The following is a 57,671-nucleotide window of genomic DNA, read 5'->3' on the forward strand; positions in this document are numbered from 1 at the left end:
AGAAGGCCGATGGTACTGCTTGGGAGACTGAGTGGGAGAGTAGGAGGTTGCCAGGTTAATTGGCCCATTGGTCAAGCGGTTAAGACACCACCCTTTCACGGTGGTAACAGGGGTTCGATTCCCCTATGGGTCACCATAAAAGTAGAATGCTATTTAGCATTCTACTTTTTTTATTTTATATTAATTAATGAGATTTTATTTTTAAAAATGTTACATATATAATATGCTAATAGATAAAATAAATTTATATAATTTAGTTAAATTGAAGCTTACACACATGATATTAACATATATGTGGATTAATTCTGTGGATAATGTGTATAAAACTGTGCATATGTTTTATGAATTTTTAAATAATAATACTTTTCTGTGGATAACTTCAGTAAATTATTCAATATTTCGTAAGTATGATATAATTTTAATATATTTAGAAGGAGATTAAGTATGAAGATTGATAAAAAAACGATAAGAGCAGAATTTGTTAAAAGACCTAATAGATTTCAAGGGTTTGTTAATATAAATGATGAAGAAGTTATGGCTCATGTTCCTAATACAGGAAGATGTAAAGAAATATTAATACCTGGATGCACTGTAATACTTAGAAAAGAAGATAACCCCAATAGAAAAACTGCGTATAGTTTAATTGCGGGATATAAAGATGAAAGACTTATAAATATAGATTCTCAAGTTCCTAATAAAATTGTAGAAGAGGCTTTAGCTAATGGGGTCATAGATGAACTTAAGGAGTATAAGGATATATTAAGAGAAAAAACTTTTGGAAATAGTAGATTTGATTTTAAGCTTAATAAAGTTGAAGGTGATTATGATGCTTTTGATCAAGAATATTATTTAGAAGTAAAAGGTGTTACTTTGGAGGAAGATGGAGAAACAAGATTTCCAGATGCTCCAACTGATAGAGGAAGAAAACATCTCTTAGAACTTATAGAAGTTAAAAAGAGTGGAAGAGGTGCTGGAGTATTATTTGTTATACAGATGGATGATGTGAAGTACTTTAGGCCTAATGATGAGATGGATAAGGCCTTTGGAGAAGCATTAAGGCTAGCTAAGGATAATGGAGTAGATATAATGGCATATTGTTCAAAAGTCACTGAGGACTCCATAACATTATATAAAAAGATTCCTATAAAACTTTAAGATTAGGGGGAGAAAAAATGAAGTTTAAGTTTTGTCCAATATGTGGGGATAAGTTAGTTGAAAAATATAGTTGGGATGAGGGGGGAGTTCCTTACTGTGAATCTGATGATATTATGTTTTTTGATACTCCAAAACCATGTGTAATTGTAGCAGTCATAAAAGATAATAAAATTCTTTTGCTTAAACAGGATTATATATTTAAAAACTCCAAGGTTCTAGTTTCAGGATATGTTACAACAGGTGAATGTGTTGAAGAAACAGTTAAAAGGGAAGTATTAGAAGAAACAGGTATAACTGTGGGGGAAATAAAATATTTAGGGAGTGAGTACTTAGATAAAAGAGAAATATTGATGTTAACTTTTATGGCTAAGTATGAAAGTGGAGAAATAAAGAAATCAGATGAAGTTGATTGGGCAAACTGGGGTAACATAGAAGATGCTCTTTGTGAGATGAAGGAAGATGAAATTGGAAAAAGGATAGTTAGGAAGGTTTTAAAGGAAATAGGATATGAGGGAACTAAAGCATATAGATGTGATATAAAAGAGTAATGGTTAAAATATAAATATAAGACTTTATCACTATTAATTAAGATTAGTGATAAAGTCTTTTTATTTATATTCTAATTAAATAAAAGAATAATATTTAGGTATATCTATATAAGATTAAATAAGTTTCTTAAAACTTATTCATAAGTATGCTTTATTTTAGTTTTAAGGTATTTATTATTTTTATATAGAAGTATTATTAAATTCTTCTCTTAAGCTCTATGGTTAAAATTGAGTCTTCATAATTTATATATGCCTCATCAACCATTATACCAACAAGAGATAATTCAGAGTCTAGGTCACCATCGCCTGTAAGTTCCCAGTAGCATTCTTCCATCTCATGACATCTTGGATAATTCATTAAAGTCACTAGATCATCTAAGGTGTCACTAGGTAGGTCTTTAATCTCCGATTTTAATAAAAATATAGTTTCTTTACCTTGAGTTTTTATATCTAAATTTATATGACTTGCTCCATAGCTATAGCATAAATTCATTAGTTCATCAGAAATTTTTATATTCCTTTGATTAATGTGCTTCATGTTTAGGAGACTCCTTTCTGAATGTATTAACAAGGGGGATTAGAACTATTGCTACTATTCCACCAGCTAAACCATTATTATATAGGTTTAACCCTCCATGTAAATATCCTGTATTCATTACTACACATACATGTAAAAAGCCGGCTAGTATTCCAATTAGCACACCATATTGTCCAGCTATAGGTGATAAGGTAGTACTAAATAGTACAGACAACATAATTGAGGGGGAAGTTATTTCCCATATATTTAAGAATGTAGATAGGCAAGCCCCTATTACTATTGGAGTCACATTTCTTAAATGCTTACCAAAGGCGCCAAATCCAACTATAGTAAATACTCCTCCTAATGTAGGTCCATTTAAATCACCACCTACTAAAATTACAAATAATGTAGATGCTATTCCTAGTATACCCATATTTATGTATGCGGCACCACCATATATTATGAAGTAATCAGTTACTAGTCTACCACTATGTTTAGTTAATTTCAAAGTGTTTTTAAAGCTTTTATCATTTTTAATAAAACCTAATATTATTAGATAAATAAATAGGCATATAAAGAGTATTCCAAACTCTTTATTGCTACCAGTATGCCACAAAAGCCTTTTAGGAAAGTTTATGCCAAGAGATCTAAAGATGGACATCATAATAGTACCTATTAGCCCAGCAGCAAGTCCAATATTATATAGGTTATAACCTTGATGAAGCTTTATACAATGAGTAGCTAATGGCGGAAGAATAAAGCCTGTAAAAACTCCAAATAGGCAACCTATAATAATACCTAATAATGGAGGAAATATACCAATAAAGGCGAACTCACTTACAATAGGTGATAATGCTGTTCCAAGTAATGAAAGAAGTATGTAATTTAGAAAAGGTTCTTTTTGATATTTAGAATGTAACCATACACCTAGTATTATGGGCCATATATTAAAAATATTTTTCCCAAAAAAACTAAACCCAGCCATTAGAAAAAGTGACATGATTGTAGAACCGTTGGGTTTTATACCAACGAAAATTAATAGGGCAATACACATAAGTGTTGCAAGACCTGCGTTTACAAAGGTAGCACCTGTTCCAGCCAGGGCTATATAATCTGTTATAAGAATATCTGAATTAAATACAATCTTTTTTAACCCTAAAAATACATTATAAGGGCCATCTATTATAAAACCTAACACTACAAGAATAGAAAAGATAAAGATAAAGTCTTTGTATGCTTTATACAAGTTTTTCATAAAACCCTCCTTTTAAGTTATGGATTAAGAAATGTTTTTCATAAAAGTTCTCAACGAGTAATATTAAGGGACTATTATAATAATATTTCTTTTATTAATAAGTTATTATAAGTATCAAAAGTTTTACATTAATAATATTGATATTTATAAAACTATAAAGTAATGGATATAGGTTTATAATAAATATGTCTTAGTGAAGTAATTTTTTAGTAGCTTAAGATACATATTTTATTATTATAAATTTTATTACATCATAAACAAGTGTTTCAAGTCAATTATACCCTAAAATCGACGTTAAATCTATTTAGCTTTGAATTCTTTAATATTCTTACGTATTTTTAGGTTTTATTCACAAATTTGAGTTACTAGTATTAAAAAATTTAATTTATAAAATGTGAACTTTTTATAAAAATACTCTTTAAATACTTATGTTTTAGATATATAATTATTTCATTAAAGATTAGTGTCTTATATAAGGATTTTAAGGGGGAGTTTAAATGAAAGAAATACAGGAAGTAAAAGGCACTTCAAGGGAACATCTAAAGTTGGTCCCAGAAATAAAGGGAACTTTAAGAGATCATATGATTGAGGTTCCTAATATTATAAGGGAAGCTAGTGGAATAAAGGTCTTTGGGAAAAGACTTAAGTCTTTCTTATTTAGTACTGATGTAGCAATTATAAGAAATTCTAATGCAGATGCTATAATAGCAGTGTATCCATTTACGCCTCAACCAGTCATAACTCAGGCTTTAGTTATGGCAGCAGATGTGCCGGTATTTTGTGGGGTTGGAGGAGGAATAACTACAGGTAAAAGGGTAGTGAATCTTGCTCTAGATGCCGAGTTTAAAGGAGCATTAGGAGTAGTAGTTAATAATCCTACACCTAATGAGGTTATAGAAAAGGTTAGAAAAACCATAGATATCCCAATAATAGTTACTGTAGTTTCAGAGTATGAAGATATAAGAGCTAGGATTGAATCAGGAGCAACTATATTAAATGTTTCTGGAGGAAAGGATACTGCTAAGATAGTAAGAAAAATAAGAGAAATATATCCGAACTTTCCTATTATAGCTACTGGAGGTCCTACAAACCAAACTATTTTAGAAACTATTAATGCAGGGGCTAATGCCATAACCTATACGCCACCTTCAACAGCCGACATTCTAAATGATTTCATGATAACATATAGGGAGAGATATAAGCTAGATACAGATATAGATAAGGAGGATTAGAATGGCAGTAGGAGGAGACAATTGTACTTTATGTCCAGAATTTAAAAGTAACAAATGTGATGGTAAGGCTAATGATTGTATGTGTAGGAGATGCCCAAGAAGCCTTGGTAAATGTATAATTACTAAATATTGTAGTGAAACTGAATCTATATTAGATTTAGTTTAAGCTATTAAGTATTAATATAGTCTTTAACACATATATAATATGTACTATTTCTTTATAGCTATTATATATAAGTTATATTTTGGAAATTAAGTACGGAAAATTAAAAGCTAAATATGGGACTTAAAGTTTACTATTGAAACAATTTATAATTGTTAAGTTAATAGTATGAAACAATAATTTAATAGAATTAATATTACTTTTATTTAGACTCTATGATAGGCTTTGTTTAACCTATAATGGAGTCTATAATTTTAAAAGTTTAAATATTAAAAATAGAAGACTATATTTAAGGGGGCTATGTTTTATGAGAGAAGAAGTAAATATGAAACTGGGAGAACTTAAAAGCTATTTAAAGAACATTTATTATCTAAATCATGCTATGTCTTTGCTAGGATGGGACACAAGAGTTACTATGCCTAGAAAAGGTAATGATGAAAGAGGTGAGGTTCTAGGGTATTTATCTTTAGAGGGATATAAGTTAAGGACATCACCACAAATTAAAGGTTTTATTGATTTCTTTGAAAAAGAGAAGGACTTAGATGATGTAACTAAGGTTATAATAAAGAAAATAAAGAAGTCTTATGATAAAATGACTAAAATACCAGGAGAAAAAAACAAGGAGTGGGTTATATCAACATCTAAGTCAGAAGCAGCTTGGGAAGATGCAAAGGATAAAGGGGATTTTCATATATTTAAGCCTCATCTTCAGGAGATGATAAATATATCTAAAGAGTTTGCTGAGTATATAAAAGAAGATGATAAAAAGTCTAATTATGAGGTATTATTAGATGAATTTGAGCCAGGAAACACAATAGAATCATTAGATAATGTTTTTACAGATTTAAAAGAAGGTATATTAGATATTTTAAATAAGATAAAAAACTCTAACATTAATATAGATGATAGTATTCTAAAAGTATCTGTAAAGAAAGCAGATCAAGAAGCTTTTGTTACTCATGTATTAGAAAAGCTTGGATATGATTTTAAAGGAGGAAGGATGGATGAGAGTGTACATCCATTTACTCTTACAGTGGGATGTGGAGATGTTAGAATTACCACTAGATATATAGAGAATGCTTTTACTAATGCCTTTTTCTCATGTGTTCATGAAGGGGGACATGCTATATATGAGCAGGATATACCTAATACATTAAAGTATACTTATCTTGATACTGCTTCATCTATGGGAATTCATGAGTCACAATCAAGGTTTTATGAAAACATAATAGCAAGAAGTGAATCATTTTGGACATATTATTTTAAGGAAGTACAACAAAGATTTCCACATCTTAAGGATGTATCTTTAGATAATTTTTATAATGCTATAAACAAAGTAAAGCCATCACTTATAAGAGTAGATGCTGATGAATTAACTTATAGTCTTCATGTAATAATAAGATATGAGATTGAGAAAATGTTAATAGATGGGGATTTAAATGTAGAAGATTTGCCAAAGGTATGGAATGAAAAATATAAAGAATACCTAGGGATAGAACCTAAAGATGATAGAGAAGGCGTACTTCAAGATATGCACTGGTCAGGAAGAATATTTGGGTATTTCCCAAGTTATGCTCTTGGAAATCTTTATGGGGCTCAATTTTTAAATAAAATGCTTAAGGATATGCCAGATATGTATGAAAGAATAGAAGAGGGGGAGTTTAGTCATATTCATAAGTGGTTAAATGATAACATTCATGCTCATGGTAGTATTTATGAGCCTTCAGAACTTATAAAAGTTGTAACTGGAGAGGAATTAAATTCTAAATACTTCTTAAAATATCTAAGAGAAAAGTATTCTAAAGTATACAATATTAACCTATAGAATAAACTATTAATATAAAGAGTTCATTTAGCAAGTTTAGTATGTTTGGTATATTTAATTGAGAACATATAAAAAGCTTGTTATGTGAGCTCTTTTCTAGTTTAATGCGTAGAGTAGTCTTAGGGACGGTTAACATATATAAGGTTTTAAAGGCTTGAGTAAAATTTAAAATTTTATATATGATTAATGAGCATATTATTATAAATATTTCACAAAAAATAATAATTTAGAGACTGATTAATATTTTAGGGACGGTTAATAATTAATTAGTTTATATAAAATTATTATATTTAATATTGATTTGTATATAATCACCAGATTATTCATTTGGCATATTTTATAATATAACTAAGTGATAAAGGGTGGGTAACTTGGGATAACTTTAACATCAATACATTATATATATTTATTATTTATTATACTAATTATAGTGTTTATGATTAGAAAAAAGGATACAAGTTTATTATGCATTCTCGGAATTTTAATATTAGGGATTCTTGGAACTGGATCTTTCTACAAGTCTCTAATGGGGGTATTCAATTCACTAATATATGCAACAAAAGAGCTTATGCCAACAATATTTATAATCTCAATAATAACAGCTATGAGTGGAGTTCTTAAGGATACAAAAATAAATGAGGAATTAACAAGACCATTTAGTAAGATTATGAAGAATTATATTATTGCTTACTTTGGAATAGGCTTATTTATGATGATAATATCGTGGTTCTTTTGGCCATCACCATCCATAGCATTAATAGGAGCAATATTTTTACCAATAGCAGTAAAATCAGGGTTACCACCTATAGGAGTAGCAACAGCTATGACCATATTTGGATATGGTATAGCTTTATCTAGTGATTATATAATACAAGCAGCACCAAAACTTACATCAGATGCTGCAGGAATTGGAGTCTCAGAAGTTATGAGAGCTTCAGTACCTCTAGAAATAACTATGGGAGTGGTAACTGCAATATCAGCTTTCTATTTTTTAAGAAAAGATATTGAGAATGGGGTAATAAAAAATGTAGTAATTGATTTTAAGAATAGTGATGAAATAGAAGATAAAGTATATATTTCAAAAAAGTTAAGAAAAGTTCTGGCTATAATGATTATAATTTTATTTTCTATAGATATTGTTTTAATGACTTTATATAACCTACAAGGTGGAGATGCTACAGCTTTAATAGGTGGGACAGCTCTTATGATATTAGCGCTAATAGCTTCAATAGCTTATAGGGGTAAAGTTTGGGAAAAGGTTACATCTAATATAGTAGATGGATTAATGTTTGGATTCAAGATTTTTGGTATCATAATTCCTGTAGCGGCTTTCTTTTATATGGGAGACTCTGCTATTACTCAAATATTTGGTGAAGTTTTACCAAAGGGATCTAATGGTATAGTTAACGATCTAGGAGCATATTTAGCACATTTAGTTCCAATAAATAAGGCAGTATCCGCTATTACATTGACTGGAGTTGGAGCTATAACAGGATTAGATGGATCAGGATTTTCAGGCATACCTTTAGTTGGATCTATAGCAAGACTTTTTGCTGGAGATAATACTAGTTCTTTAGCAACATTAACGGCATTGGGGCAGATATCTGGAATATGGATAGGAGGGGGAACTATAATACCATGGGCTGTAATTCCAGCTGCAGCAATATGTGGACTAAGTCCATTTGAGGTTGCTAAGAGAAATCTAAAGCCTGTATTAATAGGATTAGGAGTAACAACATTAGTTGCAATATTAATACTTTAAATTTTAATTTGTGTATAAATGTTAACCGTCCCTAAGATTTAGAATCTTAGGGACGGTTAACATTTATACATATAAAGGAATAATAATTATAGATTAAGTCTAGAATCTATAATAAAAAAGATACGGAGGAGTATTATGCCTAGAATAGCAAGAATTAAGGATGAAAATGCTATATATCATATAATGATAAGGAGTATAAGTGAAGTCAATCTTTTTAGAGATGATGAGGATAAAATAGCATATATAAATATAGTTAATGAGTATAAAAAACTATATTTATTTAAAGTTTATGGATATTGTATAATGACAAATCATGCTCATTTTATAATAGACTGTTGTGGAGCTGATATATCTAAAATAATGCATTCTATAAATTTTAAATATGCTAGATATTTTAATAATAAACATAAGAGACATGGTCATTTATTCCAGGATAGGTTTAAGAGTAAAATAGTTAAAGATGAGAGATATCTATGTGCTCTTTCATTATATATACATAATAATCCTACAGACATAAAAAAGTATAAAAACTCTCCACAAAAATATAGATTTTCTAGTTTATATATATATTTAGGAAGTAAAAAAGATGAATTCAATTTAGTCGATGATAAGTTTATACTTAGTATATTCTCTAAGAACTTGAGGAAAGCTAGAAATAAATACAAGAATATTGTATGTACATGTATAGGGAAAGCTATAAATGATATAGATATTATTGATGAAATAACAGAATATAGAAGTCAACGATATATAATTAAAAGAGGTTACTCAGTAGATAATATAATAGAATTCATATGTAAGTCATTTAATGTAAGTAAAAATAGTATGTACTTAAAAAATGTAAAGGACATGGTATATATAAAATCCATGTTAGTCGTGTTTATGAGGAGCATCTGTGGAATGAAATGTTCAGATATATGTAAGGTTTTAGGCAATATAACTCAGAGTAGAGTATCTAAATTATCGAGTATAGGAATAAATTTAATAATGAGTGATGAAAAATATGACTTGATATTCCAAAAGTTTATAAAAGAAGATTTAAAAGTTAGTTAGGCTTTTTCAAAAAGTTTTAAATTATAAAAAATTATTTATATTAATTAAATAGGACAAGCTTATAAATATAGAATATAAGATTAAAAGAAGTTGAGAAATAAATTTATTTTAATCTTATATTTAATATAAATATGTTAACCGTCCCCAATTTTAAATCTATGAATAATTAAGATAGTTATAGGAACAATATAAATAAAGCTTAATTTTGGAGTGGATGTATATGAGTTATAATAATGATTATAAGAATATAGTAGGGCAACATTGCTATGGATACACACCTAAAACCTTAGTTAATTTATTGAGTAACGGACCTAACGGTGGAAGTTGTTATAATTGCACTCATTATATGAGAGGTAATGGAAACTGCTCTAAAAATTTATATGAACCTATGTTTAATATATTTAATAAGAATTAGTTATATAAAATTAGTTTTTAAAACCTTTATAATTTCTATATTTTTAAGAATTATAAGGGTTTTATTTCTATATGGGATGAGTAAATATATTTATTTCATTAGGCACATAATAAATTATAAATATATTTTAAGGAGTGTTTTTTATGAAATATAGAAATAAAAAAGAATTTAAAAAAGAAAACTATTTGGCTAATGGATCTAAAACACAAAATCAATGGGCTAAGAATAAGCTTAACACAAGTATGCAAGAGCCTGGCATTAATGAAAGTGGAATAGAAGCAAAGAAAAGAGGGTTCTAAGAATATATTAAATTTTTATATAACACTAGGTATGTAATAATCATACTTAGTGTTATTTTTCATATTTATTTTAAAAGTATTTTCAAATGTTAGATGCTTAGATAAGTTAGAATTTACTTAGAGGAGATTAGCTTTATGCTAAATATAGGATGATTGATACTACAAGAAAGTCTTATAGTTTAGTTCATTTTAATAAGGGATTAATATTAATAATAAAATTTAAGGTACAAGTATTTTATTACATTAAATTCAGGAATAAGATTATGTTAGTTATTTTTTTAAATTTATACATTAGTAATTATAATATAAAATAATGTTAACCGTCCCTAAGAAACTAAAGAGTGTATAATAAGTGATATACTTGATATTAAAGTAAAGAGAGGAGGAGTAAAATAGGTGCTTTTATAAAGAGTTTATTTATAGATGTAGTAAGTACTTATTTTATGAGTATTATGATAGAAGAATTAAGAAACTTAGAGGGAAAAACAGAAGAAGAATTTTTAAGAGACTATGACTCTAGCAAATATAGAAAACCATCGGTTACTGTGGATATGGTTATATTTAAGAAAGAAAATGCATATGATGATCAGGTGTGTAATAATTTTAAAGTACTTCTTATAAAGAGAGGTAATTTTCCTGATATAGGTAAGTGGGCATTTCCAGGTGGATTTATAGAGATGGAAGAGGACCTTGAAGAATCAGCAGCTAGAGAGCTAGAAGAAGAGACTGGATTAAGTGGTATATATTTACAACAATTAAGGACATTTGGAACTGTAGATAGAGATAAAAGAGATAGGGTCATAACTGTAGCTTATATGGCGATTATAGATGAGGATATGAAGGCAATAGCAGGAGATGATGCAGCAGAGGCTAAGTGGTTTGACTTAAATTTTGAAATAGATAAAGATATTCTTAATATAGAACTTTCAAATGAAGATGGATTAAAACTTACTCCACAACTAAAAATTATAAGTAAGTACTTTGGCAGAAGACAAGTATTAAGATTTTCAATAATAGATAGAGGTGGTATTGCAAGTGATCATAGTGAGATATTAGCATATGCATTAAATAAGCTAACAAATTCCTTGATTTGACAAATAAGTTGATGTATTATTATGGAAAAATTAAATAATATACAAATAATTTATATAATTATTAAATATAGTAGGCGCAAGAATAATATATAAATTATTAAAAATATTGAGAATATTCGAAATTGATGATAAAATTAAAGAGCATTAAAAAATATAAATATAATATGGATTGACCATAAGGTATGGAGGGTTGCTAATGCATAAGAAATTATTTATTCCAGGACCAGTAGAGGTAAGACCAGATGTTCTTGAAAAAATGTCAACACCTATGATAGGGCACAGAAGTAAGGATGCTTCAGCTCTTCAAAGAAGAATAAGCGACAATATGAGAAAGCTATTCTATACTAATAGCGAAATATTATTATCGACAACTTCAGGAAGTGGACTAATGGAAGGTGCTGTTCGTTCATGTACAGCTAAGAGAGCTGCTATATTTTCAGTAGGAGCTTTTGGTGATAGATGGTATGATATGGCTGTAAGTAATAATGTTCCAGCAGATTTATTTGAAGTTGAATGGGGAACTCCAACAACTCCAGAAATGGTGGACAAGGCTTTAGCTACAGGAAAGTATGATTTAATAACAGTAACCCATAATGAAACCTCAACAGGAATAATGAACCCAGTGGAAGAAATTGCTGAAGTTATGAAAAAGTATCCGGAAGTAGTTTGGTGCCTAGATACAGTAAGTTCGGCAGGTGGAAGTAAAATTGAAGTAGATAAGCTAGGAGTAGATATTTGTATAACTTCTACTCAAAAATCCCTTGGATTGCCTCCAGGAATGGCTATTTGTACATTCTCAGAAAAGGCATTGGAAAGAGCTAAAACAGTTGAACATAGAGGAATATATCTAGATTTATTAACTCTATACAAGTACATTCAAAAGAAGGATTATCAATATCCATCAACACCATCACTTTCACACATGTATGCATTAGATTATCAGCTAGATAGAATAGTTAATGTGGAAGGTATAGAAAATAGATTCCAAAGACATAAAGATATGGCTGAAGTTGTTAGAGCTTGGGCTAGAGAGCATTTTGAAGTATTCCCACAAGAACAATATTTATCTAATACCTTAACAAATATTAAAAATACAAAAGAAATAAGTATTTCTGATTTAAATAAGAAACTGGGAGAAAGAGGGTTCCAAATATCCAATGGATATGGAAAACTTAAGGATAAGACCTTTAGAATAGCACATATGGCTGATTGCCAAATGGAAGATATAAAAGAGCTTTTAGGGGTTTTAGATGAAATATTAGGATTTTAGTTATCTTATTTAAAATAGAGGAGACAAAATATAATAAATTTTTGTCTCCTTATTTTATCAAATAAATTGTTTTACAGTACTTAAGTATTATTTACGCTTAGAGATTGGAGGATAATAAATGATTAGAATATTAGTTACTGACGGAATGGAAAGTAGTGGAATAGATGAACTTAGAAAAAGTGGTTTTGAGGTTGTAGAGAAATTTTATAGCCCAGAAGAGCTTGGAGATGCATTAAAGGATTTCAACTGTGTTGTAGTAAGATCTGCAACAAAGGTTAGAGAACCTATAATAGATAAGGCTTTAGAGGGAGGAAATTTAAAGCTTATAATAAGAGGGGGAGTTGGAGTAGATAACATAGATGTTAAATATGCTGAGTCTAAAGGAATATCTGTGAGAAATACCCCAAATGCTTCTAGTGCTTCAGTTGCAGAACTTGCAATAGGTCATATGTTTGCCGCAGCTAGATTTATAGGAGTTGCAAATGCAACTATGAGAGAAGGAAAATGGGACAAAAAGAAATATGAAGGATTTGAGTTAGGCGGAAAAACTTTAGGACTTATAGGATTTGGAAGAATTGCTAAGGAAACTGCTAAAAGAGCGGAAGCATTAGGGATGAAGGTTATCTATACTAAAAGATCGGGAAAAGAAGCAGAATATGATAACTATGAGTATTGTGATAAGGAAGAATTATTAAAGAAATCAGATTTTATATCTCTTCATATTCCTTACGATAAAGTTAATGGACCTACTATAGGTGAAAAAGAGTTTGAACTTATGAAGGATGGTGTGTATTTAATAAACCTTGCAAGAGGAGGAATTGTATGCGAAAAAGCACTTCTTGATGCATTAAATAGCGGCAAAGTAAGAGGAGCAGGTATAGATGTATTTAAGGAAGAACCAACTAAGAATATGGATATTGTAAATCATCCAAGAGTATCTGTAACACCTCACATAGGAGGATCTACTATAGAAGCTCAAACAAGAATAGGTGAAGAAATAGTATTCATAATAAAAGAGACTTTTAAATAGGGACGGTTAACAACTTATAGGTAATTAAAAGGGACGGTTAACATTTTATAGGTTGATAATATTATTATATAGAAAGATATTATATAAAAAGTTGTTAACCGTCCCTAAATTAAGGAGGGAAATTCATGGCTATAGTTAGGCCTTTTAAAGCGGTTAGACCAAATGAGGAACTAGCAAGTAAGGTTGCAGCTCTTCCATATGATGTTATGAATAGTGAAGAAGCTAGAGATATGGTAAAAGATGACCCATATTCTTTTCTGCATGTGGATAAAGCAGAGGTAGATTTAGATCCTTCAATAGATTTATATGATAAAAAAGTTTATGAAAAGGCTAGAGATAATTTATATGGAATGATAGAAAGTGGGACATTAATAGAGGATAATAAGCCATGTCTATACATATATAGACAGATAATGGATGGCAGAATTCAAACTGGATTAGTTGTTTGTACATCTATAGATGATTATATAAATGATGTAATTAAAAAGCATGAATTTACAAGAGCTGATAAGGAGAAAGACAGAATAAATCATGTGGATTATTGTGATGCAAATACTGGTCCAATATTTTTAACTTATAGGAATAAGGACGACATAAATAGTACGGTGAAAAATTGGACACAAACTAATAAGCCAGTTTATGATTTTACTTCTGAAGATGGAATAAGCCATATAGTTTGGGTTATAGATGATGAGGAAACTGTAAAAAGACTTTGCTTTTTATTTGGAGAAGTAGATTATTTGTATATAGCAGATGGGCATCATAGAGCAGCTTCTGCTGTAAAAGTAGGGCTAAAAAGAAGAGAAGAAAATAAAAATTATGATGAAAAGGACGAATTTAACTATTTTCTATCAGTTATATTCCCAGATGATGATTTATATGTAATGGATTATAATAGAGTAGTTAAGGATTTAAATGGATATAGTGAAGACGAATTTATGGGAAAGGTAAAGGAAGCTTTCGATATTGAGGAATATAAGGGTGAAGGACAGTATAAGCCACAAGAAAAGCATAGCTTTGGAATGTTAATGGATGGAAAATGGTACAAGTTAGTAGTAAAACAAGGAATCTTTGATGAGAATGATCCTGTAGATAGACTAGATGTATCAATACTTCAAAAGAACTTACTTCATCCTATATTAGGAATAGAGGATCCAAGAACAGATAAGAGAATTGATTTTATAGGTGGAATAAGAGGACTTAAAGAGCTTGAAAGAAGATGCTCAAATGATATGAAGGTTGCATTCTCAATGTATGCAACAACAATAGATGATTTGATGGCTATAGCTGATGCTGGAAAGGTTATGCCTCCAAAATCTACTTGGTTTGAACCAAAACTTAGAAGTGGATTATTTATCCATAAGCTTAAATAATACAAATATATTAAAATCCCTTTTAGCTAAAATACTAAAAGGGATTTTTAGTTTAAGTAATATATTTTGATTCTATATAAATTAAATGTTAACCGTCCCTAATTAAGATCCTAGAGGGGATTAAATTTTATGAAATAAAAGGCTAATCCATTCATTGCTTTGTTTTTTAGAATCTAGAGCAAAGCTGTAGCTTTCTACTATAGTTTTAACCTCTTCATAACTCCACTCTACAAGACCGGAGACTAAAAGCATACCATTATTTTTTATATGATCCTTTATAAATGGCATAAATAGCTCAGTTTCTTCCCCACCTATATTTATTATAACTAAGTCATAAATTTTACCTGATAATAAAGACTTGTCTTCTATAGCATTTCCTACAACTATATCTATATTGTTAATAGAATTTAGACTAGAATTAAATTCTATCTCTTCTGTTACATCCCTTATATCAAGAGCAGTAACTTTATTAGCATTTACTATAGATGAAGCAATAGATAAGATACCAGAACCAGTTCCTATATCTAATACAGATTTTTCACTTAAGTCCATGTCTAGGATAAATCTTAAAAGATCTTGTGTGGTTTCATGTATACCTGTTCCAAAGGCACCTTGAGGAATAAAGTTTATTTTATTTTTATCATTACAATCATAGCTAGGATCAGCAAGTATGTATCCATTGTTCAAATCAATAGGTTCAAAGTCTACTTGAAAGTTTGAATCATCCATTTCTACTATTGAAAGAGATGATTCTTTAATGATATCTTGTAAAATTTTATAATTTTTATCTGCTTCCTCTTTACTATCACATATTACATTTATAGAAACCAATTCGTTAGAATTTTCTTCATAACCATATCCGTATTTTTCTTCAGTTACAGTAAAAGGAGTTTCATAATAAACATTATATATATCATGAATTTGAAGAGTTTCTATTATTTCATCTGCATTTGAATATTGACTATTAAAAGTTATTTTGAACATATTAAAACCTCCTTAACTAAAACATTGTACTCCTTAGAAATATTTTAATCAATAAAAAAATTTACTATATGTATAATAATGAATTCTTCCCTAATCATAAAAATTAATACCATAATATAGGGGATATAAGGTGAATAAATATAATATCATATATAAGTTTTTTTAAATATTATATAGTGTACAAAAATACTTTTACATATTGAGATATATTTATATAAAACTAAGGTGGATAATATGCTTCTAAGTGAGTTATACATATATTAAAAAATGTTAACCGTCCCTATTTTTAAAGAAATTTAAAGAAATATATTGATAATAATAGTTATGCAAAATGAGATTTAATTCACTTAGAACATTCATTTAAGTTAACTTTTAACTAGATAGGGAGATGGACTTTATAGTGATTATTTTCTTTATTAAGACGGTGAGATAATTACTTTAAAACCACCAATAAAATTCTATAAAAGACTTTAGTACCTAGAATAATATTTCTAGGTACTTTTTATGAACTTATACAACAATATATAGGCTGCTTCCTTTTTCTAATAATAAAAAAAGTATTAGGTATAGAAGATAGAGTATAAAAATAAGTTAACCGTCCCTACCTTACCAACAAGAAGATAATAATTATATCTAAGTTAATGAATTACATAATGTAAAGATGTTAACCGTCCCCAATTAGAATTTAATATTAGATTTGTTAAGGGAAGGTTTAGAGATTAATTAGAAATTAACATAATAACTTGAGATTTCATTAAGAAATGTAAGACATATGCCCTAAACTAAGGCAGTTACAGAGTTTTGGATAAAGGGTGAAACTAATATCTCTAATATCTATAACTTAACTCCTATATAATCCAGGGTTAACATGGCTACATTACAATTAGAACTAAAGTAGTGAAATATAAATTTTATAGTTATTTTACTTACCTTAATATTTTATTTAATAGTAAGTAAGAGCTATAGAACTTCTTATAAGTTTTTCTGAGCTTTAAATAAGGAAATGATATTTTATCTTTAAATAAAGTATTGTTACCTAATTGCTTACTTATAGTGATTAAATTTAAAGTTAAAAATAACTTTACTTAACTAGGATTATAAAAAGAAAATCTATATTATTTGGGAGGGTTTATTAATGAAAAAGAAATTTATTATGGGAATAGGGATAGCTTTAGCTACTATGTTTATTTTTAGTGGGTGTGGAAATAAAACTTCGGCTTCAACAAACAAAGCTAAAAAAGATTTAGTAGTGTATACACCTTTAGAAGAAGATCAGGTTAATGAATATTTACAAGGTTATAAGAAGATGCATCCAGAAATTGATGTAAAAATAGTAAGAGACTCTACAGGAGTTATAACGTCAAAGCTTATAGCAGAGAAGGATAATCCAAAGGCAGATTTAGTATGGGGGCTAGCAGCTACAAGTCTTTTAACTTTAGATAATAAAAATATGTTAGAGCCTTATGCTCCAAAAGGAGTAGAGAATATACAAGATAAATTTAAAGATAAGGGAGATACCCCTAAATGGGTAGGAATAGATGTTTTTGAGGCTGGAATAACTGTAAACAAAGAGGAGTTAAAAAGAAAAAACATACCTGTACCTAATAGTTTTGAAGAACTTACAAGACCTGAATATAAAGGATTAATAACTATGCCAAATCCTGCATCATCAGGAACTGGGTATTTAACAGTAGCTGGAATGTTGCAAGTTTTTGGAGAGGAAAAAGGATGGAGCTATTTAGATAAACTTCACGAAAATATAGCAAACTATACTCATTCAGGATCAAAACCAGCAGTGCTATCTGCTAAGGGAGAGTATCCAATAGGAATATCTCTAGCTTATAGGGGGATAAAAGAGAAAACTAAGGGATCACCAGTAGAAGTTATATTCCCTAAAGAGGGATTACCCTGGGATCTTGAGGCAAATGCTTTAATAAAGAAATCAGATATAAAAAGTGAGGCAAAAGAATTTTTAGATTGGGCAATATCAGATGACATAATGAAGGTATACCAAAAGAATTATCCTATAGTTTCTATAAAAGGAGACTTTAGTTTACCTAATGAATACCCAAAGGATGCCTTAGATAAACTAGTTAAGAATGATTTTGTAAAATCAGCTAAGGATAGGGAAGGGACCTTAGATAAATGGACTAAAAAATATGATTCAAAGAGCGAACCTAAGAAATGATAACTTTAGTCAAGAAGAACTTTATATGGTTACTATGTCAGCTCTTAATTTTAATTTGTATATAAAGAGATAATTTATATAGAAGGAGATATATGGATGATAGACAGTGAGTATCTAAAAATTCAGGAATTAAGCAAAACCTTTGGAAGATTCAATGCCTTAAATAATATAAGTTTTACTGTAAAAGAAGGGGAGTTTCTTTGTCTTCTAGGACCATCTGGATGTGGGAAGACAACCCTTCTTAGGGTACTAGCAGGACTTGAAAGCTGTGAAAAAGGAAGGATCTATTTAAAGGGAAGGGATATAACCAGTGAGCCTACAAGAAAGAGAGGTTTAGGTATAGTGTTTCAATCTTATGCATTATTTCCTAATATGACTGCTTTTGAAAATATATCTATTGGGCTTAAAGAAAAGAAAATAGACAAGCTATCAATTAATAATAGAGTTAAAGAAGTTTTAGATCTTGTGGAGTTAGAAAATTGTAAGGAGAAATATCCAAAAGAAATGTCAGGAGGGCAACAACAAAGAGTAGCTCTTGCTAGGGCTTTAGCCTTATCACCAGATTTCTTGCTACTAGATGAGCCATTATCAGCTTTAGACGCAAAGGTAAGGGCTAAACTTAGGTATGAGATAAAAGAGTTACAACAAAAGCTAGGTATAACAACTATAATGGTAACTCATGATCAAGAGGAAGCTTTATCTATGGCGGATAGGATAGTAGTTATGAATAACTCTAAAATAGAGCAGATAGGCACTCCTTTGGATATATACAAAAATCCTTGCAATAACTTTGTAGCAGACTTCATAGGAGTTACTAATTTTATAGAAAATGAAAATATATTTGGGTCTTATGGCTCCATAAGACCAGAGGATTTTTTAATAACTAGAGAAAACATAAAGAACTCAAGACCCTCTATAATAAAGTCCATGGAGTTTAGAGGAGGATTCTATAGGATATTTGTAAATCTTTTAAGCACTAATGATATAAGTAAAGAAATTATAGCAGATATACCTTGGTATGATTGTGATTCATTGAATCTAAGAGATGGGGATAAAATTTATTTATCTATAAGGCAAAATAAAAAGGAAGTATATGTTGATGATAAAATACTGGGATGTGTGTAGTGATATGAGAAGTAATTTTATGAGGTTTTTTTCTAAAGATAAGTTACTAAAATACATGATGATTTACTCTATGGTTATATTTCTAATGGTAGTAATGGTTCTACCCCTTGTAACATTATTTACAACAGCCTTTAAAAATCAGGCTGACGAATATGTAGGAATTCAAAATATACTCTCATATTTAAGCTCTGAAGCAACAAAGTATTCTTTAAAGAACACCATTAGTGTTTCTCTATGGACAACTGTAATAACAGTAATATTAGCCTTTTTATATGCTTACGGATTGACTAGAACTAATATAAAGGCAAAAGGAATATTTAAGTATATAGCCCTATTACCTTTATTTGCTCCAACTATGTTATATGGAATAGCCCTGATATATTTATTTGGAAACAAAGGCCTGGTAACTATGTACTTAGGGATAGACATAGGATTATATGGGTTTAAGGGAATAGTGATCTCAGAGATTTTATATGCATTTCCCCAAGTATTTTTAATATTATATATATCTTTAAAGACTGTTGACTTTAGACTCTATGAGGCAGCAGAAACTTTAGGTGTATCAAATATTAAGAAGTTTTTCTATATAACTCTTCCAAATATAAAATATTCAATAATAAGTTCTGCTTTTGTTAGTTTCACCCTAAGCTTTACAGACTTTGGTGCTCCAAAAGTTGTAGGAGGTAGCTACAATGTTTTAGCCACTGATATATTTAAACAGGTAGTAGGACAACAAAATATAAATATGGGAGCAGTGGTTGGAATTATACTTTTAATCCCAGCATTATTATACTTTGTTGTAGATAGATTCAGTGAAAATAAGAGAAAAGATGGAGCTGTTAATGCTAAATCTGTAGATTATAAAATAAGGAACAATAGGTTAAGAGACAGGTCTATGACTTTATATTGTAGTCTTATAAGTTTATTCTTTCTAGCACTTATATTTATGATAGTATATGTATCTTTGGTTAAAATTTGGCCCTATGACTTAAGTATAACCTTTAGTAATTACACCTTTAATAACTCTACAGGAGATGGCTTAACTGCCTATACAAATAGTCTTAAAATGTCACTGATAACAGCGTTTATAGGAACAATAATAAGTTTTTCTAATGCTTATATTATAGAAAAGTTTAAAGAGCTTAAGCTACTTAGAACCGTAGGGTATTTAATATCTATAGTACCTTTAGCAGTACCTGGTCTAGTTATAGGACTTTCTTATATATTTTTCTTTAACTCACCTAATAATCCTTTTAACTCTATATACGGAACAATGGCTATATTAGTATTAGCCAATGTATTTCATTTTTACTCAGTACCATTTATAACATCTATGACAGCTATGAAAAAGCTAGATAAAGAATTTGAAGATGTTTCAGAATCTTTAAGCCTACAATTTTATAAAACATTATTTAAAGTAACTATACCAATGTCTATAACAGCTCTTTTAGAAATATTTATGTATTATTTCACAAATTCAATGGTGACTATATCAGCTCTAGTTTTCCTGTATTCTCCAGAACTTAAGTTAGCTACTATATCAATGATAAATTTAGATGATGCAGGAAATACATCCTCATCAGCAGCTTTAGGAGTTCTTATTATAATAACCAATATAATAGTTCGTTGCTTATATGAGATTTTAAGTAAGAAATTAGTTAATGAGAGAACTAATAAGAAGGAAACACAGGTTTTAATAAAAACTGTGGAAGCATAGGGAGGTATAAATATGAAACTTAATAATATAAAAGGGGTATTTTTAGATTGGGCAGGTACCACAGTAGACTATGGATGCTTTGCTCCCATTCAATGTTTTATGAAGGTATTTAAGGATGAGGGAATAGATGTTTTTGTAGAAGAAGCTAGACAACCTATGGGTCTTAAGAAGAGAGACCACATAATAGAAATGCTAAAAATAGATAGGATAAATAACCTATGGAATAAACATTTTGGTAGGCAGTGGAATGAGGATGATATAAATAGGATGTATAAGAGATTTGAGGAAGATATTTTATTAATACTTCATAACTATGCTGAACCTATAAAAGGAGCAATAGAACTTACTAATATATTAAGAGAAAATAATATAGCCATAGGTTCTACATCAGGGTATACAAAGTCTATGATGGATATAGTAGCTAGTAATGCTAAAGATAAAGGGTACTACCCTGATTATATAGTAGCTGCCGATGAAGTTAAGGCGGGAAGGCCTTACCCCTACATGATATATAAAAATGCAGAAAACTTATCAATATATCCATTAAATAAATGTGTAAAGATAGGAGATACCATAAGTGATATAAAGGAAGGGGTAAATGGAGGGTTAATTACTATAGGAATAATAAAGGGAGGATCTGAGCTGGGTCTTAGAGAAGAGGAGGTAAAGTCCCTAAGTAAAGAGGATCTTACAAGAAGAATGGATATAGTAAGAGATAAATTTTTAAAAGCTGGAGCTAGTTATGTGGCAGATTCCTTAGAAGATGTAAAAGATATTTTATATAATATAGATAAGATACTGGGTATTAGCACTACAGAGGAAAGGAAATTACTATTTACTCCAGGTCCATTAAGCACATCAGAAGGGGTTAAAAAGGTAATGGATTATGACTATTGTACCTGGGATGATGAGTATAAAAATTTAACTGAAAAAATAAGAGCTTCAATTGTTAACATAGCAACTAAAAATACAAAAGAATATACAACTGTTCTTCTTCAGGGAAGTGGTACCTATTCAGTAGAAGGGACTTTATCTACAGTTGTTCCTAAGGGTAAAACTTTATTAATATGTAGCAATGGAGCTTATGGGGAAAGAATGATAGAAATTTGTGAAGCTGAAAGTATTGCTTATATAGCATATAAGGAAGAATATAAAAATCCATTAAGTATAGAGACGATAAGTGAAATAATAGATAAAAATAAAGATATATATGCCTTAGCAATGATTCACTGTGAAACAACTACAGGAATGTTGAACCCTGTAAAAGAGGTAGGAGAAATCACAAAGAAGCATAATATTTTATTTATAGTGGATGCAATGAGTAGTTTTGGTGGAATACCTATGGATATAAGTGATTTTAATATTGATTTTTTAATAAGCTCTTCTAATAAGTGTATTGAGGGAGTACCAGGATTCGGATTTATAGTATGTAAAAGGAGTGAAATTGAAAGGTGTAAAAATAATAAGAGAACACTATCCTTAGATATATATGATCAATGGAGAGTCATGGAAGATACCAAGGGAAAGTGGAGGTTTACATCACCTACACACGTTGTTACAGCTTTTTATAAGGCATTAAAGGAACTTGAGGATGAAGGTGGTGTAGAGGAGAGATATAAAAGATATAGTAAAAATCAAAAGCTTTTAGCTGAAAGCCTTAAGGAGATAGGCATAAATTCAATAATAGATAAAACTGTACAATCCCCTATAATAACAACCTTCATATATCCTAATAATATAAACTTATCCTTTAATGAGTTTTACAAAAAGCTTAAAGAAAGAGGATTCATAATATACCCTGGAAAGCTTACAAAAGAAAACACCTTTAGAGTGGGAAATATAGGAAAAATATATGAATGGGACATAAGAAATCTTAGCCTATGTATAAAAGAAATCCTGAGCTAATATTGGGGACGGTTAACAACTTTTATGAATAAATAAAGTAACTATAAAGAAATAATTAGGGACGGTTAACATTTTTTATATGAGTAAAATAAGATACAGGTATTTTAATGGGGACGGTTAACAACTTATTTCTAAAGAAAACCAAACTTTAGAGAAGTATTTTATTTAAAATAAATTTTGAGTGGTTTATTATATGAAAGTAATAATTACTATATCTAACATTTAAGATGAGGACTACCAATGATATAAAGAGTATAAATCGGGTAGGGATAAGTCATAGATTAAAATACATAAGAGAAATAATATAAGTTTAAAAATTAGTTAGGGACGGTTAATATTTTTAATTTATAGAAAAAAATTAAGTAGTATGATAAAGATAAAAAAATTTAAACTTTATCATACTACTTTTTTATTAAATACTAGCTTTTAATGAATTATTTTTCATATAAAAACTTATAGAGTCATATAAAACTTTTAATAAAGCAGGAATTAGAACTCCTGCAATAGTATATAAAACCCACCAATTATCATAACCAGATATTATAGGATATTCTGAAAGCATATTAATAGGATGTGAGTAAATTAATATATTAATATAGCTTACAAATTTAAAAGATAAAAAGTGAAGAGCCATTATAATAACAGAGTTTTTACCTATATATTCTAGTGAAGACATTGCTTTATAGTTTTTTCTGCATAAAAACTTTGCTATATATAAATTACAGTAAACTCCAGTACAAGGTAGTAGAATAAGATAAATAGGGTTAGTAAAGGTGTAACTAGAAATATCTATAAATATATCCTTAGTTAAATACATTATTATTAAGCAAACTATAAAACCATATATATTCATTGGAATTTTATCCTCATATTTTTTATATAAGTATCCTATATAGTAACACATAAGCATAAGTAAAGTTCTGGTATCAACTATGGCTAGGATAGGATTTACTAAACGAATATTATAACCTCTTAATATAACTTCTAGATTAAAACCCTTCTTGAACAATAGGAACGAACTTAAATAAATACCTAAGATTACTAAATGCTTTAAATTATCATTTTTAACATTTAGTTTTTTTAAGATTAAACTTATCAATAAAAATAATATATTTACGAAGAAAAGAGATTTTAAAAACCAGAATGCACCAAGCATCATATCATCAGTATAACTAAAAGAAAGTAATGTTTTTAACAATACTAAAAATTGTTTTAATTCAGTTATAGGAACTACTTGATCAGATGTGTATACATTAATGTTAATTAATAAGTTTCTGATAAGTACGAAAAAAAGTTCATATAATACAAAGGTTAAATATAAGGACTTAAATCTTCTTTTTACAAAGTCTAAAGGCCTGTCTAAGTATTTATCTTTAAAAAAGTATCCTGATATGAAAAAGAATAATGGCATATGATAGGAATAAATTATGGATGTAAAAGGAGAACTAGCATGTCCCATAACCACTGCTATGATCCCAAGAGCTTTTAATAAATTCATATACTTACTTTGATTATTACATTGACTACTATCCTTCAAGAAAACCACTCCTTAAATTAAGAAAATAATATTAGAAAAATTATCCTATAAAATTTTACTTTATACTATAAGATAATTCAATATAGTTAACATACTTTTAAAGAGAAGCAGAAAGGGTATATAAATAACTTAGAAATGTTAACCGTCCCTAAAAAATTAATAGGATTAGGGGATTAGGGGATTAGGGGATTAAAATAGGTTAAATGTCTCTGAGAATGAAAATTGATAAAGGCTTAAAATATGTTAACTGTCCCTAAGGTAATAAGATCAATAAAAGATTAAGGTCTAAAATATGTTAACCGTCCCCAAAGTGTATTGATACATTTTAAAGTGTAGGGGTACATTTTGAGATTAAAACATCTCAAGGTAATATATGGATAAAATGAAACTTAGGGGGTTATATAAAAATGGTGGATTTTAATAAAAAATTAGGAGAAAAGCTTCAGGGTGGAGTAATAATGGATGTAGTAAATAAGGAACAAGCAATTATTGCTGAAAAGGCAGGAGCCTCTGCAGTTATGGCACTTGAAAGAGTTCCATCTGATATTAGAAAAGAGGGGGGAGTGGCTAGAATGTCTGACCCAAAACTTATAAGAGAAATAAAAGAATCAGTTTCTATACCTGTAATGGCAAAGGTTAGGATTGGGCATTTTGTAGAAGCTCAAATATTAGAGTCCTTAGGAATAGATTATGTGGATGAGAGCGAAGTATTAACGCCAGCAGATAAATCTTTTCATATAAATAAAAAAACTTTCAATATACCTTTTGTATGTGGAGCTAAGAATTTAGGAGAGGCATTAAGGAGAATAGGAGAGGGAGCTTCTATGATAAGAACAAAAGGAGAGGCTGGGACAGGTAACATTGTAGAGGCTGTAACCCATATGAGACAAATGTCAGAAGATATTAGTAAAGTTGTCCATGCAAAAGAAGAGGAGCTTATGACCATAACTAGGGATATGAGGGCACCCTATGACTTAATTTGCTATGTCCATATTAATAAAAAGCTTCCAGTAGTTAATTTTGCTGCAGGGGGAGTAGCCACACCAGCAGATGCAGCTCTTATGATGCAGTTAGGTTGCAATGGTGTCTTTGTAGGATCAGGAATATTTAAATCTGAAAATCCTGAAAAGAGAGCAATAGCAATAGTAGAGGCAGTTAAGAATTATAATAATCCAAAGATAATAGCAGAACTCTCAGAGGATTTAGGAACAGCTATTTTAGGCGACACAATAGAAAGCTTGGAAAGTAGGTATTCAGAAAGAGGATGGTAATACTTATTAAGTATATAGATTAACCTAAAAGCTTATATTTATTATTTTATAAGTCATAATTTAAACTGTTATGCTACTTAAGCTTTAAAGCAGTGAAAATTTGTGTTTTTAAATCATAAAATTTTAAAATCAAAAAGATAGAAGCTACTGTCTTAAAGAGTTTTAATTAATTAGCACAAGAAATTAATTAAATTTAAATTAAATCAAGCATAACCTTAAGATAAGCGAGAAGTAGTTAATGGATTAAGGGAATGTTAGATTAATAAAACTATTACTAAAATAGTAAAACTATATAAATATAATAAGCTTATGTTAAAGAAATGAAATTACATTAGAATACCTCCTAATTTTTAATTAATTATGAAAGTAGTAAAAGATTATATTGAGTTAGCAAGCAAATAGAATAAAACATATAATAATATTATATGTAAAAATTAAGCATTAAAGTATTAGCTTTACAATACGATATTAATTGATATAGGAAAATTTAGAGATTGGGGGGTTTTTAATGAATCAATCTGTACCAGTAATATTGCTAGGAATAGCAATTTATTCTTTTATTCTTTTTGTAGCTCATGAGTTTTTTAGAAGAAATTTAAAGGCTGCAACAGTATTTTTCTTTTTAACTCTATTATCATTTCCTCTATGGTTTGGAAATATAGATGGACTGTTTATGTGGGGAAAAACTATATTAGTACTAGTTCCCTTATGTTTTGTAAACATTGTTCGCTTAAATAATAGAGTAGGTTATGAGGGTATACCAAGTCTTCAAAAGATATGGCCAGTAGCCATTGTATATGTAGCATTAAATGCTAATATAATAGAAGCTTCTATAACAGATTTAAGTGTAGGGAGTTGGTTTAACTTCCTTGCAGGTATCATTCTATGCTTAACTATTCCACTTCCAAAGAATGCTTGGAAAATTGATAAAAAAGATAAATATGCTGATATGGTAGCGGAGTTACCACTTATGTGGAGTTTACTTTATACAACATGGAATGCATGTTTTTTATATGCAGAAAGACCACATATGTTTGCTACTACCTTATGTATACTAATAGCACCTTTAGCTTGTGTTTTCTTTAATAAGAGACCAGATTTATGGTTTAGTGCTAGATCTTATACTTTAGGTTTTCATTTATTTATAAGAGCTATAGCAGGGGATATATTTACTCCTCTTATGGATAGTTCAAAATGGTATAATAGTAAAGTTGTTCTTTACTGGGGCATATTAAATCTTATATTACATGTAGCATACACTGCATGGTATTTTACTAAAGGGAAAAAAGCAACTAAAATTTCCCAAGGGATATAGGTAATAAGGTTTATTTTAAGTTAATTGCAATAATAAGCTTTAATATAAATACTTAATGAAGTTTTCTATTATATTATTATAAAGAAAAGGCTACCTTAAGCTGTATTATGCTTTTAAGGTAGCCTTATATTTTAAAGTATTTAGAAGAACATAATTATTACTTAAAATAGGATTAAACTTCATAAAGCCTATACTAATATAATTAATTCTTCTTAATTAGATATTTAAGTTTTCCTTTAAAAGTTATAGGGTTTTAATATAAGTCCTTAATCTATCCATTAAAAATATCATTGACTTGCCTTGCTTTAGCCATATGGATAAAGTAACCTTAAAACTTAAAACCCCATAAATAGGCCTTTCAAATAATTACTTAACTTATTATTCAACAATAGCCTTAATTTATTATTTTTTAAGAAATGTATGAAGTAAATTTTAAAGTTAATTTATACACCTTGATGAATCAAGATAAATCAATAAAACTTTAATGAATAAGTTAAAAATTATTATTAAATCCCTATACAATAGAGATTAAGATTACATTTCCTTAAGCATAGCTTTTAATATGTTAGTAGAGTTTTCAACAGCTATATACTTAAATTTCTCGAAGTCCATGTGAGCTCCAGTATTTGCATTATCAGATATAGAACGTATCACAACAAATGGTATATTATTTAAGTAACATACGTGAGCTATACTTCCACCTTCCATTTCACAAGCAAGAGCATTGAACATTTCCTTTAGCCATCTTATTTTTTCTACATCTGCTACGAATTGATCACCAGTAGCAATTCTTCCTATAAAGCTTTTGTGATTAGTATTTTTCTCACAGGCATTTTTTGCTAAGGAGATTAAGTCTTCAGAACATTTAAAATCAAATGTATCAAGTCTTGGTATTTGACCATGCTTATCACCAAAAGCTGTAGCATCCATGTCATGTTGTATTAAATCACTTGCTATAACTAAATCCCCAGGAACGATATCTTCTCCAATACCTCCTGCAATACCTACATTAATTACATTAGTTACATTATATTCAGATACAAGTATTTGAGCACATACCGCAGCATTAACTTTACCTATACCACAAACAACACAAACTACCTTTTTACCATATATCTCTCCAACATTAAATTCCATATTAGCTTTCTTATAAGTTTCTTTATTATCCATCTCTTTAAGAAGAAGTTCAAGCTCCTCGCTCATAGCAGATATTATTCCTAAAATCATTAATTATTCCTCCATTTATATAATTTAATGCAATAAGCATTATATTTAGCATATTGTGATACAGATAGAGTTCATAAATATAAAATTAACTTATACATGGTATTTATTCATTGATAAATCAGCTTTTTAAGGAATGTATAAGTTGAAAATTGACATAGTAACCCTATATAGATATCCACAGTGAAATCTATATTTATTCAAAAGTTTTCTTCATAACCATTTTAAAAGTTGATAAAGAAAACTTAAGGAATAATCCAATGTATCATTGTGGATAGCTATATCAATGTTACACTTAACTTAAAATTATTATAATCTATATCTTAGAACAAATATAATCCATAAATATAAATTATAATACTAAAGTATGAATTTTTTTACAATGATATATTAGAAAAACTTCATAGAAGTTTTTTCTTAAAATAACTTATAGTATATTATATCAAAGATATATAACTTCTAAAACAAAATAACTTTAAACTAAATCAGTGTGTTAGCTTATTTATATAATTGAAATTATTAGATTTTTTTATATAGAGTTTATAAATTAAAATATTTTTAATTTATAGTCCTTAGAAAGATGTATGAAATCCACAATTTCAAGAAATTAAGGTATGGATAAATCAAATCAAAAGATTAAAATCATACAGTTATAAAATATGGATTAACTACCTATTAAAAGTTAATAATAGATTTAGACAAATTTCTTGAGTAGTATTTAGTAAATGTATTATAATAGCACTAAAACATAAAAACTCAAAAGGGGAGAACTTTAATGGAGCAAAATCAGTTTACTAGAACGGCACTTTTAATAGGAGAAGAAGCAGTAGAATATCTAAAGACAAAAAAAGTAGTGGTTTTTGGTGTTGGAGGAGTAGGAAGTTTTACTGTGGAAGCATTAACAAGAAGTGGTGTAGGAACTATAGTTTTAGTTGATAGCGACACAGTATGTGTTACAAATATAAATAGGCAGATTCATGCTATTCATAATAGTGTTGATAAGGTTAAGGTTCAGCTTATGAAGGAGAGAGTATTAAGTATTAATCCAAATTGTAATGTTATAACTCATGAAACCTTCGTAAATGCTGGTAATATAGAAGACATAATAACAGAAGATGTAGACTATGTAGTTGATGCCATAGATACTATATCATCTAAAATAGATTTAGCTATATGGTGTGAGAAGCATAATGTTCCCCTTATAAGTTCAATGGGAACAGGAAATAAGTTAGATCCAACTCAATTTAAGGTTACTGATGTATATAAAACAAAGGTATGTCCTTTAGCTAAGGTTATGAGATATGAACTTAAAAGAAGAGGAGTAAAGAAATTAAAGGTGGTTTATTCAGAAGAAATGCCAAGAAAACCATATTCTCCTCAGAATACTTCTAAAAAGGAAGATGCAGATTTAGCAGAACTTAAGCGTACTTCTAAAAGACAAACTCCAGGAAGCATATCCTTTGTTCCTCCAGTAGCGGGAATGATATTAGCTGCTGAAGTAGTTAGGGATTTAATAAAGGATTATTTATAAGATTTAATAGGTAAAGTATATTATAAGTAAAATTTATGCTTTTAAATAAAATGGTGAAAAGTTAAATTATATAAAATGCACCCTATATAGTAGACATGATAAAAAAGTCTATTCTATAGGGTTTTTATATTGAACTTTAATTCAGTTATATAGTTAAAAATTAATGTGATTTTTAATATTAAAACCATAGGATTTTAAGTTTTAATATTAATTTATACATCTGACTAAATCAATACAAGTTAATGATATTTTTAATGGATAAGTTAAGGGCTTATATTAAAACCTTATAGATGAGATAAGTATAGATATAGTTAAAGTGTCAAAGGTTACATAACAAAATTTAAGTGACACAGCAAAGAGTACAGGAGCTAATTGAAAAATTAATAAAGAATCAAATGAACTTATATTTATTAGTTATATATAAGTTCTAATATTAAAACTGCATTAGCTTCAGTTGAAACTTATTGAGTTATCAATAAGTGAAATGTAAAGTTCTTAATTCAATATATATAGATTACGAAACAAAAGAACTCAGGGAACTTGTCCCTTTGAGTTCTTTTGTTTTAAATTACTTATAACTATTATTGAAATAAGTAAATAGTAGTGGGTTCATAAAATTACATGAGTTAATTTTTAAAATGAACATTTAGAGTAATCATTAATAAAGCAAAGATTTATGAACTTATATGAGCTAATTCTTCTATTACTATATGAATATCTTCATGAACTTTAGTTATTTTATCAATACATTTATTTTTAGGTAAATTATAAGAACTGTGAAGTAATGTCTTAAGTTCTTCAGCACCTAATAAATATCTAAAATCTTGTTTATCATTATAAGCATGTCTTATGTTTCTTATAGCATTGGTTTCAATTATAGTACAGTTTGCACTATCTTCCTTATTATTTATAGCGTTTAAAAAGTTTTTAATATCATTATAACCTTCACAAAGCTTTGGGTTTATATATGCTGTAACTGTAAAAGGATCATCTTTAGCATTTGTATCTGTTTTATATATAAAATTAAATTTTACCAGTTCTTTTTCTAGTCTTTCTTTTAAGTCTTTACTACTTATTATTCTTCTATTTTCCATGTTACTTCAGCTCCTCTCTAACTTTCTAATACTATTATTTGAATTTATGAAGTTATAAATACTAGAGGAATTTTTGAAAAAGCCTATGTATATAGAAAGAATTGAAATTTTAAATATTTAAAAAGATTTTTATTATATAAGGAAATATTAAAGATTAACTCATAGTTTTACTAGGAATATTTATATCTTTAAAGTCAAATAATTTTTATAAGAGAAATAAGCTTATATAAAAGATTTTGTGGTAAAATATAGAATAATAGTTATTTGATAAAAATGAAGTTTCATAATAAAATTTTGTTGGATAATTTTAATAATCATATATAATAAATAGAAAAGTTTAAAATATATATTCAATAAAAATTGTGTATTTAAATCGTAATGACAATCATTAGAATTTATTTTTATTTTAAGCTTATAATTGTAGTTTTTAATTAGAACTTTATATATGATAAACTTCTATATAGATTTTTATTAAATAGTATAACTAGATTATAAGTAGAGTATAAGAGGAGGAATATAATATGAAATACTTATTTTTGCAATATCCTAAATGTAGTACTTGTGTAAAGGCTAGAAAGTGGCTTGAAGAGAATAATGTGGAATTTGATAATAGACATATGGTTGAAGAGAATCCATCCTACGAGGAGTTAAAACTTTGGATAGAGAGAAGCAATCTTCCAGTTAAAAAGTTTTTTAATACAAGTGGAAAACTATATAAGGAAATGAATTTAAAAGATAAGGTTAAAACAGAAAGTGATGAAGACCTAATAAAAATATTAGCTACTAATGGAATGTTAGTTAAGAGACCTTTAATTATAGGAGAAGATAAAGTATTAGTAGGATTTAAAGAGGACACTTATAAAGAGGAACTTTTATAATCATGGATAAAGAAATCTTAGGTAAGGATTTTTTTAGAAGAGATGCTAGAATAGTAGCTAAGGATTTATTAGGTAAAGTTTTAGTAAGAAATTATAATGGAAATATTTTAAAAGGAAAAATAGTTGAAACAGAAGCCTATATAGGAAGAATAGACAAGGCTTCCCACGCTTATGGGGGAAGAAAAACAAATAGAACTATTACCTTGTATTCAGAGGCTGGAACTTCATATGTATATTCTATTTATGGAATGTATTATTGTTTTAATACCATAACTGGAGAGGAAGGCGAAGCAGAAGGAGTTCTTATAAGAGCTCTAGAGCCTTTAGAAGGCTTAGACACTATAAGTATAAATAGGTTTAAACGTCCTTTTAAAGAACTTAGTAAAAAGCAAGTTCTTAATCTTACATCAGGACCAGGTAAATTATGCATAGCCTTTAACATAGATAAAGACATAAATAAGGCATCATTATTTACTGAAGATATACATATATGTAATGGTGATAATAAGGAGTTTGAAGTAGTAGAAAGTAAGAGAATAGGGATAGATTATGCAGAAGAAGCAAAGGATTTCTTATGGAGATATTATATAAAAGGAAATGATTTTGTTTCTAAAAAATAACTTAACCTATTATGCTAGTTAAGTCTTAAGGTAGTGAAGAGTTATGATTATAAAGCGCTATAGGGTTTTAAGTTTTAAACTTAATTTATAAAGAGAGTAATTACTTTAAATAAAAAGGATTTAATACTAATTTAATTTTAGATTAGTATTAAATCCTTTTATTTTATCAATAACACTGTTAAAATCCATAGTAAAAATAAATTATAATTACTACAATAAATAAAAATTTAATAATGAGAAAATCATTAGATTACCTTAAGAATAAGGCGAATTAATTTAAAGAATTGAGAATTAATTATATTTCTAATATATCTTTTTCTTCTTTTAATGATGTGGTATTCAAAAATATAAGTTTTCGTTTTTCATTGGTGAATAAAATATCTATAGTATTATCATGTATATCAATTGAATCGATAGATTCAAAATTCCAGAACCTATAACCATAGGTGATTCCAGATTTAGTAAAAACAATTTTATTTGGTATATATAAAAGAAAGGCAATAATCATAGTTATAAAAAGTAGTCTATCTAAGATATCAGTCAATAAAAAGTCTAAGGTAAGTAAAATATTATATAGATCAATAAAGGAAGTAATTAGAAGTAAAAAGCTTATAAATTTTATAATTACGTGAAATTTAACTTTTACTTTAAAGGATTGAATAATATTATAATTATTATTTTCATAGTACTCTTTAATAAAAAATATAAGTAAACTGATAGATAAAAAGTCTAAGGTTAAGTGTAGATTCATTAAACCCCTCCTTTTAAATTCACATATTATTACAATTATATCACTTATACATTATATGTAAATGATTTTGGGTTAGAAGTAGTAAGAAATTAAGAAAGAGTTTAATGGATAAATATTTTATTATGGTAGAAAATAAAATGTATTATTTATCTTAAAATTGCTATAGGGTTGCATACTCAAAAGGTAGTTTATACGTGTAAATTATTCGTTGATAAGTCTCAAGGTTTATGAATGTATAAGTTAAGAAATTACCGCAGAACTCTATATAGGGTTTTAACATAAGTTCTTAATTTACTCATTAAAAATATCTTTGATGTATCTTCTTTTAAACATATTCATAAATTAAATTTAAAACTTAGAATCCTATAAATTTAAGTAAGATAAAATCATTTTATAAAAGGGTGGTGATGAGGATATGTTTCTAATAACTATACCGAATTATTTAGTTACACCTCTTATATCTGCATCGGCTATACTTTTAGGGTCTTTAGTTGGAGCATATTTTAGCTGGGTTATTTCCAATAAGACAACAGTAAAAAGTATAAAAGAACAATATAGAATTATGGAGATAAATAGGAAGTATGAGGAGGAGCATAAATGTAAAAAGATTTGTGTTTATGCAAATATAATAAGGCTTGATGTATGTACTTCTATATTTCAAAGTATTAGGGGAATAAAGGGTATTAATAACAATGAAGAGGGAAGTTTTTATCCAATCCCTATAAATAAGAGTTATTCTAATTTAGTTGCAGCTTTATCAGATAAGTATACATTAAAAGAACTTAGCTACTTATATCAGTTGTATGGAATAATTGAAAAACTTAATTATGATATATTAAATCAAGGGTTAATCGAGAAAAGTTATAGAGAAGTTATACTTAAGGATTATGAGGGGCTATTAAAAAAGATATACGGTATTAACTATAAAGAAATTTTAAGAGTTGATCATGATAAAATAAGTTATAAAGAACTTTATGAGAATAATATAATAAAAGAAGGATATAGAGAAGTATTAAGAAAGCTAGATTATATATGTATTTTAGAACAAGAAAAAATAGGCCATAAATAGAGGGGATTACACAATAGATAGAAACTTTAAAGAGCTTAAAAACATAAATGAAAAACATAATAAGTTTATTTATAAAACTTTTCTTTATTGTAGATTGTAAATATAGGGTTAATAATATCTCCCTAAAAAATAAAATTAAAATAGCGAAAAATACCATATATACCTTATAATTATTTATATATCTTAACAAAGTCATTTAAACAACAGGGGGTTCTATATGAAAGAGAAGTTTGTACTTAAAGGGGATAATATTATTCTTAGAAGTCTAGAAATTACGGATATAGATAATTATATACATTGGTATACTGTTGATAGAGAGTGGGAGGAATGGGATGCTCCCTGGGAAAGATTTAATTTTGATGAAGAGAGTATTAAATTATTTATCCTAAGTAAAATAATAGAAGATAGAAAAAGTAAGGTTAAAAAGTTTTTGCAAGTTTGCACTAAAGATGGAACACATATAGGATGGGTTAATGCTTACTTTTTAAAGGAAAGTTCTAATAAGTTAGCAGTTGGAATAACTCTGCCACCCACTGATTTTAGGGGTAAAGGTTATGGAAGAGAAGGATTAATTTTATTTATGAATTATCTAAAGGAAAACTTTAATCCTATATACATGGAGACATGGACAGGAAATATTCCTATGATGAGGGTAGGAGAAAATATAGGATTTAAGGAAGTACATAGAGAAGAAAACTTTTGGAGTAAAGATAGTATAAGCTATGACAGAGTAACATATAAGATATGCGTAGGAAGTAACTAAATGCTTTATTCAGTATAACCTTAAAGATAAACATAGAAATTATAAAGTTAAATAATTAATTCAACTACAATTTAGATAAGATAAAGATTTTATCAAAGTTGTAGTTTTATTTTATATAGAATATTAGATACAACTTATACAAAAAGAATTTACCAATACAATCTATAGATAAAACCAATAGATAACTTGGGTGCTATTAGTTTTAATTAAGTAATATTATTTAAAACTTTATATTAAGTCTTATATAAAGTAAAAAAAATCTAGTATAATAATTATAAGAAAATTACGAAGATTTAGAAATAAGGAGATGTATTATGAATAGTTTGGAGAACGTAAATGAACTTGTAGAACAAAATGGTTATAGTTTATATATTCCAAAGGATTTAAATCATCACAAAGAAGCAGACTTAATGGTTGTATTAAATGATATAGGAAATGAAAAATATAAAAATAACATAAAGATGTTCTATAGGGATATATGTGACAATGAGGGGATAATAATATTGTTCCCAAATAAGGTAGTAGAAGATGATTCTTGTTTAGATGAGAAGATTTTAAAAGAGATTAAAGACTTAATTATTTATATTAAGGAAAATTTTAAAATTAATAAGGTCATAGTAAATGGAGCTTTTATAGAAGGATATAGAGCTCTTAAACTTTATGACTATTGCGGTGAGATGGTAGATGGATTATGTATAATATCTACCCATTATTATATTCCTAAGTTATTGGGAAGAGAAAATGGGATAAATTATAGGGAACCTATGAATATATGTAAGTTTAAGGATACTCCAATGATAGTTTTCCATGGAACTAAGGATGAGATATATTCTTATAGTGATATGAGAGGTTTTTTTAAAGATCTAACTAATATAAATTCATCAGTTCAGGTAGTGGTAGAGGATATAGGACATGAAGGTATATCTAGTTTTAGAATGGATATATTATGTATGTGGCTTAAAAAGTTAAGAAGAAGTTGATAAAAGTAAAAGATTAAGAACTTATAATCTTTAGAGAGGTAATTATAAGTTAGTATAAGGTTTAAACAAGGTTATAAGTATTAAAGATGCTGCCATTTCAAATGACTTTAATGATTTGAGATGGCAGCACCTTTTTAAAATTTAAAATACATATAACAAAATAATTTTATATAGTATAAGAGATTTTATCCTAAAATAATATAAGATAATATAATATTTAAGAAAAAGAAAATAATAGACAAACCTAGAGCTGTAGAGTCCTTTTTTCTAATATACTTGAAGAATGGTAAAAGAAATAAAAGCCATATATACGATAAGGATAATATTGGGAAATTCATGTGTGAAGAAGAACTTTTCTTAGAAAAAATCAATAAAAATATAAATAGACCATAGCATATATAGTTCATAAAACTCTTATTAGAAATAAAGTAAAAGTTGAATTTAAAATCATCATTTTTAGCTGCTACAAGGGATGAAATTACCATGAAAACTGAAAAAATACAATATAGAACTAATATAATAGTATTCATAAAATCACTCCTTATATTATCAGTATATTATGTATAATATTAACAGTGAACTGTTTTATTTAAAATTAACTATATTTTTAATGAGTATTGAGGTATATTCATAATAAATATATTTCAAATAGAAAGATAATAATGATAAACAATATTTAATAAAATTGAGTATGGTGGTGAACCCTTTGAATTTAATTAAACTTTCGGTAAGGGAACTTGTAGAATTTGTATTAAGAAGTGGAAGCATAGATTCTTCATTTAAGGGGACTTCTTCTATGCAAGAAGGGGTAAAGGCACATCAAATAATACAAGGAAAACAAGATGATAACTATGAAAAAGAAGTTACCCTTAAAGGGGAAATAGAATATAAGGATTTTAAGTTTATTATAGAGGGAAGATGTGATGGAGTAATAAAGGAAGAGAGAATTACCATAGATGAAATAAAGTCTACATCTAAGGAATTAATGTTCATAGAAGAAGACTTTAATAAGGTCCACTGGGCCCAAGGAAAAGTTTATGGATATATTTATGCAATAAAAAACAATCTCCCAGACATAAATGTTCAACTTACCTATGTGAATACTGAAAACTATGATGAAAAGAAGTTTTTAAAAAGTTTTAAGGTGGAAGAACTAGAAGAATTTATAAATGAGCTTCTTGATAAATATCTAGAGTTAGCTTCAGTAAAAGTTAAGCTTAATGAAAGAAGAAATGAATCTATAAGTACCTTAGAATTTCCTTTTAAGACATATAGAAAAGGCCAAAGGGAAATGGCAGTAAAGGTATATAAGGCTATAGATGAAGGGAAAAGATTATACATAAAAGCACCTACAGGAATAGGAAAGACTATATCAACTATATTTCCTTCCTTAAAGGCATTGGCTGAAGGCGGCATAGATAAAATTATGTACTTAACTGCTAAGACTATAACAAGAACTGTAGCAGAGGAAACTTTTAAAATACTTAGAAACAGTGGTTTAAAGTCAAAGGTACTTACAATAACAGCAAAGGAAAAAATATGTTTTAACGAAGAAGTAAGTTGTAATAAAGAGAATTGTATATATGCAGATGGTTATTATGACAGGGTAAATGAAGGTATTTTAGATATTATAAGTAATGAAGATGAGATAAATAGAACTACAATTGAAACTTATGCTAAAAAGTATAGACTATGCCCTTTTGAATTTTCTTTAGATATATCTAATCTAGTAGATTGTGTAATTTGTGATTATAATTATGTTTTTGATCCTAGGGTATCCTTAAAAAGATATGGGGAGGATGAGTATGGTTCTTATGCTGTACTTATAGATGAGGCACATAACCTTATAGATAGGGCAAGAGGTATGTTCTCTGCAACTATAGATAAATCTAAGATTATGGAAATAAGAAAGATATTAAAATATAAAGATAAAACATTGTACAAACAATTAGGAGAAATAAATAAAGAGTTTTTAAGTATTAGAAACTCAGATGAGGAGGACTTTTCAACCTTTAAAGGGAAGCCAAAAGAATTAATTACTAAGGTAAATACATTTATCACTAAGGCTGAAAATTGGTTATCTAAGAATCAAAAGGAAGAAGGATATAAGGATATACTGGATTTATATTTTAGTTTTACTTCATTTATAAGGATATCTAAGCTTTATGATGAAAGGTATATAACCTATGTAACTAGGGAAAGAAGTCAATGTATAGTTACACTCTTTTGTTTAGATCCATCTAAGCTCTTAAGGGAAATAAGTAAAAGTCATAAGACCACAGTATTTTTCTCAGGTACATTAAGCCCATTAGAGTATTATAAGGAAGTATTAGGCGGAGAAGAAAAAGATGAGATATTAAGCTTAAAATCTCCTTATGTAAGAGAGAACCTAGAGATATTTATATATCCTATTTCAACAAGATATAGACATAGAGAGTTTACCTATAGCAGGATTTGTAACAAGATTAATATGCTAATAGAAGCAAGACCAGGAAATTACTTAATATTCTTCCCATCATATTCATATATGAATTTAACCTATGAGGAATTTATAAAGTCTTATAGTAATATAAATACCATAATACAAAAAGGTGATATGAATGAGGAAGAAAGAGAGAATTTTCTTAGCAATTTTAATGAAGACAGTGAGAAAACTTTAGTAGGATTTGGAGTCCTAGGAGGAATATTTTCTGAGGGAATTGATCTTAAGGGGAATAGACTAAATGGGGTAGTAGTTGTGGGTGTGGGTCTTCCACAGGTTTGTACAGAAAGGAATATAATAAAAGAGTATTATGACTTAAAAGATAGGGACGGTTATGATTATTCCTATGTATATCCAGGAATGAATAAAGTAATGCAGGCTGCAGGTAGAGTTATAAGGACAGAGCAAGATAGAGGGACCTTACTACTTATAGATGATAGGTTTGTAAGTGGTAAATATATTGACCTAATGCCTTATGAATGGTTGCATTATAAGGTTATTAAATAACTCATACAAGGTATAATATAACTTATATAATATTCTGATTAATGAGGATTTAACATAAACATAACATCAAAATCTATTCACAAAATGCTAAAAGGGACATATAATAATTCTTGTTATAATTAGTATATGTGATAAGAGGGGATAATCATGGATAAATCACTAAAAGTATTGGACATAGTCATTGCTTTAGCTATTTTAATTGTTGCTTATGGAGTAGCTTATTTCTATGAGTTAACACAAGGTGGAGGGATATGGTTTAAGATATTTCCTTTAATATATCTACCAGGTGTATTATTTAAGGAATTTATAATGAGAAAAATATATAAGGAAAAGTATAAGGAATTATATTTAACACATACAAAGTTTTAGATGAATTAGAAGAGTAAAAGGTGTTAAGGGTATTTTAGATATCCTTAACACCTTTTTTGTTATGGTAATATAGATTTAATTAAGTTAATATTAAATTGATTTAATATTATAGAGATTATAAATTACTTTATACAATAGTTAAACCAACTGATTTAAAGGGTGATTTAAAGTTATGTATCAATATTTTCTACTAATAACTAAATGAGTAAGTCTTATTATATAATTTAAGTTAATCTTTAAGAATTCCTTAAGAATTGTATATAAAGTTTTGTAATAAATAGGTAGTAATATTAACATAGAGGAGTATCATAAGAAGGAGGCTTTTTCAATGAATCAATATAATGTTTTAGTTGTAGATGATGAGAAGGAAATAAGGGATGCCATAGATATATATTTAAGAGGAAGTGAGGATATAAAAGTAATAAAGGCAGGAGATGGACTGGAAGCTCTAGATATATTAGAAACTATGAATATACATCTTATAATCTTAGATATTATGATGCCAAAGCTTGATGGTATAAGAACTTGTATGAAAATAAGAGAAAATAGGAATATACCTATAATAATGCTTTCAGCGAAAAGCGAGGATACAGATAAGATATTGGGGCTTAATATAGGGGCAGATGATTATATCACAAAACCTTTTAATCCTTTAGAACTTATAGCAAGGGTTAAGTCTCAACTAAGAAGATATATGGATTTTGGAAACCATGTAGATAAGGACAATAAGGATGAAATAATAATAGATGGACTTTATATAGATAAGAGTTGCCATAGGGTAACTGTAGATGGGGAAGAGATAAAGTTAACTCCTTTAGAGTACAAAATACTAGCTTTACTTTCAGAAAATCCAGGTAGAGTTTTTTCTTCAGAAGAAATTTATGAGAGGGTTTGGAATGAGCCTGCTTATAAACCAGAAAATACAGTGACTGTTCATATAAGAAGAATTAGAGAGAAGATAGAAATAAATCCAAGGGAACCAAGGTATATAAAGGTGGTGTGGGGTGTTGGCTACAAAATGGAAAGCAAGTGATTTTTGGAATATAGTAAGAAAAATATATCCCTTTATGGTTATAGTTGGGGTTTTATTAGCTCTTAGTATATATGGGGATATGACTTCAGGATTAAAATATAATTATAATAGGGTTAAAAATCAGGAAAGATATATTTACGATTTGAAAAATGATATGAATGGAGAAGGTACAAGTATAAAATCCTTTGATATAGATAAATGGATTCATAGGGATGTAACTGATGTTAATGTGAAAATTTATAAAAGTACCGATTATCTAAATAATATACCATCTAATCCCCAAGAAAAATTGGATAGCATAGGTAAGGGAATAGATACTATAAAAACAGTGAAATTTTTAGTTATTCATAAACCTAGTGGGAAATTTATAACTAATGATAGTTCTATGTATAGAGATAGAACTATAGTCAAGGAAATGCTTAGTGATTACAGTTATATAGAACGATATATTAGTGGCGTTAGCTATGAATATGAGATTTTTTATCCAGAGAATTCACCTGCTGTACAAAACTTTAATGAGCACCTAAATTATATAAAAAGCCCTGAGGATTACGTTGAAGTATATTGGGTACCAAATAGTTTAGAGAGAAGTGATTCTTCTTTAAGGGATTTAATTATATATGATGAAAACAGTCGTAATAAGTTTATAGAAGATAAGGTGCGAGATCTTGAATTTATCAGGGAGGATTTTACTCAGGCTATTATAAAGTTTATAGCTAAACTAATTTGGCTTATAGTAATATTAGTTTTAATGTTAAATATAGGGGTAGAGGAAGGTAAGAAACTTATTAGAAATAGTTTTTTATATACCCTAGCAATAAAGTTAAAGGATTTATCAATAGTTTTATTAGAAAGTATACTATCCTTAAAAGATATATTTGCTTGTAGAAGCCTAGGATTCAAATTTTTATTATTCCTTTTTGCATCTTTTTTATTTTTAATAAGCTTGTTTATTATAGTAATTTCTAACATGATAGATAAGGAAATTCTTTTGATTATACCTTTTATATATGTAGCTTATATTCTTCCTAAATTCTTATTTTTTATAAGAAATTTAAGTAGAATAATATCTGGAACGGAAAAGATGGTACAGGGAGATTTAGATTATAATTTAAAAGAAAAGGGAGAAAAGAACCTTTCAAATCTTGCTAAGAATATTAATACAATAAGAAATGGATTTAAGGTTTCTATAGATGATCAAATAAAAAATGAAAAACTTAAAAGCGAGCTTGTGGCTAATGTATCCCATGATTTAAAGACACCATTAACTTCTATAATAAATTATACAGATATACTTATGAGAGAAGGACTCACTGAAGAGGAGAAAGAAGATTATATTAAAATATTAAATAATAAAAGTCTGAAACTTAAAAGTCTTATAGAAGATTTATTCGAGGTATCAAAGATAAATAGTGGTAAATTAGAGATAACTAAGGAAAAGGTAGATGTAATAGAACTTATAAATCAATCTATAGGGGAATATTCTGCATCTACCTTATGTAGTAGTAAAAACTTAGACTTTATATTTAAAACTTTTAAAAATAAAATTGAATTAGAATTAGATGGTAAGAAAATTTCTAGAGTATTTGAGAATCTTATAAATAATGCCTTGAAATATTCATTAGAAAACACCAGGGTTTATGTGGAAGTATATGAGGTGCAAAATGGAATTAAGATAGGTATAAAAAATATATCTAAGTTTCAACTAGATTTTGATGAAGAAGGAATATTTGAAAGATTTACAAGAGGAGATAAGTCTAGGAATTCTAATGTAGAAGGAAATGGACTTGGTCTTGCCATAGCTAAAAGCTTGGTAGAGGCTCATAATGGGAAAATGTATATAGAGCTTGATGGAGATTTATTTAAGGTTTTTATAGAATTTTATGATTATAATTAAAAATATTAACTTAAAATAATTTTCAATGAAGCAATATTATAAGGTGTGCATAATATATAGGTTAAGGGAAAGAAAATTTTAAAAGTTTTCTTTTTCTTAACCTATATTTTTTTATAAAACAAATATGAAATTTATATGAAAATATAGCGGTGAATTCCAAAGCTATGCAAGGATTTAAGATTATAGACACGGTTTATCAATGAATTTAATAATATATATTAGACTTTTAGAAATCAGGAGGTGTTTTTTGTGAGTCAGAACAAAATATATACCAATAATGACACTTTTGTATCTCAATACCTTAGTAATAAAAATTTTAGCTCATTACCGTATTTACTAGCAGGGGAAACAGAAGAAGGTAAATATAAGTCAGATGAATTGAATACGTTGATAAAATTTGATTTATCTAAGGTTAGAGATTGTAGAAATTTACTGAAAGCAGAGCTAGTTTTGTATGTGGACTCTCTACTTTTATGTAACTGCGATTCGGTATTTACATTAAAACTTTATAGAAATATTGAAGATTTTAATACTAATACTGTAACTTGGAATACAGCGCCAGATAATGAAGATACGGGTATAGAGAAGGACATAGTGGAGGGGGATATAAATAAGTATATAAAAATAGATGTGACAAATTTAGTTAGAGCATGGATAGACGGAAGTATAAATAATTATGGTTTAACTCTAACTGGTAAACAACGCAGAGAGGCAGTTTCTTTTGCTTCAAGTAGGGGAGAAAAAAAGCCTTATATAATCATTCACTGTGAAAATAAGCCGCCTTGTCCAACGTGTCCAACATGTCCAACCGGACCGACGGGACCAACAGGCCCTACAGGAATAGGTGTAACGGGAGCAACAGGACCAACAGGCCCTACAGGACCAACAGGCCCTACAGGAATAGGAATAACTGGAGCTACAGGAGTAACCGGACCAACGGGACCTACAGGAATAGGGATAACTGGAGCTACAGGAGTAACTGGACCGACAGGCCCTACAGGAATAGGTGTAACAGGACCAACCGGTCCCACTGGATCAACAGGTGCAACTGCAACTCTTATAGGATTACAAGCACAAGCAATAGGAGCTTCAGGAAATGTTGTCAATAATGGACAGCCTATACCATTAAATATCATAATAAGTAATAATGCAGCACCAGATATATCATTTAATATTGTTAGTAGTGTATTAACTATAAATACTCTAGGATCATACTATATAGATTGGTGGGTAGTAATAGATGACCTAGGAGTGGCTGCTACGGAAATTTCATTCTCAATACAAGCTACTGGAGGATTAGTAGTTCCAAGTACTGTATCATCAGTTGCTCCAGCTCAATCACAACCTACTCAAGTATCAGGTAATGCAATTATCAATGTAATTGGAACACCAGCCACATTACAACTCCTAAACACAAGTGGAGATAGTATACAATTTCCTAATACAACAGTGCAAGGAAATTTATCAATAATTAAAGTTAAATAAAAATAATTGAAACAATACAAAAGAATCATTGTTAATAGGAGGTAAGAAATGGCGAATAACGGTATACAACTTCAAAGAATTGCTGGAGGAAGTGTTGGTGCCAATCAAAATCTTATATTTGATAATACTTTATTAAATATAGGTACTGATATATTTTATAATTCAGTGACAGGAGTCATTACTATAACAAAACTAGGAATATATTATGTAGATTGGTGGGTTACTACACAGTCCTCTTTTGGAGCTGATTATATATCTTTTTCAATAAAGACATCGGATAATAGGACAATACCAGGTCAGTCACCTATAAAAGTAGGCGAGGTAGTTGGTAATTCACTATTAAATGTTACATCGGTTCCCTATAGTTTTTCATTAATAAATAGTAATTTAGAAGCATTTTTTTCTACAAGTACAACAGTAAAGGCAAGTTTAACAGTAGTAGAAAGCGATGGAATAGGAGCAACAGGACCCACAGGGGCTACCGGAGTAACGGGCCCAACAGGAGTTACTGGACCGACTGGAGCAACAGGTGCGACAGGGCCAGCTACAGGAGCAACAGGGGCAACAGGAATAACTGGAGCTACTGGAGTTACAGGTGCAACCGGAGTTACGGGACCAACAGGAGTGACTGGTGCAACAGGGGTAACAGGACCAACAGGGGCGACAGGAGTAACTGGTGCAACAGGAGTAACGGGCCCAACAGGGTCTACAGGAATAACAGGAGCTACTGGAGTGACAGGTGTAACAGGAGCTACTGGAGTGACAGGTGTAACAGGAGTTACGGGACCAACAGGTGACACGGGAATAACGGGAGCAACTGGAGTTACAGGAGCAACAGGAGTGACGGGACCAACAGGAACTACCGGAGTAACAGGACCAACAGGGGCTACAGGAGTAACGGGAGCTACCGGAGTAACTGGTGCAACAGGAGCAACGGGAGTAACTGGGTCAACAGGAGTTACCGGGGGAACAGGTGCAACAGGGGTTACTGGGGTAACGGGACCAACAGGTGACACAGGAATAACAGGAGCTACAGGAGTAACTGGTGCAACAGGGGTAACAGGAGTTACAGGAGTTACAGGAGTAACTGGTGCAACGGGGGTAACAGGAATAACAGGAGTTACAGGAGTGACGGGACCAACAGGAGTCACTGGAATAACAGGAGCTACCGGAGTAACTGGAGCTACAGGAGTAACAGGAATAACAGGAGCTACAGGGGTAACTGGTATAACAGGGGTTACTGGGGTGACGGGACCAACAGGTGACACAGGAATAACAGGAGCTACTGGAGTAACTGGTGTAACAGGGGCAACTGGAATAACGGGAGCTACTGGAGTAACAGGAGCTACAGGAGTCACCGGAATAACGGGGGCTACAGGAATAACAGGAGCAACCGGAGTGACGGGACCAACAGGTGTGACAGGAATAACTGGAGCTACCGGAATTACAGGTGCAACAGGAGTAACGGGTGTAACTGGATCAACGGGGATAACGGGAGCCACAGGAATAACTGGAGCTACAGGAGTAACTGGAGCAACAGGAATCACTGGAATAACAGGAGCTACAGGAATAACGGGTACAACAGGAGTCACTGGAATAACGGGATCGACAGGATTAACGGGTGTAACAGGAGCTACTGGAGTAACCGGAGCAACAGGAGTCACTGGTATAACAGGGGTTACTGGGGTAACGGGACCAACAGGTGACACAGGAATAACCGGAGCTACAGGAGTTACTGGAGTAACTGGAGCTACAGGAGTAACAGGAATAACAGGAGCTACCGGAGTGACTGGTGCAACGGGAATAACAGGAGCCACAGGAATAACTGGAGCTACAGGAGTAACTGGAGCAACAGGAATCACTGGAATAACAGGAGCTACAGGAATAACGGGTACAACAGGAGTCACTGGAATAACGGGATCGACAGGATTAACGGGTGTAACAGGAGCTACTGGAGTAACCGGAGCAACAGGAGTCACTGGTATAACAGGGGTTACTGGGGTAACGGGACCAACAGGTGACACAGGAATAACCGGAGCTACAGGAGTTACTGGAGTAACTGGAGCTACAGGAGTAACAGGAATAACAGGAGCTACCGGAGTGACTGGTGCAACGGGAATAACAGGAGCTACTGGAGTAACTGGTGTAACAGGAGCTACAGGAGTCACCGGAATAACGGGGGCTACAGGAGCCACAGGAATAACAGGAGCAACCGGAGTGACGGGATCAACAGGAGTCGCTGGTATAACAGGGGTTACTGGGGTAACGGGACCAACAGGTGACACAGGAATAACAGGAGCTACCGGAGTAACTGGTGCAACAGGGGTAACAGGAATAACAGGGCCAACTGGAATAACTGGAGTAACAGGAGTTACAGGACCAACAGGAATAACCGGGGCAACAGGAGTAACGGGTGCAACAGGAGCCACCGGAATAACGGGAGTTACCGGAGTAACAGGACCAACAGGTGATACTGGAATAACTGGCGCTACGGGAATAACAGGAGCTACTGGAGTAACAGGAGCTACAGGGGTGACTGGTGCAACAGGAATAACGGGAGCTACCGGAGTGACTGGTGTAACAGGAGCAACGGGAGTAACGGGACCAACAGGTGACACAGGAATAACAGGAGCTACAGGAATAACAGGAGCTACAGGAATAACGGGTACAACAGGAGTCACTGGAATAACGGGTGCAACAGGAGCCACTGGAATAACCGGAGTAACTGGAGCTACAGGAGTAACAGGAGCAACTGGAATAACCGGAGCAACGGGAATAACAGGAGCTACTGGAGTAACAGGAGCTACAGGGGTGACTGGTGCAACAGGAATAACAGGAGCTACCGGAGTAACTGGAGCTACCGGAGTGACTGGTGTAACAGGAGCAACGGGAGTAACGGGACCAACAGGTGACACAGGAATAACAGGAGCTACAGGAGCTACAGGAATAACCGGAGCAACAGGGGTAACCGGAGCAACAGGGGTAACTGGAGCTACAGGAGTAACTGGAATAACGGGATCGACAGGAGTAACGGGTGCAACAGGATCCACTGGTGCTACAGGTCCAACGGGGGCAACTGGTCCAAGCTTTGGAGCGGTAGGATTTTCTGCTAATAAGACAACATTATCTGTAGCAGCAAGTACTCAATTAGCTGGATGGTCAGTAGCATCACCATTCTATAACGGAACAGGTTTCAATGCGGCAACAGGAAATTATACTGTACCAAATACTGGATTGTATTCTATTAAAGCTGAGATTGGATATAATACTGCTGCAACTCTTTCAGCAGCCATAGGAGGAGGAGTAAATCCATCCTTTGCTGTAATAAGGACTTCCCCAGTAAATACTACATTGCTTACAGGAAACTTCCCAATTCTAGATGTTAATATTGCCCTTGTCTTAACTCTAAGAGTTATATTAGGAGCTGCAACTGTAACTTTAGTTGGGGATGTATCCTTAAATGCTGGGGATGTATTAGGACTTTTCTATCAAGCAAGTGGATTAACAGTATCTCTTAATTTAGGAGCAACTCCAGGAGGAATAGTTTGGTCTATTCATCAAATAGGATAACTTTAAATAATTAGTTAGGATTCAGATTAGTAGTATTACTACTTTTCTGAATCCTTTTTAATTGATATAACCTATAGTTTAATAATTTTTTAAATAGTTAATATAATGAAAGTACATTAGAAAGGGAGTGATTAAGGTTAAAATATTGATCATATTACATATAGCTATCTAAAAATTATGAGAGATAGTATTAATGGGTAACAATAGTTAGCTATATAAATAAAATATATTGTACAAGTTATTATTATGGTGTATGGGAGGATGGTTATGGGGACAAGTATTGTAATACTTACTCACAATAAATTAAACTATACAAAGCTTTGTATAGATAGTATTAGACAATATACAAAGGATGAAGATTATGAAATTATAATAGTGGATAATAATTCTACTGATGAAACTAGGGAGTGGCTTGCAGCCAATGAGGATTTAAGAGTAATTTTAAATAATGAGAATATGGGATTTCCTAAGGGCTGCAATCAAGGGATAGAAATATCAAATAAAGAAAATGATATTTTACTCCTAAATAATGATGTTATAGTAACAGAAAATTGGTTAAGCAACCTAAGAAAATGCCTTTATAGTGATGATAAAATAGGAGCTGTAGGACCAGTAACTAATTCTGCATCTTATGGACAAAGTATACCAGTTAATCACGCATCAATTGGAGAAATTCATAAATTTTCATCAGCCTTTAATAAGAGTAATAAAGACTTATGGGAAAAAAGAATAAAATTAATAGGATTTTGCTTTCTTATAAAGAGAGAAGTGATAGATAAGGTAGGTTTATTAGATGAAAGATTCTTTCCTGGAAACTTTGAGGATGATGATTATTCCATGAGAATTGTTAAGGAAGGATATAATCTAGTGTTATGTAGAGATACCTTTATACATCATTATGGTGGAGTTTCTTTTAATAGAGATAGCAAGTTTTATGAGATAATAAATAAAAATAACTTAGAATTTATTAATAAGTGGAAATTTTCTTTTATAGATTTAGTTATTCATGAGGAATATCTAAAATTTATAGCTCCTAATACAACTTGCTCTATTTTAGAGATTGGATGTGGATGTGGGGCTACAGGGGTTAGAATAAAAAATGAGATGAATCAATGTAAATATTATGGAGTTGAGTTAAATAAGTGGGCAGAAGAAATAGCTAGTAAATCTATAGACATTATAAATCATGAAGAATTTAAGGACAAGAACATGGAATTTGATTATATATTTATAACATCTCTAGAAAGGATAAAGACTCAAGAAAATCTTATACAAAACTTAAAGTATGTTTTAAAGAATAATACTAAAGTAATAGTTAATATAGATTTTAATAATGATGATAAGGATCTTATAAATGGATTAAATTATATAAAAGAACTTATGGTATCTCATAATTTTCATATGGTTTATGATGAAAAGGAGTTCTTAGGGGAGATTATAGTAAATAGAATAGCTGTATTTTATGATTTAAATAGGTATAGTAAGATAGAAAATATAATTTATAAAGAAGAAAATATTGATATAAATAGAGAAATTATATTTAAATTAAGAAGAGTAGAGTTTGATATAGATAAAGAAGAATCTTCAGAAGTAATACTTGAGTATATTAGCAAGGGACATGTATCACTAGATGTATTGATGGATTTATTAAGTAAAAATATTATAAACACAACTAAGGTATTAAACTCAATATATGAATCTAGTAAATCTACTAAAAATTACTTGCTAGGATTAATACTACTAGGTAAGTCTTATGATATAGATAAAAATAATGTGGACACAAATATTCTTATATCTAAAATGCTTTCTGAAGAAGGATATAAATCTTTAGCATTAAGACATATTTATGACTATAAGGATAAAAATGAAGAGGTGCTAAAGACTATTAGCATTATAGAGAGGGATATGTAATGGGAATTAATGATAGCTTAATATCTTTTATAATATGTGTTAATAATGAGTCTTTATATAAAGAATGTATAAGGTATATAGATGGACTAGATATTCCAGAAGGATACTCTACAGAAGTTATAAAAATTTTAGATGCTAGTAGTATGGCTAATGGATATAACATTGGGATCAGTAAGGCCAGAGGGAAGTATAAGATTTACATGCATCAAGATGTGTTTATATTAAACAAGAATATATTAAAAGATATAGTATATATATTCTCTAATAAAGATATTGGAATTATAGGAATGGCAGGTAGTAAAAACGTGACTAGTAACGGAATATGGTGGGAAGATAAAGACTTATATGGATGTGTATATGATAATCATACTGGTGCTATGTCAAAGCTACAATTTAAAAATCCAACTGACTATATAGAAGAAGTATCACTAGTAGATGGACTAGTTATGATAACTCAATATGATATACCATGGAGAGAGGATATATTTAATGGATGGCATTTTTATGATGGATCACAATGTATGGAATTTATAAAAAAAGGATTAAAAGTTGTGGTTCCTAAACAGATAGATCCATGGGTATTACATGATTGTAATATAGTATCAGTTAAGGGATATGAATATTATAGAAATATATTTGTAAGTGAATATATTAGGAACATGAGTTAGTTAAATATAAAAATATATATAATTTCTAAGCTTTAGATAGATTTTTATTTATATAAATAACTATTTAAAGCTTTTTTATAGTTTCCTTTTAGTTTTTCATATCAATGCTAAATTATGATAATAATATGAGAAAACTTAAGAGTTTTCAAGTTTATAAAGTATTATTCTCCTTTCTATATAACTGTAACATAAGTAAAATTACAACATATATTAGTATTAGAACGAAAGAAGTAGGGAGGGATAACCCGTATGGAAAACAAAAGCATATATGAAAATGAAAATTTAGATTTTCAATCTGAAGAATATGGTTTAAATGAGTTTAAAGCAGATATAGATTACTCACAAGATATAGATTATAAGCTATATGATGTTATTGAAGAGCTTAAATTAGATATTAATGATGGGGAGTATAAGGGATCCAAGGGTCACAAAGATGATTGCTGGGAATATGGCAAGAAGAGATGTTGTAAACACCATAATCCTTGTGATGACCATCATCATGATTGGGATTGTGATAAGCATCACCATGACTGTGATAAACATCACCATGATTGTGACTGTCATAAGCATCATGATGATTGCCATAAGCCAAGTCATGAATGTGATTGTGACAAGTATCATAGGGACTGTGATTGTGAATATGATAAGCATAGGGAATGCTGGGATTGTGGAAAGCCACACCATGATTGTGATTGCCATAAACCTCATTGTGATGATAAAGACTTTGATTGGGAAGAAAAGCACCATTATCCATGCTTAGAAATCACCAAGAAGTTTGATAGAACTTGTGCAATACCAGGACAACAGGTTACAGTAACTATAAAAGTAAGAAATAAAGGAAAATATACTCTTCGTAATTTAGTTATAACTGATGACCTTCCACCACAACTAACATTTGTTCCAGGAAGCTTAGAAATTAACTGTAGAAAGGTTCATTCTGATAGTACTACATTTGAGCCTATAACTTTATGCTCTTTAAAACCATGTCAAGAAGTTTTAATAACTTTCAGAGTTACAGTTGGACCATTTGTAGGAGAGACAGTAAATAACGAGGCATGTGTTAAATTCTCATATTTCATATCAGGATGTTGTAGTAGAGAAGTATGGGCAAGTGAATGTAGTGACCCAGCTCTTTTAAATATAGTAGCGGCTTTATGCAATATTACTAAGGAAGTTAGACTTGAAAGTGCATGTGATGAGGCAGAACTTGGGGACATTTTAGTGTATACAATAAGAGCTTCAAGTAATTGTCAAATAAGAATTGATGAGTTTATATTAAGAGACAACCTATCACCATCTCTAAGATGCCTAGAAGTTAGAGAAGGACAGAATACTTTCGACTGTGGAGACTTAGCAACTGGTATAAATCTTGGACCTATAGAACCAGGTGAAACTAAGGTAGTAACTATAAGAGCAAAGATAATAGGTTTAGGAGATTGTGGAATAATTAAAAATAGAGCAAGAGGAACTTCTATAATTGATGGACAAGAGTTCACATGTAAATCAAATGAGGTATTTACAAAGGTTAATTTTAAGGATTGTGGATGCTTCCAAATAGAAGACTGTGTTAGACTTTCCTGTAAGGAAGGACCAGCTATAGGACTTATAAAATCTTGCGCAGATGTTGAAATATTAGATATAAAAGACCTATCACATTGTGATGGAGATAGAAAGATAAAGGTAAGTGCAGTATTAAATACATCTTATGTATTTGATAAGGGATATTGCCGTGAAGGAAAGGTTTGTAGTAAGAAGTGCTTTAGCTTCATATTTAAACTTCCTAAGGGAATAGACTTAAAGTGTAAAGATCTATTAAAGATATTATGCGTAAAGGATATATGTAGTAAAATAGTTTGTGGATTTACAATAGAGTCTAAGATTAAACTAATATTCTGTGTGAAAATGAAAGATAAGCATAAATAAGATAAAAAGCTCTGTAAGATTAGCTTGCAGAGCTTTTCTTTTTTTATGATTTTATATAAATAATATTAAAGCATATAAGTTGTAATATTAGGACTATATTAGATTCAGTTAAAATTTATTGAGCCATCAATTAGTAGAATATAAAGTATTTAATACAACATATATAATAAATTAATTTATAAATCATAGATAAGATTAAACTTAATTTTAGCGAAGTTTTGATTTAGATTTTATAGCTAGTTTTAATGCAAATATATTGTAGTAATAAAGCTTCTAAATAAAATTCTATTACTATATAACATAAAAGACAGGTAGATAAAATATCTACCTATCTTTAAAAAGTTAATATTTATTATATACTAATAGTTTCGAAATGAAATTTTAGTGAGATATAGCTGTTGCTGATATACTAGAGCTTCTTATAGAAGCACTTTCAGTAACTAATACTCCAACTCCAGTTAATGTAGTTGCAGAAACTCTAACTATTTCTACATTATATACACAACATGATGGACAAGCATTACATTCACAGTAGCTAAAGCTAAAGGAGTTAGTTACATTTACAGCTAGTGCTAGTACTCCAAATGAGTAGTCCCAAGTTCCTAAAGTTATTTTTGAACCAGAGTTACAAGTCTTACTTAATTGGAAAGTAACTGTAAATGGTCCGCCTAGAACAGGGGCAGCTCCTAGGGTTAGAAGAGCTTGATAGTTTATTAGGGAGTTAAAGTCTATTTTAACAGTAGGGTTACAAAGACATGTTGTGTCTAGGGTAACACTTGCTACTGGTATTGGATTAAAGGTTGGGTTTGTAATAGTAGGAATTGGAATAGACACTCCACTACCTTGTCCACAAGCAAATAAGGATGATTGATGTGGTAGAGGATGTCCAGGTGTGCAGTGTGCACAATTATTACATCTACAATCATATCTAAATTCATCCATATAGCCTGAATTAAAAGAGTTTGATCTTGAATCCATAAATAATCCTCCTTAGTTTTTTTATTTTATCTTTAGCTTTATTAAAAATAGCTTTATTATATTAATATGAATTTTACTACAAGAGGTTACTGAGGTTAGTTAAATATAGCTCATATTAGCAATCACAATTAAAGTCATCATCGTAGTTAAAAGGAGATATAGCTGAATCTTGATAATCCGTTGGGAATAGAGGTTTTAATTTTTGATCTGGATAGAACTTAGGTGCTGGTGAAGAATTGAATAACTTACAAGGATCTTCTGTTGGTATTTCTTTGCAAGGTCTAGGAACTGGGCAATATCCATAAGCTGGTATTAAAAGTTGTACTATAAGCTCACATTTTACGATTAAATGGAAGCCTATAACCACATCTAAAAACATATCTCCATCACAATCTTCAATAAAATTACCATCTAGACAATCAGCAACTAGTTCAAGTTTTAAAATATCGCTCTCAAAATCTTCAGAATTACTTTCACAGGTTGAAGAGATTTTAGCTATAGAATCAGGACAATATAGTCTTGGAATAGTTTCAGTTCTATTTATTTCAAATAACTCTGATTGATTAACACCATTGTCATCTACAAAATCTGCATAGAAAGATATTACAAAGTTAATAATTACCTTACTATATTCATCATCATTTCTTAGAGGAATTTTATCAAAGGATAAAAGTCTTATATTAAAATCTCTGCATCCTAAGAACATCTTAGGACATGGCAAAGGATTGCTTCTTAGTTCTTCGTCACTACGTTTAGTATCAGGGCCTTCCTTAAACTTAAGGCATCTTTTAATTAAGCATTGATCAAATACCTTTGGAATTTCAACGCATACTAGTTCTACTGGATCAGGAAGACAGCCCTCTTTGTTTATTAAACCAGGTCTTGGTGAAAAATGATTATTAGGTATAGCCATGAACTTTCCTCCTTTTATTATAATAAATATATCTACAGTATATAATATACAAGGAAAATCATAATGTTACATGAGAAGTAAAAAACTACACCTAAAATATAAAAAATATAAGGAAATAACTAGAATTAACTAGGGATATATGATGTAATAATACATTTAATACATTTAATGTATTATTGTGAATCAAAAGCTAATAAGCTTATATTAGAACTAATTATAGAAAAGTTTTCTACAGATGTATTTACTCCTCCAAATAATGAATAATTAGCCCTTATTATTTCTACACTATATGAATAACATCCAGGACAAGGATTTTTATCGCAATAGGTAAAGGTAAAATTTCCATTAGTATTAGAGGTAAGGGCAGAGGAGGAATAGGAATAAGTCCAAGAATTTAACAAAACCTTTGAACCTGAATCATTAGTTCTAGATAACTGAAAGGTTACCCTAAGAGGAGTAAAAATTCTAATAACTGGAGTACCTGTAATAATTAAAAGGGATTGATAATTTACTATAGAATTAAAATCTATTTTAACCTTAGGACTACAAAAGCAAGTTATATCTATATCAGCGCTTGCTATAGGTATGGATTGAAAGCTTTGATTAGAAACACTTGGTATTGGGACCTCTAGAGCACTTCCTTCATTGCAGACAGAAATAATGCCTTTATATACTTGTGGTCTACACAAATCTTTATTTTTAACTTTGCTAGAGGTATACAAAGAAGTCATAAATAAACCTCCTTTTATAAAAAATACTTGTTAGTTATATTAATATGAAATATAACATAATTAGGTTACATTGCAATAAGTTCAAAGTTATATAATAACTAGGGATTTATAATTCTTAAATTATTTTATTAAGAGTTTTAGTTTTAAAAAGTAAGGTTTTATAATGAGGGGTGTAGTAGAGAAATTATGAGGTTAAATAAGTTAAGCATATTATGTTAAAAGCAGTAGTTAAAATATTAGTAAAAGAAAAGACCTTAGGGAAAACCCCTCAAGGTCTAATTAACTTATATATTAGTCTCATAGTTTAGAATGAGAGTATAAATTTCTATTTAATTATTAGTGAGAAATAGCTGTAGCAGATATGCTAGAACTTCTTATTGCAGCACTTTCAGTAGTTAATACTCCTGTGCTAGAGAGTACACTTGAAGACACTCTAACTATTTCTACAGTATAAACACAACATCCTGGGCAAACATTACATTCACAGTGGCTAAAACTGAAGGAATTAGTCACATTAACAGCAAGAGCTAATATTCCAAATGCAAAGTCCCATGTTCCTAAAGCAATTTTTGAACCGCTTCCACATATTTTGCTTAGTTGGAAGGTAACAGTAAATGGACTACCTAGTACTGGTGTTGCACCAAGAGTTATAAGAGCTTGATAGTTAATTAAAGCATCAAAATCTATTTTAATACTAGGATTACATAAACAAGTACTATCTATAGTAACACTTGCTATTGGTAATGGATTAAAAGTTGGGTTTGTCACTGTAGGGATTGGAATAGCTACACCACTACCTTGTCCGCAAGCGAATAAGGATGATTGATCTGGTAATGGATGACCTGGTGTACAGTGAGCTTGATTACAACATTTTGGGGGTTGCATGCAATTACACTTACATTCGCAATCACATTCATTAAAGCATTTCTTAGGTGGAGGACAAGGTTCTTTACAGTGGTCAAAACGTCTTGATCTTGAATTCATGAATAAACCTCCTTAAACTCTTCTTTGGTAATATATTGAAAACTTTATGAAAAAGTATTTCTATATATTAATATGAAATTTTCTACATAAGTGTTACTGAATTTAAAAAAAGAATGGTTTTTATAAATATATAAGTTATAAGGGATTAAGAACTATTTATGTAATATATAAATTCATAAGAAAGTTATATAAAGTATTCTAATAAATATTAGGATTTATATTTTTGGAATGAATTAGATATAAAGATAAGATTAAATATATTTTTAGGTAATAATATATAGAGAGTTTAATATTTATTAAATATAGAAAAGACCCCAGGAATACACTTCCTTAAGGTCTAATCAATTTATTTATAATTTCTCAAGCAAATTATGAGAGAATAAATTCTTATTTAATTATTAGTGAGAAATAGCGGTAGCAGATATATTAGAGCTTCTTATAGCAGCACTTTCAGTAGTTAATACGCCAGTACCAGCTAATGTACTTGAAGCAACTCTAACTATTTCTACAGTATAAACACAACATCCTGGGCATACATTACATTCACAGTAGCTAAAGCTAAAGGAATTAGTTATATTAACAGCAAGAGCTAATATTCCAAAAGCAAAGTCCCATGTACCTAAAGCAATTTTTGATCCATCTCCACAGGTTTTACTTAATTGGAAGGTTACTGTAAATGGTCCACCTAGTAATGGGGTAGCACCTAGAGCTATAAGAGCTTGATAGTTAATTAGAGCATCAAAGTCTATTTTAATGCTAGGATTACATAAACAAGTACTATCTATAGTAACACTTGCTATTGGTAATGGATTAAAGGTTGGGTTTGTAACTGTAGGTATTGGTATAGCTACTCCACTACCACGTCCACAAGCAAATAGGGAGTGGTTTGGTGTAGGGTGTCCAGGCTTACAATGAGCTTGGTTACAGCATTTGTACTCATATTTAGGATAGTCATGATTACAGCATTTATATTCATGTTTAGGATAATCATCATCACAGCATCTATACTCATATTTAGGATAGTCATGATCGCAGCACTTATCATCATATTTAGGATAATCATGATCACAACACTTATCATCATGCTTGTTATAATCAAAGTATCTAGATTTTGAATTCATAAAGAAACCTCCTTAAATTTTTAACATATATTGTTGTATTAATCTAAAATAAATTAATAGTTAGGTTCTTAATTTATAAATTAAGAAAAATAAAGTTATAGAGAACTGTTATATAATATACTTAAATTAGTGAGAAATAGCTGTAGCAGATATACTAGAACTTCTTATAGCAGCATTTTCAGTAGTTAATACTCCTACGCCAGTTATTGTACTTGAAGCAACTCTAACTATTTCTACAGTATAAACACAACATCCTGGGCATACATTACATTCGCAGTAGCTAAAGCTAAAGGAATTAGTTATATTAACAGCAAGAGCTAATATTCCAAAAGCAAAGTCCCATGTACCTAAAGCAATCTTTGATCCATCTCCACAGGTTTTACTTAGTTGGAAGGTTACTGTAAATGGTCCGCCTAGTACTGGAGCAGCTCCAAGAGTTATAAGAGCTTGATAGTTAATTAGAGCATCAAAGTCTATTTTAATACTAGGATTACATAAACAAGTACTATCGATAGTAACACTTGCTATTGGTAATGGAGTAAAGGTTGGGTTTGTAACTGTAGGTATTGGGATAGCTATTCCACTACCTTGTCCACAAGCAAATATGGATGATTGGTTTGGAATAGGATGTCCAGGTTTACAATGAGCTTGGTTACAACATTTATACTCATATTTAGGATAGTCATGATCACAGCATTTGTGGTCATAGCTATCATCATATTTATCATGATTATCATCATAAAAATATCTACTTTTAGAATTCATGAAGAAACCTCCTTAATTTATATATTTAAATTAATTGTATTTATTAAGACATATTATTGAAGCTTTGAATTTAAAAGTAATTAATCCTCACATTCGCATTCACAGTCATAGAAGTCATCAAAGCATCCATCTTCATCTTCATCTTGGAATAGTGGTCTTAGTTTTTGGTCAGGATAGAATTTAGGTGCTGGAGAACAGTTAAACTCTTCACAAGGATTCTTTGGTTTTACTTCCTTACATGGCTTTGGTACTGGACAGTATCCATAAGCAGGGATTAATAGTTGAACTAAAAGTTCGCATTTAACTATTAAATGGAATCCTAGTGTTACATCTAAGAAGTCACAACCATCACAATCGCGTACAAAGTTTCCATCTAGACATTCAGCAA

At 29.8% G+C, this 57,671-nt stretch carries 48 protein-coding genes and 1 tRNA gene (1 of these 49 running past the window's edge); 35 read left to right on the plus strand and 14 right to left on the minus strand.

The genetic code is table 11. The annotated features are described in order from the left end of the window. The first annotated feature begins 61 nt into the window (after positions 1-61). The 3 genes from BR69_RS0110245 (at position 62) to BR69_RS0110255 (ending at position 1,703) form a co-directional block, all read left to right on the plus strand. Positions 62-136 (plus strand) — tRNA-Glu (locus BR69_RS0110245). A gap of 308 nt (positions 137-444) precedes the next feature. Next, the gene (gene sfsA, locus BR69_RS0110250; RefSeq protein ID WP_027633110.1) at positions 445-1,155 is read left to right on the plus strand and encodes a DNA/RNA nuclease SfsA; all 711 of its coding nucleotides are present in this window, start codon (positions 445-447) and stop codon (positions 1,153-1,155) included. Positions 1,156-1,172: 17 nt separating this feature from the next. Further along, positions 1,173-1,703, plus strand: a complete 531-nt coding sequence (locus BR69_RS0110255) for an NAD(+) diphosphatase (protein ID WP_027633111.1) — start codon at positions 1,173-1,175, stop codon at positions 1,701-1,703. A 196-nt stretch (positions 1,704-1,899) separates the two neighbouring features. On the opposite strand, the gene BR69_RS0110260 is transcribed toward BR69_RS0110255, so the two are convergent. Together BR69_RS0110260 and BR69_RS0110265 are read right to left on the minus strand one after the other, a co-directional pair. After that, positions 1,900-2,241, minus strand: a complete 342-nt coding sequence (locus BR69_RS0110260) for a hypothetical protein (protein WP_027633112.1) — start codon at positions 2,239-2,241, stop codon at positions 1,900-1,902. Further along, positions 2,228-3,478 carry a DUF1576 domain-containing protein gene (locus BR69_RS0110265; protein ID WP_027633113.1) on the minus strand — a complete coding sequence of 417 codons (1,251 nt, stop codon included), beginning with the start codon at positions 3,476-3,478 and terminating at the stop codon, positions 2,228-2,230. Before BR69_RS0110265 ends, BR69_RS0110260 begins: the two co-directional genes overlap by 14 nt. 497 nt (positions 3,479-3,975) lie before the next feature. Here BR69_RS0110265 and BR69_RS0110270 point away from each other — a divergent pair, with 497 nt between their 5' ends. The 11 genes from BR69_RS0110270 (at position 3,976) to BR69_RS0110320 (ending at position 14,994) form a co-directional block, all read left to right on the plus strand. Beyond that, positions 3,976-4,710 (plus strand): beta/alpha barrel domain-containing protein, encoded by a 735-nt coding sequence (locus BR69_RS0110270; protein ID WP_051623574.1) that lies wholly within the window; start codon positions 3,976-3,978, stop codon positions 4,708-4,710. A 1-nt stretch (position 4,711) separates the two neighbouring features. Beyond that, a complete protein-coding gene (locus tag BR69_RS21975; protein WP_027633115.1) occupies positions 4,712-4,876 on the plus strand; it encodes a hypothetical protein in 165 nt (54 codons plus the stop codon). Positions 4,877-5,180: 304 nt separating this feature from the next. Continuing rightward, on the plus strand, positions 5,181-6,698 hold the full coding sequence (locus BR69_RS0110280; protein ID WP_027633116.1) for a carboxypeptidase M32: 1,518 nt from the start codon (positions 5,181-5,183) through the stop codon (positions 6,696-6,698). Positions 6,699-7,134: 436 nt separating this feature from the next. Further along, positions 7,135-8,460, plus strand: a complete 1,326-nt coding sequence (locus tag BR69_RS0110285; protein ID WP_242840683.1) for a hypothetical protein — start codon at positions 7,135-7,137, stop codon at positions 8,458-8,460. Positions 8,461-8,595: 135 nt separating this feature from the next. Continuing rightward, positions 8,596-9,513 (plus strand): transposase, encoded by a 918-nt coding sequence (locus BR69_RS0110290; protein ID WP_034849737.1) that lies wholly within the window; start codon positions 8,596-8,598, stop codon positions 9,511-9,513. 220 nt (positions 9,514-9,733) lie between these two features. Continuing rightward, a complete protein-coding gene (locus BR69_RS0110295) occupies positions 9,734-9,928 on the plus strand; it encodes a hypothetical protein (protein ID WP_027633119.1) in 195 nt (64 codons plus the stop codon). A gap of 143 nt (positions 9,929-10,071) precedes the next feature. Continuing rightward, a complete protein-coding gene (locus BR69_RS21980) occupies positions 10,072-10,227 on the plus strand; it encodes a hypothetical protein (protein ID WP_162832174.1) in 156 nt (51 codons plus the stop codon). 443 nt (positions 10,228-10,670) lie between these two features. Further along, a complete protein-coding gene (locus tag BR69_RS20370; RefSeq protein ID WP_084315417.1) occupies positions 10,671-11,321 on the plus strand; it encodes an NUDIX domain-containing protein in 651 nt (216 codons plus the stop codon). A 196-nt stretch (positions 11,322-11,517) separates the two neighbouring features. Then, positions 11,518-12,591 (plus strand): pyridoxal-phosphate-dependent aminotransferase family protein, encoded by a 1,074-nt coding sequence (locus BR69_RS0110310; protein WP_027633120.1) that lies wholly within the window; start codon positions 11,518-11,520, stop codon positions 12,589-12,591. A gap of 118 nt (positions 12,592-12,709) precedes the next feature. After that, positions 12,710-13,621: a D-2-hydroxyacid dehydrogenase gene (locus BR69_RS0110315; RefSeq protein WP_027633121.1), complete on the plus strand. Its 912-nt coding sequence runs from the start codon at positions 12,710-12,712 to the stop codon at positions 13,619-13,621. 125 nt (positions 13,622-13,746) lie between these two features. Then, a complete protein-coding gene (locus BR69_RS0110320) occupies positions 13,747-14,994 on the plus strand; it encodes a DUF1015 domain-containing protein (protein WP_027633122.1) in 1,248 nt (415 codons plus the stop codon). A gap of 120 nt (positions 14,995-15,114) precedes the next feature. Here BR69_RS0110320 and BR69_RS0110325 read toward each other — a convergent pair whose 3' ends face one another. Beyond that, positions 15,115-15,978, minus strand: a complete 864-nt coding sequence (locus tag BR69_RS0110325; protein ID WP_027633123.1) for a 50S ribosomal protein L11 methyltransferase — start codon at positions 15,976-15,978, stop codon at positions 15,115-15,117. Positions 15,979-17,113: 1,135 nt separating this feature from the next. Here BR69_RS0110325 and BR69_RS0110330 point away from each other — a divergent pair. The 4 genes from BR69_RS0110330 (at position 17,114) to phnW (ending at position 22,913) form a co-directional block, all read left to right on the plus strand. Next, complete coding sequence (locus BR69_RS0110330; protein ID WP_034849743.1) at positions 17,114-18,166, plus strand: putative 2-aminoethylphosphonate ABC transporter substrate-binding protein; 1,053 nt, start codon at positions 17,114-17,116, stop codon at positions 18,164-18,166. Positions 18,167-18,262: 96 nt separating this feature from the next. After that, positions 18,263-19,291: an ATP-binding cassette domain-containing protein gene (locus tag BR69_RS20375; protein WP_051623575.1), complete on the plus strand. Its 1,029-nt coding sequence runs from the start codon at positions 18,263-18,265 to the stop codon at positions 19,289-19,291. Further along, positions 19,266-21,008, plus strand: coding sequence for a putative 2-aminoethylphosphonate ABC transporter permease subunit (locus BR69_RS0110340; RefSeq protein WP_242840684.1), 1,743 nt, complete (start codon positions 19,266-19,268; stop codon positions 21,006-21,008). The genes BR69_RS20375 and BR69_RS0110340 overlap by 26 nt, the downstream gene beginning before the upstream one ends. A 12-nt stretch (positions 21,009-21,020) precedes the next feature. Further along, complete coding sequence (phnW, locus tag BR69_RS22400) at positions 21,021-22,913, plus strand: 2-aminoethylphosphonate--pyruvate transaminase (protein ID WP_084315419.1); 1,893 nt, start codon at positions 21,021-21,023, stop codon at positions 22,911-22,913. A gap of 412 nt (positions 22,914-23,325) precedes the next feature. On the opposite strand, the gene BR69_RS0110350 is transcribed toward phnW, so the two are convergent. Then, positions 23,326-24,450 (minus strand): acyltransferase family protein, encoded by a 1,125-nt coding sequence (locus BR69_RS0110350; RefSeq protein WP_027633127.1) that lies wholly within the window; start codon positions 24,448-24,450, stop codon positions 23,326-23,328. A 407-nt stretch (positions 24,451-24,857) separates the two neighbouring features. Here BR69_RS0110350 and pdxS point away from each other — a divergent pair, with 407 nt between their 5' ends. Further along, complete coding sequence (pdxS, locus tag BR69_RS0110355) at positions 24,858-25,721, plus strand: pyridoxal 5'-phosphate synthase lyase subunit PdxS (protein ID WP_034849746.1); 864 nt, start codon at positions 24,858-24,860, stop codon at positions 25,719-25,721. Positions 25,722-26,229: 508 nt separating this feature from the next. Continuing rightward, on the plus strand, positions 26,230-27,036 hold the full coding sequence (locus BR69_RS20380; protein WP_051623576.1) for a hypothetical protein: 807 nt from the start codon (positions 26,230-26,232) through the stop codon (positions 27,034-27,036). Positions 27,037-27,570: 534 nt separating this feature from the next. Here BR69_RS20380 and BR69_RS0110365 read toward each other — a convergent pair. Further along, positions 27,571-28,263: a 5'-methylthioadenosine/adenosylhomocysteine nucleosidase gene (locus BR69_RS0110365; protein ID WP_027633129.1), complete on the minus strand. Its 693-nt coding sequence runs from the start codon at positions 28,261-28,263 to the stop codon at positions 27,571-27,573. Between the two features lie 772 nt (positions 28,264-29,035). Here BR69_RS0110365 and BR69_RS0110370 point away from each other — a divergent pair. Further along, complete coding sequence (locus BR69_RS0110370) at positions 29,036-29,791, plus strand: tRNA threonylcarbamoyladenosine dehydratase (protein WP_027633130.1); 756 nt, start codon at positions 29,036-29,038, stop codon at positions 29,789-29,791. A 674-nt stretch (positions 29,792-30,465) separates the two neighbouring features. Here BR69_RS0110370 and BR69_RS0110375 read toward each other — a convergent pair. Continuing rightward, entirely contained in the window at positions 30,466-30,885 is a 420-nt protein-coding gene (locus tag BR69_RS0110375) for a hypothetical protein (protein WP_027633131.1), read from the minus strand. Positions 30,886-31,406: 521 nt separating this feature from the next. Between BR69_RS0110375 and BR69_RS0110380 the strand changes: the two genes are divergently transcribed. Together BR69_RS0110380 and BR69_RS0110385 are read left to right on the plus strand one after the other, a co-directional pair. Continuing rightward, positions 31,407-31,763: an arsenate reductase family protein gene (locus tag BR69_RS0110380; RefSeq protein WP_027633132.1), complete on the plus strand. Its 357-nt coding sequence runs from the start codon at positions 31,407-31,409 to the stop codon at positions 31,761-31,763. A 2-nt stretch (positions 31,764-31,765) separates the two neighbouring features. Beyond that, positions 31,766-32,383 carry a DNA-3-methyladenine glycosylase gene (locus tag BR69_RS0110385; protein WP_034849750.1) on the plus strand — a complete coding sequence of 206 codons (618 nt, stop codon included), beginning with the start codon at positions 31,766-31,768 and terminating at the stop codon, positions 32,381-32,383. A gap of 295 nt (positions 32,384-32,678) precedes the next feature. Here the strand turns inward: BR69_RS0110385 and BR69_RS0110390 are convergent, their stop codons facing one another. After that, positions 32,679-33,134: a hypothetical protein gene (locus BR69_RS0110390; protein WP_027633134.1), complete on the minus strand. Its 456-nt coding sequence runs from the start codon at positions 33,132-33,134 to the stop codon at positions 32,679-32,681. A 415-nt stretch (positions 33,135-33,549) separates the two neighbouring features. On the opposite strand from BR69_RS0110390, the gene BR69_RS0110395 reads away from it, so the two are divergent. From BR69_RS0110395 to BR69_RS0110455, 12 genes are all read left to right on the plus strand, one after another. Next, positions 33,550-34,203 (plus strand): hypothetical protein, encoded by a 654-nt coding sequence (locus BR69_RS0110395; RefSeq protein ID WP_034849752.1) that lies wholly within the window; start codon positions 33,550-33,552, stop codon positions 34,201-34,203. 217 nt (positions 34,204-34,420) lie between these two features. After that, positions 34,421-34,966 carry a GNAT family N-acetyltransferase gene (locus BR69_RS0110400; RefSeq protein ID WP_027633136.1) on the plus strand — a complete coding sequence of 182 codons (546 nt, stop codon included), beginning with the start codon at positions 34,421-34,423 and terminating at the stop codon, positions 34,964-34,966. A gap of 314 nt (positions 34,967-35,280) precedes the next feature. Beyond that, positions 35,281-35,946 (plus strand): hypothetical protein, encoded by a 666-nt coding sequence (locus BR69_RS0110405; protein WP_027633137.1) that lies wholly within the window; start codon positions 35,281-35,283, stop codon positions 35,944-35,946. 706 nt (positions 35,947-36,652) lie between these two features. Beyond that, positions 36,653-38,935 carry an ATP-dependent DNA helicase gene (locus tag BR69_RS0110415; protein ID WP_242840685.1) on the plus strand — a complete coding sequence of 761 codons (2,283 nt, stop codon included), beginning with the start codon at positions 36,653-36,655 and terminating at the stop codon, positions 38,933-38,935. Positions 38,936-39,082: 147 nt separating this feature from the next. After that, positions 39,083-39,304 (plus strand): hypothetical protein, encoded by a 222-nt coding sequence (locus BR69_RS0110420; RefSeq protein ID WP_027633140.1) that lies wholly within the window; start codon positions 39,083-39,085, stop codon positions 39,302-39,304. Positions 39,305-39,632: 328 nt separating this feature from the next. Then, positions 39,633-40,337 (plus strand): response regulator transcription factor, encoded by a 705-nt coding sequence (locus BR69_RS0110425; protein WP_027633141.1) that lies wholly within the window; start codon positions 39,633-39,635, stop codon positions 40,335-40,337. After that, positions 40,309-42,234, plus strand: coding sequence for a sensor histidine kinase (locus tag BR69_RS21700; RefSeq protein WP_150112261.1), 1,926 nt, complete (start codon positions 40,309-40,311; stop codon positions 42,232-42,234). Before BR69_RS0110425 ends, BR69_RS21700 begins: the two co-directional genes overlap by 29 nt. Before the next feature lie 249 nt (positions 42,235-42,483). Next, entirely contained in the window at positions 42,484-43,719 is a 1,236-nt protein-coding gene (locus BR69_RS21705; RefSeq protein WP_051623578.1) for a DNRLRE domain-containing protein, read from the plus strand. A gap of 48 nt (positions 43,720-43,767) precedes the next feature. Next, entirely contained in the window at positions 43,768-47,289 is a 3,522-nt protein-coding gene (locus BR69_RS22305) for a beta strand repeat-containing protein (protein ID WP_278246093.1), read from the plus strand. A gap of 267 nt (positions 47,290-47,556) precedes the next feature. Next, positions 47,557-49,200, plus strand: a complete 1,644-nt coding sequence (locus tag BR69_RS21185; RefSeq protein ID WP_051623579.1) for a glycosyltransferase — start codon at positions 47,557-47,559, stop codon at positions 49,198-49,200. Next, the gene (locus tag BR69_RS0110450) at positions 49,200-49,868 is read left to right on the plus strand and encodes a glycosyltransferase family protein (protein WP_034849755.1); all 669 of its coding nucleotides are present in this window, start codon (positions 49,200-49,202) and stop codon (positions 49,866-49,868) included. Before BR69_RS21185 ends, BR69_RS0110450 begins: the two co-directional genes overlap by 1 nt. Before the next feature lie 249 nt (positions 49,869-50,117). Beyond that, entirely contained in the window at positions 50,118-51,791 is a 1,674-nt protein-coding gene (locus tag BR69_RS0110455; RefSeq protein WP_027633144.1) for a DUF11 domain-containing protein, read from the plus strand. 381 nt (positions 51,792-52,172) lie between these two features. Here the strand turns inward: BR69_RS0110455 and BR69_RS0110460 are convergent, their stop codons facing one another. From BR69_RS0110460 to BR69_RS0110490, 7 genes are all read right to left on the minus strand, one after another. Further along, positions 52,173-52,769: a DUF4489 domain-containing protein gene (locus tag BR69_RS0110460; protein ID WP_027633145.1), complete on the minus strand. Its 597-nt coding sequence runs from the start codon at positions 52,767-52,769 to the stop codon at positions 52,173-52,175. A gap of 115 nt (positions 52,770-52,884) precedes the next feature. Continuing rightward, the gene (locus BR69_RS0110465) at positions 52,885-53,682 is read right to left on the minus strand and encodes a hypothetical protein (RefSeq protein WP_027633146.1); all 798 of its coding nucleotides are present in this window, start codon (positions 53,680-53,682) and stop codon (positions 52,885-52,887) included. 173 nt (positions 53,683-53,855) lie between these two features. After that, a complete protein-coding gene (locus BR69_RS0110470; protein WP_027633147.1) occupies positions 53,856-54,413 on the minus strand; it encodes a DUF4489 domain-containing protein in 558 nt (185 codons plus the stop codon). Positions 54,414-54,749: 336 nt separating this feature from the next. Further along, positions 54,750-55,397 carry a DUF4489 domain-containing protein gene (locus BR69_RS0110475; RefSeq protein ID WP_027633148.1) on the minus strand — a complete coding sequence of 216 codons (648 nt, stop codon included), beginning with the start codon at positions 55,395-55,397 and terminating at the stop codon, positions 54,750-54,752. A gap of 398 nt (positions 55,398-55,795) precedes the next feature. Continuing rightward, on the minus strand, positions 55,796-56,518 hold the full coding sequence (locus tag BR69_RS0110480) for a DUF4489 domain-containing protein (protein WP_027633149.1): 723 nt from the start codon (positions 56,516-56,518) through the stop codon (positions 55,796-55,798). Positions 56,519-56,644: 126 nt separating this feature from the next. Further along, a complete protein-coding gene (locus tag BR69_RS0110485; RefSeq protein WP_027633150.1) occupies positions 56,645-57,283 on the minus strand; it encodes a DUF4489 domain-containing protein in 639 nt (212 codons plus the stop codon). Between the two features lie 80 nt (positions 57,284-57,363). Further along, on the minus strand, positions 57,364-57,671 hold the end of the coding sequence (locus BR69_RS0110490) for a hypothetical protein (protein WP_027633151.1). The gene runs 487 nt beyond the window's last position; only the last 308 of its 795 coding nucleotides appear in the window; its start codon lies beyond the right edge, outside the window; its stop codon occupies positions 57,364-57,366.

Origin of the sequence: Clostridium hydrogeniformans DSM 21757 (genome assembly GCF_000686705.1) — a bacterium.
In the GTDB taxonomy this organism is placed as follows: domain Bacteria; phylum Bacillota; class Clostridia; order Clostridiales; family Clostridiaceae; genus Clostridium_Z; species Clostridium_Z hydrogeniformans.

Coding starts and splice junctions, on each gene's coding strand:
- BR69_RS0110290 (WP_034849737.1), top strand. CDS start 8,596: ATGCCTAGAATAGCAAGAATTAAGGATGAAAATGCTATATATCATATA.
- BR69_RS0110365 (WP_027633129.1), bottom strand. CDS start 28,263: ATGATTTTAGGAATAATATCTGCTATGAGCGAGGAGCTTGAACTTCTT.
- BR69_RS0110450 (WP_034849755.1), top strand. CDS start 49,200: ATGGGAATTAATGATAGCTTAATATCTTTTATAATATGTGTTAATAAT.
- BR69_RS0110255 (WP_027633111.1), top strand. CDS start 1,173: ATGAAGTTTAAGTTTTGTCCAATATGTGGGGATAAGTTAGTTGAAAAA.
- BR69_RS0110265 (WP_027633113.1), bottom strand. CDS start 3,478: ATGAAAAACTTGTATAAAGCATACAAAGACTTTATCTTTATCTTTTCT.
- BR69_RS20375 (WP_051623575.1), top strand. CDS start 18,263: ATGATAGACAGTGAGTATCTAAAAATTCAGGAATTAAGCAAAACCTTT.
- BR69_RS0110380 (WP_027633132.1), top strand. CDS start 31,407: ATGAAATACTTATTTTTGCAATATCCTAAATGTAGTACTTGTGTAAAG.
- sfsA (WP_027633110.1), top strand. CDS start 445: ATGAAGATTGATAAAAAAACGATAAGAGCAGAATTTGTTAAAAGACCT.
- BR69_RS0110310 (WP_027633120.1), top strand. CDS start 11,518: ATGCATAAGAAATTATTTATTCCAGGACCAGTAGAGGTAAGACCAGAT.
- BR69_RS0110465 (WP_027633146.1), bottom strand. CDS start 53,682: ATGGCTATACCTAATAATCATTTTTCACCAAGACCTGGTTTAATAAAC.
- BR69_RS20380 (WP_051623576.1), top strand. CDS start 26,230: ATGAATCAATCTGTACCAGTAATATTGCTAGGAATAGCAATTTATTCT.
- BR69_RS0110315 (WP_027633121.1), top strand. CDS start 12,710: ATGATTAGAATATTAGTTACTGACGGAATGGAAAGTAGTGGAATAGAT.
- BR69_RS21185 (WP_051623579.1), top strand. CDS start 47,557: ATGGGGACAAGTATTGTAATACTTACTCACAATAAATTAAACTATACA.
- BR69_RS0110475 (WP_027633148.1), bottom strand. CDS start 55,397: ATGAATTCAAGATCAAGACGTTTTGACCACTGTAAAGAACCTTGTCCT.
- BR69_RS0110425 (WP_027633141.1), top strand. CDS start 39,633: ATGAATCAATATAATGTTTTAGTTGTAGATGATGAGAAGGAAATAAGG.
- BR69_RS0110485 (WP_027633150.1), bottom strand. CDS start 57,283: ATGAATTCTAAAAGTAGATATTTTTATGATGATAATCATGATAAATAT.
- BR69_RS0110295 (WP_027633119.1), top strand. CDS start 9,734: ATGAGTTATAATAATGATTATAAGAATATAGTAGGGCAACATTGCTAT.
- BR69_RS0110420 (WP_027633140.1), top strand. CDS start 39,083: ATGGATAAATCACTAAAAGTATTGGACATAGTCATTGCTTTAGCTATT.
- BR69_RS21975 (WP_027633115.1), top strand. CDS start 4,712: ATGGCAGTAGGAGGAGACAATTGTACTTTATGTCCAGAATTTAAAAGT.
- BR69_RS0110455 (WP_027633144.1), top strand. CDS start 50,118: ATGGAAAACAAAAGCATATATGAAAATGAAAATTTAGATTTTCAATCT.
- BR69_RS0110470 (WP_027633147.1), bottom strand. CDS start 54,413: ATGACTTCTTTGTATACCTCTAGCAAAGTTAAAAATAAAGATTTGTGT.
- BR69_RS22305 (WP_278246093.1), top strand. CDS start 43,768: ATGGCGAATAACGGTATACAACTTCAAAGAATTGCTGGAGGAAGTGTT.
- BR69_RS0110400 (WP_027633136.1), top strand. CDS start 34,421: ATGAAAGAGAAGTTTGTACTTAAAGGGGATAATATTATTCTTAGAAGT.
- BR69_RS0110260 (WP_027633112.1), bottom strand. CDS start 2,241: ATGAAGCACATTAATCAAAGGAATATAAAAATTTCTGATGAACTAATG.
- BR69_RS0110270 (WP_051623574.1), top strand. CDS start 3,976: ATGAAAGAAATACAGGAAGTAAAAGGCACTTCAAGGGAACATCTAAAG.
- BR69_RS0110370 (WP_027633130.1), top strand. CDS start 29,036: ATGGAGCAAAATCAGTTTACTAGAACGGCACTTTTAATAGGAGAAGAA.
- BR69_RS0110375 (WP_027633131.1), bottom strand. CDS start 30,885: ATGGAAAATAGAAGAATAATAAGTAGTAAAGACTTAAAAGAAAGACTA.
- BR69_RS20370 (WP_084315417.1), top strand. CDS start 10,671: ATGAGTATTATGATAGAAGAATTAAGAAACTTAGAGGGAAAAACAGAA.
- BR69_RS0110460 (WP_027633145.1), bottom strand. CDS start 52,769: ATGGATTCAAGATCAAACTCTTTTAATTCAGGCTATATGGATGAATTT.
- pdxS (WP_034849746.1), top strand. CDS start 24,858: ATGGTGGATTTTAATAAAAAATTAGGAGAAAAGCTTCAGGGTGGAGTA.
- BR69_RS0110330 (WP_034849743.1), top strand. CDS start 17,114: ATGAAAAAGAAATTTATTATGGGAATAGGGATAGCTTTAGCTACTATG.
- BR69_RS0110340 (WP_242840684.1), top strand. CDS start 19,266: ATGATAAAATACTGGGATGTGTGTAGTGATATGAGAAGTAATTTTATG.
- BR69_RS0110385 (WP_034849750.1), top strand. CDS start 31,766: ATGGATAAAGAAATCTTAGGTAAGGATTTTTTTAGAAGAGATGCTAGA.
- BR69_RS0110395 (WP_034849752.1), top strand. CDS start 33,550: ATGTTTCTAATAACTATACCGAATTATTTAGTTACACCTCTTATATCT.
- BR69_RS0110285 (WP_242840683.1), top strand. CDS start 7,135: ATGATTAGAAAAAAGGATACAAGTTTATTATGCATTCTCGGAATTTTA.
- BR69_RS0110390 (WP_027633134.1), bottom strand. CDS start 33,134: ATGAATCTACACTTAACCTTAGACTTTTTATCTATCAGTTTACTTATA.
- BR69_RS0110405 (WP_027633137.1), top strand. CDS start 35,281: ATGAATAGTTTGGAGAACGTAAATGAACTTGTAGAACAAAATGGTTAT.
- phnW (WP_084315419.1), top strand. CDS start 21,021: ATGAAACTTAATAATATAAAAGGGGTATTTTTAGATTGGGCAGGTACC.
- BR69_RS21980 (WP_162832174.1), top strand. CDS start 10,072: ATGAAATATAGAAATAAAAAAGAATTTAAAAAAGAAAACTATTTGGCT.
- BR69_RS0110320 (WP_027633122.1), top strand. CDS start 13,747: ATGGCTATAGTTAGGCCTTTTAAAGCGGTTAGACCAAATGAGGAACTA.
- BR69_RS0110480 (WP_027633149.1), bottom strand. CDS start 56,518: ATGAATTCAAAATCTAGATACTTTGATTATAACAAGCATGATGATAAG.
- BR69_RS0110280 (WP_027633116.1), top strand. CDS start 5,181: ATGAGAGAAGAAGTAAATATGAAACTGGGAGAACTTAAAAGCTATTTA.
- BR69_RS0110325 (WP_027633123.1), bottom strand. CDS start 15,978: ATGTTCAAAATAACTTTTAATAGTCAATATTCAAATGCAGATGAAATA.